A 57,671-nucleotide genomic window follows, 5' to 3' on the forward strand; every position below is an offset into this window, starting at 1 on the left:
GAAACGCAGTGAGTGTGCACACGCTGACCGTCGACCGGCTCGCTCCGCGCCGTTCGACGTGGCGGCGGATGGCGGCCCGCGACTCCACCGTGCGGCGCGTCGACTGGGTGCTGCTCCTGGCGGCCCTCGCCCTCTCGGGGCTGGGCACGGTCCTGGTCTACTCGGCCACCCGCAACCGCACCGAGATCAACGGCGGCGACCCGGAGTTCTTCCTCAACCGCTCCCTGCTCAACCTCGCCATCGGCCTGGCCCTGGCCGGGGGCGTGATGTGGCTGGGCCACCACCGGCTGCGCAGCGCCGTGCCGTTCTTCTTCGGCTTCTCGCTGTTCGCCACGCTGCTGGTCTTCACCCCGCTGGGGACCGAGATCAACGGCCAGCGCGCCTGGCTGTCGATCGCCGGGTACACGCTCCAGCCGGGCGAGTTCGCCAAGGTCGCGGTCGTCCTGGGGATGGCCGTGATCCTGGCCGCGCAGGTGGACGCGGGGGACCGGGAGGAGCCGGGCACCCGCGCGATCCTCCAGTCCCTCGGGCTGGCCGCCGTGCCGCTGGCGATCGTGGTGATCGACGACCTCGGGATGGCCATGGTCATCAGCGTGATCGTCCTGGGCATCCTGCTGGCCTCCGGCTCCCCCCTGCGCTGGTCGCTCGGCCTGATAGCCGCGGGCATAGCCGGGGCGGTGCTGGTCTGGACGCTGGGCATTCTGGACGATTACCAGCTCGACCGGTTCGCCGCCTTCGCCGACCCCTCCCGCGATCCCGCGGGCGTGGGCTACAACACCAACCAGGCCCGCATCGCCATCGGCTCCGGCGGATTCTTCGGCAGCGGCCTCTTCCAGGGCACCCAGACCACCGGTCAGTTCGTGCCCGAGCAGCACACCGACTTCATCTTCACCGTGGCCGGCGAGGAGCTGGGCTTCCTCGGGGCCGGGGGGATCATCGTTCTCCTGGGCATCGTCCTGTGGCGCGGCCTGCGGATCGCGCGGGGGGCCACCGACCTGTACGGCACGATCATCGCCGCCGGGGTCGTCGCCTGGTTCGCCTTCCAGGGCTTCGAGAACATCGGGATGGCCCTGGGCATCATGCCCGTCGCGGGCGTCCCGCTGCCCTTCCTCTCCTACGGCGGCACCGCCATGTTCGTCTCGTGGATCGCGATCGGCCTGCTCCAGTCGGTCCGGATGAAGCGTCCCCTCACGGCCTGAGCGCCCGCACCGGGCCGGTAGGCTGAATTTTCCGCACCCAGACCCTCCGGAGAGAAACTGCCATGCCTGTCGAATCGGTCTTCCCGCGCCTGGAGGCCCTCCTCCCGCACGTCCAGAAGCCGATCCAGTACGTCGGCGGCGAGCTGAACTCCACCGTCAAGGACTGGGACTCCTGCGACGTGCGCTGGGCGCTGATGTACCCCGACGCCTACGAGGTCGGGCTCCCCAACCAGGGCGTCATGATCCTCTACGAGGTGCTCAACGAGCGCGAGGGCGTGCTGGCCGAGCGCACCTACAGCGTCTGGCCCGACCTGGAGGCGCTGATGCGCGAGCACGGCGTGCCGCAGTTCACGGTGGACGCGCACCGCCCGGTGGGGGCGTTCGACCTGCTCGGCGTCTCCTTCTCCACCGAGCTGGGGTACACCAACCTCCTGGCCGCGCTCGACCTGGCCGGCGTCCCGCTGGCCGCCGCCGACCGCACCGAGGACCACCCGGTGGTGGTGGCCGGCGGGCACGCGGCGTTCAACCCCGAGCCCATCGCCGAGTTCGTGGACTGCGCCGTGATCGGGGACGGCGAGCAGGCCGTGCTGGAGATCAGCGACCTGGTGCGGGAGTGGAAGCGCGAGGGCCGCCCCGGCGGCCGGGAGGGCCTGCTGCTGCGCCTGGCGAGGACGGGCGGGGTGTACGTCCCCGGCTTCTACGACGTGGAGTACCTGCCGGACGGCCGGATCGCGCGCGTGGTGCCGAACCGGCCGGGGGTGCCGTGGCGGGTGGCCAAGCACACCGTGATGGACCTGGACGAGTGGCCTTACCCCAAGAAGCCGCTGGTGCCGCTGGCCGAGACCGTGCACGAGCGGATGTCGGTGGAGATCTTCCGCGGCTGCACGCGCGGCTGCCGCTTCTGCCAGGCGGGGATGATCACCCGGCCGGTGCGGGAGCGTTCCATCACCGGCATCGGCGAGATGGTGGACCGGGGGCTGAAGGCGACCGGCTTCGAGGAGGTCGGCCTGCTGTCCCTGTCCTCGGCCGACCACAGCGAGATCGCCGATATCACCAAGGGCCTGGCCGACCGGTACGAGGAGGACAAGATCGGCCTGTCCCTGCCCTCCACCCGCGTCGACGCGTTCAACATCGACCTGGCCAACGAGCTGACCCGCAACGGCCGCCGCTCCGGCCTGACCTTCGCCCCCGAGGGCGGCAGCGAGCGCATCCGGAAGGTCATCAACAAGATGGTCTCCGAGGAGGACCTGATCCGCACCGTCGCCACCGCCTACGGCAACGGCTGGCGCCAGGTGAAGCTGTACTTCATGTGCGGCCTGCCCACCGAGACCGACGAGGACGTCCTGGAGATCGCCGGGATGGCCACCAAGGTGATCGCCAAGGGCCGCGAGGTCTCCGGGGCCAACGACATCCGCTGCACCGTCTCCATCGGCGGCTTCGTGCCCAAGCCGCACACGCCCTTCCAGTGGGCCCCGCAGCTCTCGGCCGAGGAGACCGACGCGCGGCTGGAGAAGCTGCGCGAGGCCATCCGCGGCGACAAGCGGTACGGGCGTTCCATCGGCTTCCGGTACCACGACGGCAAGCCCGGGATCGTGGAGGGCCTGCTCTCCCGCGGCGACCGGCGGGTGGGCGCGGTGATCCGCGCGGTGTACGAGGACGGCGGGCGCTTCGACGGCTGGCGGGAGTTCTTCTCCTACGACCGGTGGATGCGCTGCGCCGCCGCGGCGCTGCCCGCCCAGGGCGTGGACGTGGACTGGTACACCACCCGCGAGCGCTCCTACGAGGAGGTCCTGCCCTGGGACCACCTGGACTCCGGGCTGGACAAGGACTGGCTCTGGGAGGACTGGCAGGACGCGCTGGACGAGACCGAGGTGGAGGACTGCCGCTGGTCCCCCTGCTTCGACTGCGGGGTCTGCCCCCAGATGGACACCAGCATCCAGATCGGCCCGACGGGCCGGAAGCTGCTGCCGCTGACCGTCGTCAAGTAGGCGCCTGCCCCGGCCCGCCGCCCCCCGGACGGGGCGGAGGCCGGGTTGCCCCCGGGCGGGGCGCGGCGGACGATGGGGCGATGGCGGAGTTGATCACGCCCACCACGGCCGTTCGCGAGTCCTTTCTCGCGGCGGTCGAGGAGTTCCGGGCGGAGGGGCGCGGCACGGCGCGGGACTCCAGCGTGCTCGGGCAGGACATCGCCGTGTACGGGCGGCGGTGGGCCGAGCCCGGGGCGTTCGCCGCGTACGTGCGCCGCGTCGTCCAGGACGCCGCCCCCGGCGCGCCGCGCCCGGCCGGGCACGTGCCCTCCACCGTGCTGTGGTGGGTGGAGGGTGAGGTGTTCCTGGGCCGGCTGTCCATCCGGCACCGGATGACCCCGCGCCTGCTGGAGTGGGGCGGGATCATCGGCTACGACGTCCGCCCCTCGGCCCGCCGCCGCGGGCACGCCACGGCCATGCTGCGGGCCTCGCTGCCCGCCGCCCGCCGCCTGGGGCACGACCCGGTGCTGCTGACCTGCGACTGGGACAACGTGGCCTCCCGCAAGGTGATCGAGGCCTGCGGCGGGGTCTTCGAGGACCGGCGGGGCGAGAAGCTCCGGTACTGGGTACCCACCGGCGGCACGTAACCTGGAGGGCGAGACGTCCGAGGGACGGATCCGACACGCACGAGGGACTGAAGAGCACTGGGCAAGCGACAGCCCGCAGGCCCGCCCCCCGCGCCCACGGTGCAGCGCATCCGGATGCGGTACACGAAGCGGGGCCGCCTGCGGTTCACCAGCCACCGGGACTTCCAGCGCGCCTTCGAGCGCGCCCTGCGCCGGGCCGGGGTGCCCATGGCGTATTCGGCCGGGTTCAGCCCGCACCCCAAGGTCTCCTACGCCAACGCCGCGCCGACGGGCACCGCCAGCGAGGCCGAGTACCTGGAGATCGGGCTCGCGGAGGAGCGCGATCCGGCGGAGGTGCTGGCGTTGCTCGACGCCTCGCTGCCGCCGGGCCTCGACCTGGTGGACGCGGTCCAGGCGCGCACCGCCGAGTTCGCCGAGCGGCTGGCGGCCTCCCACTGGGAGCTGCGGCTGGCGGGCGTGGAGCCCGAGGAGGCGGAGCGCGCGGCGGCCGTCTTACTGGCGGCCGGGAGCGTCGAGGTGAAGCGGCAGACGAAGAAGGGGCTGCGGACTTTCGACGCCCGGGCCGCGGTCGTTTCCCTGTCCGTGGCACCCCCGGCGACCAGCCCCGATGGGAGCGGGCCCGTACCTTGTGCGATACTGCGCCTGGTAGTGCGGCATCTTACCCCCGCCGTACGACCCGACGACGTCCTGTCCGGCCTCCGTGTTCTGGCCGACCTGGCGCCGCCGGTCCCGGCTTCGGTGACCAGGCTGGCGCAGGGGCCGCTCGATGAGGAGACCGGCACGGTGACCGACCCGTTCGCGCTCGACCGCGACGCTGCCCAGACCGCCCTCACCGCGGCCGCCGGACAGCAGGCCGCGGGGGCGCTTCCGGGAAGTGCCGGATAACGGACGTTGTCGCCGCGCCGCCGAACGGGCCGGTGCCAGGGAGCCACTCGGGTCTTCCGGCCGTTTCGATGCGACGCACCGGCCAGCAGACTTTCGCCGTAGCCGGGCCCCAGGGCCGGAACCGGCGAGTGACACGAACAGCTCCCGAGCGGCGCCCGTCCGGCAAAGGCGAGGCGCCCGGGAGCGTGACGGGAGAAACGCCCGCATGCACGAGACCGACCAGTCCGCGGGAGCGGACGGCGCCGAGCGCATCGAGAACGACGACACCACGACCCCCGCGGCGACCCCGAGCGACACGCTCCCGCCGCGCCGCAGGCGGCGCAGCACCCGCGCCGCCGCGACCCCCGAGCCGGCCGAGGCCCCGGCGGGGCCCGCTGCGTCCGCCGCGGAGGCGGGCGAACGGGCCGGGGAGGCGGGAGCGGCCGGCGAGGCCGCCGCCGCTCCGGCCGCGGAGGAGCCCGCAGCGCCGCGCCGCAGGCGCCGTGCCACGCGCGCCGCGTCCACGCCCGAGCCGGGCGCCCAGGCCGTGGAGGCCGGGCTCGCTTCCGGGGCTGCGGCTCCGGCGGGCGGCGAGACAGCCTCCGCCGACGCCGCCGCCCCTGAGACCGCCGCCGCGCCCGCCGAGGAGCCCGCGCCGCCGCGCCGCAGGCGCCGTGCCACGCGCGCGGTCTCGGCCCCCGAGCTCACGCCCCCGGCCGCCGAGGGCGCTGCCGGGGCCCCGGCGCAGGCCGCTCCCGCGGCGGAGCCGTCGGCCTCCGAGGCCGCGCCCGCCGAGGTCTCCGAGGTCTCCGAGGTCTCCGAGGTCTCCGAGGAGGCCGCCCCCGCACGCCGCAGGCGCCGGGCCACCCGGGTGGCCTCCGCGCCGGAGCCCGCCACGGCCCCGGAGCCGCAGGCCGAGTCCGCGGCGGAGGCACCCGCGGCCGAGGCGGCCGGCGAGGAGCAGGCGGCCCCGCGCCGCAGGCGCCGCGCCGCCGCGGCGGCACCGGAGCCCACCGCCGAGGAGGCCCGGGCCGCCGCCGAGCCGTCCTCCGCGCCGGGCGAGACCCCCGTTGAGCCGCCGCCGGTGGCCGACCAGGCCGACTTCCCCGAGGAGGCGGCGCCCGCACGCCGCAGGCGCCGGACCTCCCGCGCCGCCGCGGCACCCGAGCCCGAGCCCGAGGCCGTCGCCGAGGCCGCTCCCGCGCAGGAGCCGCCGCAGTCCGCGCAGGCCGAGGAGCCCGCGCCGGGCCGCCGCAAGCGGCGCGGCACCCGCGCCGAGGCGGCGCCCGAGGCCGCCCACGAGCCCGTGGCCGGCACCGACGCGGCCTCCGCGCAGGAGCTGTCCGAGGCCTCCCAGGCCGAGGAGCCCGCGCCCGGTCGCCGCAAGCGCCGCGCCACCCGCGCCGTCGCCGCCCCCGAGGCCGCGCCCGCCGCCTCCGAGGAGGCCCCGGCCGCCGCCGACACCGACGAGGGCGACGTGCCGCTGCCGCCCGCCGTCCCCGTGGCCACCGTCTTCCAGGCGCCGGTCTTCCAGGCCCCGATGTTCCAGACCCCGCAGCGCGCCGCCGAGGAGGCCCAGCGCTCCACCGCGGCCGTTCCGGAGCCCGACGAGGAGGAGGACGAAGAGCTCGCCGAGGCCGAGGAGCTCGCCGTCGCCGGCGAGGCCGCCGCCGAGGAGGGTGCCGAGGACCTGGAGGAGGACGACGAGGCGCAGGCCGGGCGTCCCGCCCGCAGGCGCCGCCGGGGCGGGCGCAGGCGCCGCCGCGGCGAGACCGCCGAGCGCGCCGCCGAGGCCGCCGCGGCCGGGGCCGAGGACCGCGAGGAGATCCCGGACGAGGAGGAGCCCGAGAGCCTCTCCGCCGAGGAGGAGGCCGAGGCCGCTGAGGAGGCCGAGGGCGAGGGCGCAGGCTCCTCGCGCCGCCGCCGCAGGCGCCGCCGCCGCAGCGGCGACGCGGAGGGCGCGGCCGAGACCGGCGGGGACGACCCCGAGCGCACCGTCGTCAAGGTCCGCGAGCCGCGCCGCAAGCGCCTGGAGGGCGTCGAGAGCAGCGACGGCGTGCAGTCCATCAGGGGCTCCACCCGCCTGGAGGCGAAGAAGCAGCGCCGCCGCGAGGGCCGCGAGCAGGGCCGGCGCCGCGCGCCGATCATCACCGAGGCCGAGTTCCTCGCCCGCCGCGAGTCGGTGGAGCGCGTGATGGTGGTGCGCCAGCACGGCGACCGGACGCAGATCGGGGTGCTGGAGGACGACGTCCTCGTCGAGCACTTCGTGAACAAGGAGCAGTCCGCCAGCTACGTCGGCAACGTCTACCTCGGCAAGGTCCAGAACGTCCTGCCCTCGATGGAGGCCGCCTTCGTCGACATCGGCAAGGGCCGCAACGCCGTGCTGTACGCGGGCGAGGTCAACTTCGAGGCCCTGGGCATGGGCGGCGGCCCGCGCCGCATCGAGTCCGCCCTGAAGTCGGGCCAGGCCGTGCTGGTGCAGGTCACCAAGGACCCCATCGGCCACAAGGGCGCCCGCCTCACCAGCCAGATCTCGCTGCCCGGCCGCTACCTGGTCTACGTGCCCGAGGGCTCGATGACCGGCATCAGCCGCAAGCTGCCGGACACCGAGCGCGCCCGGCTGAAGCAGATCCTCAAGAAGATCGTCCCCGAGGACGCCGGCGTCATCGTGCGCACCGCGGCCGAGGGCGCCACCGAGGAGGAGCTGACCCGCGACGTCGAGCGCCTCCAGGCCCAGTGGGCGGACATCCAGAAGAAGGCCAAGCGCGGCAGCGCGCCCAGCCTGCTGTACGGCGAGCCGGACATGACCGTCCGCGTGGTCCGCGACATCTTCAACGAGGACTTCTCCAAGGTCATCGTCAGCGGCGACGAGGCGTGGGAGACCATCCACGGTTACGTCGCGCACGTCGCGCCCGACCTCGCGGGACGCCTGGAGCGGTGGACCTCGGAGACGGACGTCTTCGCCACCTACCGGGTGGACGAGCAGCTGATGAAGGCGCTGGACCGGAAGGTCTGGCTGCCCAGCGGCGGCTCCCTGGTGATCGACCGGACCGAGGCGATGGTCGTCATCGACGTCAACACCGGCCGTTTCACCGGGCAGGGCGGCAACCTGGAGGAGACGGTCACCAGGAACAACCTGGAGGCCGCCGAGGAGATCGTCCGCCAGCTCCGCCTGCGCGACCTGGGCGGCATCATCGTGATCGACTTCATCGACATGGTGCTGGAGTCCAACCGGGAGCTGGTCCTGCGGCGCCTGCTTGAGTGCCTGGGCCGGGACCGCACCAAGCACCAGGTGGCCGAGGTCACCTCGCTGGGCCTGGTCCAGATGACCAGGAAGCGCGTGGGCCAGGGCCTGCTGGAGTCGTTCTCCGAGCCGTGCGTGCACTGCAACGGCCGCGGCGTCATCGTCCACATGGATCAGGTCCACGCCACGGGCGGCGGGGGCGGCGGCCGGAAGGCCAGGAAGCGTGGCCGGGCCGCCGCCGAGGCGGCCGAGGCGGCGGCGGAGGCCGCCGCGCCGGTCGAGCCGATCGTGCCCGCGGACACCGTGGAGGAGGAGGTCGGCCCGGTCGAGCCCGTCGGGCCGGAGCCCGCCGAGGCCGCGCCCGCCGCTGAGGAGCCCGTGGCCTTGGAGGAGGCCGCCGAGGCGCCCGCGCCCCGGCGCCGCCGTCGGGTCAGCCGCAAGGTCAGCGCGCCCGCCGGGCCGCCGGCCACGGCCTCCGAGGAGGCGCAGGCCGTGGTCACGGTCGTCACGGCCGCGCCCGAGCCCGCCGAGATCCCCGCCGAGGCCGCGGCCGATCCGGAGCCCGTCGAGCCGCGGCCCGCGGCCCCGGAGCCCGAGCCGGCCCCCGAGCCCGCCCCGGCCCGGCGGCGCGGCCCCCGCAAGGCCACCGCGGCGGCCGGCGCGCCCAAGGCCGCGCCCGAGCCCGAGGTCGTGGTCATCGCAGCGGCCCCCGAGCACGCCCCGGAGCCCGGGGCCGTGCCCGCAGCGCCGGAGCCCGCCGAGGAGGCGGCCCCCGCCGAGCCCGAGCCGCCGCGGCGGCGCGCGGTCCGCCGCGCCTCCGCCCCGGCCGGCTCGCCGGAGGGCGCCACCGAGGCCGTGGTGACCGTGGTCACGGCCGCGCCCGCCAAGAAGACGGCGGCGGCCAAGAAGGCGACCGCGAAGACGGCCGCGAAGACGACCGCGAAGAAGGCCGCCAAGAAGACGGCGAAGAAGGCGGCCAAGAAGACCACCGCGAAGAAGGCCACCACCAAGAAGACGGCGGCCAAGAAGTCGGCCAAGGCCACCGCCGCGGCGGGCCAGCAGCAGCCCCCGTCGGTCTCGGCCCCCGCCGAGGAGTGACCGCCGGACTGTGACCGGCAGCGGGTGAACGCCCGCAGGTGACCCGCGGCGCCCGCCGCGGCCGTTGTCCCGTCCCTCCCCCGGGGGCGCACGACGGCCGCGGCGGGCGCGCGTCCGGCCCCTGGCACCGGGCCGGGGCGATTTGACCGGCTGATCGGCGCCTCCGTATCCTTGGCGGTCGGCGTGTCACCAGGCCCGCCACCGCTCCTGAGCAACGACCTCCCGCACCGCGCGCGGGCCCCCGGGCCCCGCCCCGGGAGAGGCCGGGCCCCGGCTCCGGGACCCGCTGCTGGCATCAGGGGCTCCGCAACGAGCGAGGGAGAGTTGTCGCGTGTACGCGATCGTGCGCACCGGCGGCCGTCAGCAGAAGGTCTCTGTGGGCGACGTCATCGAGGTTGACCGGCTGAGCGGCGGGGTGGGCGACACCGTGGAGCTCTCCACGCTGCTCGTCGTGGACGGCGAGACCGTCACCAGCGACCCGTGGGTGCTCGCCGGGGTGAAGGTCCGGGCCGAGGTGGTCGACCACCACAAGGGCGAGAAGATCCGGATTCAGAAGTTCAAGAACAAGACCGGGTACCGCCGGCGGATGGGCCACCGCCAGCTGCACACCCAGCTGAAGATCACCGAGATCCCCGCCCCGGCCTCCAAGTAAGCGCCTCCCGTTAGGACGTAGAGAAGATGGCACACAAGAAGGGCGCGTCCTCCACCCGGAACGGCCGCGACTCCAACCCCCAGTACCTCGGCGTGAAGCGCTTCGGCGGCCAGGTGGTGAACGCCGGCGAGATCCTGGTCCGCCAGCGCGGCACCCACTTCCACCCGGGCAACGGCGTCGGCCGCGGCAAGGACGACACGCTGTTCGCGCTCCGCGCGGGCACCGTGCAGTTCGGGCGGCTGCGCGACCGCAAGGTCGTCAACGTCGTTCCGGCCGCAGCCGAGTAGTCCACCGGCCGCGTCGTCGGCCGTGCGCCAGGGCGGACCGCCTTCCCTGCCGGGAGGCCGGTCCGCCCTCGCCGTTTCACCCCCCGTCCACCCGTCCCGCCCCGAGCCCCGCCACAGCCCCACCCCCCTTGAGGAGACACCCGTCATGACCACCTTCGTGGACCGCGTCGAGCTGCACGTCGTCGCGGGGAACGGGGGCCACGGCTGCGCCTCCGTCCACCGGGAGAAGTTCAAGCCCCTGGGCGGCCCGGACGGCGGCGACGGCGGCCGGGGCGGCAACGTCGTGCTCGTCGTGGACCGGGACGTCACCACGCTGCTCGACTACCACCACCGCCCGCACCGCAAGGCCACCAACGGCCGCCCCGGCGCCGGCGGCCACCGCACCGGCGCCGACGGCCAGGACCTCGTGCTGCCCGTCCCCGACGGCACCGTCGTGCTGGACCGGCACGGCACCGTCCTGGCCGACCTGATCGGGGAGGGCACCACCTTCGTCGCCGGGCAGGGCGGCCGGGGCGGCCTGGGCAACGCCGCGCTCGCCTCCCCCCGCCGCAAGGCCCCCGGCTTCGCGCTGCTCGGGGAGCCGGGCGAGGAGCGGGAGCTGGTCCTGGAGCTGAAGACCGTCGCGGACGTGGCCCTCGTCGGCTACCCCAGCGCCGGGAAGTCCTCGCTGATCTCCGTGCTCTCCGCCGCCCGCCCCAAGATCGCGGACTACCCCTTCACCACCCTGGTGCCCAACCTCGGCGTGGTCACCGCCGGCTCCACCGTCTACACCGTCGCGGACGTCCCCGGGCTGATCCCGGGCGCCAGCGAGGGCAAGGGCCTGGGCCTGGCGTTCCTGCGGCACGTGGAGCGCTGCTCGGTGCTGGTGCACGTGCTGGACTGCGCCACGCTGGAGCCCGGCCGCGACCCGCTCACCGACCTCGACGTGATCGAGGCGGAGCTGGAGAGCTACGGCGGCCTGAACGACCGGCCGCGCCTGGTGGTGCTGAACAAGACCGACATCCCCGAGGGCCAGGACCTCGCCGAGATCGTCCGGCCCGACCTGGAGGCGCGCGGCCTGCGGGTCTTCGAGGTCTCCGCCGTCTCCCGCAAGGGGCTGCGGGAGCTGTCGTTCGCCGTGGCGGGCCTGGTCACCGAGGCGCGGGCCGCCCGCGCGCCGCAGGAGAACACCCGCGTCGTGATCCGCCCCAGGGCCGTGGACGAGACCGGCTTCACGGTCACCGCGGAGGGCGAGGGCCTGTACCGGGTGCGCGGCGAGAAGCCGGAGCGCTGGGTGCTGCAGACCGACTTCGGCAACGACGAGGCCGTGGGCTACCTCGCGGACCGCCTCAACCGGCTCGGCGTCGAGGAGGAGCTGCTGCGGGCCGGGGCCCGGGAGGGCGACGGCGTGGCCATCGGCCCCGAGGAGAACGCGGTCGTCTTCGACTGGGAGCCGACGATGAGCGGGGGCGCCGAGATGCTCGGCCGCCGCGGCGAGGACCACCGGCTGAACGTCCTGCGCCCCGCCGCCGGACGCCGCCGGGAGCGGGAGGCCCGGCGCAAGGACGCCGCGGACCGGGAGTTCGAGGAATTCGACCCCTTCGAATGACGAGCGGGGACAAGGAGTGATAATCCGGGGATAGTGCCACGAAGCGGGTCACGAGACCGTGTCGGGTGTCACGGGGAGGCGTCACAAACCCATAACAGTCGACAACGGTTCATCCGGCTTAGGGGTCAGGCTTCTACTGGGGTTAACCTTCTCATCGCGTAGGCGACACTTGTTGACACCCGGCACTTCTTGACACCGGCAGGAGTTTCCTTGTCCATCCATCCCTCAGGGCCGTCCCCGCACACCACCGCCGTCGTGCTGGCCGGTGGCACGGGCCAGCGCGTGGGTCTCTCCATCCCGAAGCAGCTGATCAAGGTCGCCGGCAAGGCCGTCATCGAGCACACCCTCGCGATCTTCGAGGAGGCCGACGACATCGACGACGTCCTCGTGATGATGGCCCCCGGCTACGCCGCCGAGGTCGAGAAGATCGTCGCCAAGGGCGGGCTGACCAAGGTCACCCGCGTCGTCGAGGGCGGCGCCACGCGCAACGAGACCACCCAGCGCGCGATCGAGGTGCTCTCCGAGGGGCTGGCCGAGGGCGAGGAGCGCAACGTCCTCTTCCACGACGCCGTCCGCCCCCTGCTCTCCCAGCGGGTGATCCAGGACTGCGTGGCCGCGCTGGCCCGCTACAGCGCCGTGGACGTGGCCATACCCTCGGCCGACACCATCATCGTCACCCGCACCCACGGCGAGGACGGCGAGTTCATCACCGACGTCCCCGACCGATCCCGGCTGCGCCGCGGCCAGACGCCCCAGGCGTTCCGGCTCTCCACGATCCGCCGCGCCTACGAGATCGCAGCCGGCGACCCGAATTTCCAGGCCACCGACGACTGCTCCGTGGTCCTGAAGTACCTGCCCGACGTGCCCATCCACGTGGTCCCGGGCGACGAGTACAACATGAAGGTCACCCAGCCCGTCGACGTCTTCATCGCCGACAAGCTCTTCCAGCTCGCCTCCACCGCCGCGCCCGTCCCGGGCGACGAGGACGCCTACCGCGAGCAGCTGGCCGGGAAGACCGTCGTCGTCTTCGGCGGCTCCTACGGCATCGGCAAGGACATCGCCGACCTGGCCGCCCGCTACGGCGCCACCGTCTACGCCCTGGGCCGCTCGACCACCGGCACCCACGTGGAGAACCCGCGGGACATCGCGGAGGCCCTGGCCAAGGCGTACGCCGACACCGGCCGCATCGACCACGTGGTGAACACCGCGGGCGTCCTGCGCATAGGCAAGCTGGCGGAGACCGAGGACGCGGTCATCGAGGAGGCGCTGACGGTCAACTACCTCGCGCCGGTGCGCATAGCCAGGGCCGCCCACAAGTACCTGGCCGAGTCCGGCGGCCAGCTCCTGCTCTACACCTCCAGCAGCTACACCCGCGGCCGGGCCGAGTACAGCCTGTACTCCTCCACCAAGGCCGCCATGGTCAACCTCACCCAGGCCCTCGCCGACGAGTGGGCCGCCGACGGCATCCGCGTCAACTGCGTCAACCCCGAGCGGACCGCCACCCCGATGCGGACCCGGGCCTTCGGCCAGGAGCCGGCGGGCACCCTGCTCTCCTCCGAGGCCGTCGCCCGCACCTCCCTCGACGTCCTGCTCTCGCCGCTCACCGGCCACGTCATCGACGTCCGCCAGCAGGACCCCACCGCCGACGCCAGCGCCGCCGGCTCCTTCGAACGCGCCCTGGCCGCCGCGCTGAACGCCGAGGCCGCCGGGGAGGTGGCATGACGGCAGGACCGCTCCGCCGGCTGACCGGCGCGGGCACCGCACCGGAGCTGGCCGCCGCGCTGCTGATGCTGGCCGGCTTCCCGGTGATGCTCCTGGCCGCCCTGCTGCCCTCGGGCGTCCTGTTCGCCGCCGCCGCCGCGGTCTCCTACGCCGGGGACCACCTGCTGCACCGCGGCGGCAGCTACCTGCTGGTCCGGCTCGGCAAGGCCCGGGTCGGCCTCACCGTCCGCTTCCTGATCCGCGACCTGCTGCTGGCCCTGCTGCTGGCCCGCTCCGGCTGGGCGGACGAGACGGTCTTCCACGTGGGCGTGGCGGGACTCGTGGCGTTCTACGGCCTCCAGGCCCCGCACACCGGCCTGGTGATGACCCTGCGCCGCAAGCGCCGGCTGCCCATCGCCACCCGCAACATCGACCTCTCCACCCTGCCCGTCCCCCCGGGCCCGCCCCGCTGGCTGACCCACCGGGCCGTGGAGAAGGCGCTCCACACCGAGCTGCCGCTGACCGCCGGGCTCCTCGCTGTCCTGGCCACCGGCCGCCCGGCGTACGGCTACGCGGGCCTGGCCGCCACCGGCGTGCTGGTGCTGGCCTACCTCGCGGCGCTCGTTCCCTTCCTCTCCGCACGGCGCCTGCCGCCGCCGCGGGAGGCGGCCATGGAGTGGTTCGACGGGTGGCTGCGCAGCCACCGGCCGACCGTGGCGCTGTACTTCTCCGGGTCCAAGGACTCGGCCTACCAGGTCAACATGTGGCTGGAGAGCCTGGAGCGGCTGGACGCCCGGGGCGTGGTCATCCTGCGGGAACGCCCGATCCTCTCCCGGCTGGCCACCACCTCGCTGCCCGTGCTGTGCGTGCCCAGCGCCGTGGACCTGATGAACATGGACCTCTCCATGCTGCGCGTCGGCCTCTACCCGGCCAACGTCGGCAAGAACCTCCACCTGCTGCGCGTGCCCACCATGAAGCACGTCTTCATCGGCCACGGCGACAGCGACAAGATCGCCAGCATCAACCCCTACGCCAAGGCGTACGACGAGGTGTGGACCGCCGGCCGCGCCGGCCGCGACCGGTACGCCCTGGCCGACGTCGGCGTCCGGGACGAGGACATCGTCGAGGTGGGCCGCCCGCAGCTCGCCGGGATCCGGCCCGGCACGGGCGTTGCCCAGGACCGGATACCCACGGTGCTGTACGCCCCCACCTGGGAGGGCTGGACCGACGACCCGGGCAACACCTCGCTCCTCCTGGCCGGGGAGAACATCGTCCGCACCCTGCTGACCGCCGAGCACCCGGTGCGCCTGCTCTACAAGCCCCACCCCTTCACCGGCACCCGCGACCCCGCGGCCGGCGCCGTCCACCAGCGGATCGTGGCCCTGATCGAGGCCGCCGCGGCCGAACGCGCCGCCGACCCGCGGTTCGCCGCCGCCGTGCGCGAGACCGCCGAGGAGCGGGCCCGCGCCCAGGCGGCGCTGCGCGCCATCGAGGAGAACGGCGGCGTCGGCCCGGCCCTGGCCGTCGTCTGGGACGACGCCTCGGTCTCCCGCGACGCCCTGACCCCGGCCGACCAGGCCCAGGCCGAGGCCCGCCGCCTGGCCGAGTGGAACGAGGCCTACTGGCACGCCCGCGGCTGGTGGGAGCACCGGGTGATCGAGGGCCCCGAGCCGCAGCTCTTCGAGTGCTTCAACCAGGCCGACGCCCTGGTCTCCGACATCTCCTCGGTCGTCTCGGACTGGATCGCCAGCGGCAAGCCCTACGCCGTGACCGACTCCGCCGGACTGGGCGAGGAGGAGTTCAAGCGGCAGAACACCGCGGTCCGCGCGGCCGTGATCCTGGCCAACGACGCGGCCCGGCTCGTCGAGCTGCTGCGGGCCGTGGCGAGCCCCGGCCAGGACCCGCTGGCCGCCGACCGCCTGGAGCTGAAGCGGTACCTCCTCGGGCCCGACGAGCCCACCTCGCTGGAGCGGTTCAACGCGGCCGTCAACGCCCTGGCGGCGCGGGCCGAGGCCCGCAACCGGGCGCTGGCCGAGGCGGGAACGCCCGGGGCCGCCGTTCCGGCCAAGGCGCCCTGAAGGGAGCCTCCCGGGGCACCCCCGCCCGACGGAGACAGCCGAGAGAGCGACGAGCCAAGAGAAGGCACGGACTGACGTGGTAGCGAAGCCAGAAGACATCATTCCCGAGGAACTCCGGCGCCGGATGCGGTACCTGCCGGAGGCCGACGCGGCGGAGCGCGAGGCGTTCCTCGGCGAGGCCGGGGCGTTCCTGGCGTCCGCCGGTCAGGCCACGCTCCGCAAGCTGCCGCCCGTCGCGCGGATCAAGTGGCACCTGGCGCGCGAGCGGCGCGTCGAGGAGCTGCTGACCGTCCTGGCCTTCGAGCGGGAGAACCCCACCGCCTTCCCGGTGCGCGGGCGCCTGCGGCCGTACGTCGCGATCCCCGGCGTCGACGGCCGTTCCCTGCCCGGCCACGTCTCCCGGCTGCACCTGCGCGAGATGCCGGTGCGCGCCAAGGCCACCGAGGTGCTCTGGCAGGACGGCAAGCTCCTCGTCCGCGGCTACGCCTACGTGCTCAACCTCCCCGAGGGCGGCATCGGCCCGATGCCGCGGCTGGCCTGGCTGCGGGCGCCGGGCGGGCGCCGCGTCCCGGTGAAGTACCGGGCCGTGGAGTCGGCGCGCGCCACCCGCGACTCCAGGCAGGCCCTGCACAGCTACGACGACTGGGGCTTCGAGATCACCATCGACCCCGCGAGGCTGAAGTCCCGCGGCCGGTGGAAGGCCGGCACCTGGGGCCTGACCGTCGCCCTGCCCCGCCCCGGCGGCTACGTCCCGGGCAACGTCGAACGCAGCGACATCGGCTCGGCGGGCCACTCCCAGGCCCGGGACCTGGGCGACGGCGCCCGGCTGGTCGCGGGCTTCACCGAGGACCGCTTCCGCGTCACCGTGGACCTGCCCGGGGCCGAGGTCGTCGCCCAGGCGGCGAGCGGCGGCGGGGAGGCGCTGGAGCTGACGCTGAGCGCCCCGGCCGGCGGGCGGCGGCCGACGCGGCTGCGGGTGCAGCGCAAGGGCCACAAGGGCGCGGAGAGCGAGTACCCGCTGGCGGAGGCCGAGGGCGGCGCGGAGGAGCCCGGCCAGGTCCGCTTCACCGCCGCCGTCCCCTTCGCCGACCTCACCGTCGCCACCGAGCCGCGCGAGAAGACCCAGGACTTCCTCGCCCACATCGACTTCGCCGACGGCACCTCCCGGCGGGCCACCGTCCGCGAGGGCTTCGTCCCCGGCCGCTACCCCCGCCCGCTCGGCCGCGAGATCGCCGTCACCACCGACGGCCCCGGCCTGCTGAAGCTGCACGACCGCGCCCGGCAGGCCGTGGTCGACCGGCTGGAGTGGGTCAAGGGCGCGCTGGTGGTGGAGGGCTCCTACACCGGCCCCGGCGAGCGGATGCGGTTCGTGCTGCGGCACGGCGAGCGTTTCGAGGAGCACGTCCTGCCGCTGGAGTGGTCGGCGGCGCAGGCCCGCTTCTCGATCCGCGTCCAGCCGGACCGGATGCGCCGGTACGACGACGTGCTGCCGCTGCGCGCGGGCCGCTGGTACTTCTCGCTGCGCGACCAGGACGCCTGGGGCCATGGCGAGGACGTCCCCGTGAAGCTGCGCGCCGACCTCATCGAACCGCTGATCCCGCTGAAGAAGCGCGTCGCGGGCCGCACCTACACCGTCAACCGCCGCTACTACGACCGGATCTTCCTCGGCTCGGGACCGGTGCTCACCTCCGAGGAGCGCGGCGCCCACCGGCAGCGGGAGCTGCGGCAGGTCCACACCCCCCGGTTCAAGACCGAGCCGCTGCGGGAGGCCGTCTTCTACAACAGCTTCGGCGGCAAGCAGTTCTCCGACTCCCCGCGCGCCATCCACGAGGAGCTGGTGCGGCGCGGCACCGAGGTGGAGCACCTGTGGTCGGTGGCCGACGCGCAGGTCGCGCTGCCGCCGGGCGTGAGGGCCGTGGAGTGGCACAGCCGCGAGTGGTACGAGGCGCTGGCCCGCAGCCGCTACGTCGTCACCAACGTCGGCCTGGGCGACTGGTACGAGCGGCGCGAGGGGCAGGTCGTCGTCCAGACCTGGCACGGCACGCCGCTGAAGAAGATCGGCGCCGACCTGCTGGGCACGCCGAAGGCCAACCTCGCCTATATCGCGAGCCTGCCGCACCGCTTCCGGCAGTTCGACATCGTCGTCTCGCCGAACGCGTTCACCACCCCGATCATGCGCAACGCCTTCCGCTGCGAGGGCGAGATCCTGGAGGCCGGCTACCCGCGCAACGACATCTTCCACCGGGAGGACCGGGAGAAGACGGCGCAGCGGGTGCGGGCCGCGCTGGGCATCCCGCAGGGCAAGAAGGTCGTGCTCTACGCCCCGACCTGGCGGGACGACCAGCGGCACACCGCCTCGAAGTTCAAGCTGGACCTGCGGGTGGACCTGAACGCCGCGCGCGAGGCGCTCAGCGAGGACCACGTCTTCCTCTTCCGCAAGCACCCCAAGATCCTGGACGCGATCCCGGGCGCGGGGCAGGGCTTCGTGTGGGACGTCTCGGCCTACCCGGACATCGCGGAGCTGTACCTGATCGCCGACGTGCTGATCACGGACTACTCCTCGGTGCTCTTCGACTTCGCGCACTCGGGGCGGCCGATGCTCTTCTTCACCTACGACCTGGAGCACTACCGGGACACGCTGCGCGGCTTCTACTTCGACTTCACCGAGAAGGCGCCGGGGCCGCTGATCAAGACCTCGGAGGAGCTGATCGAGTCCATCCGCGACATCGACTTCGTCCGAGGCCGGTACGCCGCGAAGTACGAGGAGTTCGTCAAGGAGTTCTGCGAGCCCTCCGACGGCCTGGCCACGTCCCGCGTGGTCGACCGCATGCTCCAGCTCGCGGAACGCTAGCCGCGACCCCCGTCCGGGGGCGCGGCCCGGAGAATGGCACGCCGCTCCCGGCGGGGGCCCGTCCCGCGGGAGGGATGCTCCTTCCTGCGGGGCGCCTGCCCTTGCGGGCCGTGCCCTCCCCTGCGGGGAGGGCGCCTCGCCCTGTGGGCGGAGCGTCGCCTCGGCGTGGCTTTGCCCTGCGCGCCGCACTCTTCCAGGACGCGGAGGCGCCCGCCTGCGGTCGGCGCCGCTTGCCCGGGAGGCGGCTCGGGCCTTCGTGGCGGCGCACTCTTTCCGGCCTGGGCCGCCCGCTGCGCGGGCGGTGCGGCCGGCACGGAGGCGGGGGCCGCCGTTCCGCGGTGGCACACGCTCCGCACGCCGCGGCGGGCGGCCCGCCGACGGCGTCAGCCGCGGGGCGCGGGGGCCGTCCCTCCGGCTCGGGCCGGGGCCGCCGGTACGGGCGCGTTCCTGCCCTGGGCCGCCCCGCGGGCGGCCGAGGGCGGGCGGAAGAGCCAGTTCAGGCGGGGCTCGACCACCGGGCGGAAGACGCGGGCGACGACGGGCGTGCACAGCAGGGTGATGCCGGCCACCGCCACGGCCGTCGTGATCAGGAGGGCGGCCGGCTCCTCGTGCATGAGGTCCGGCTCGTACCAGCCCCACTCGCGCGAGCCGCGGATGAGGAAGCCGTGCAGCAGGTACCCGTACAGCGTCCCCGCGCCCAGCACCGTGAACCACGTCCTGCGCCGGGGCACCAGCGCCAGGAAGCAGGCCGTGAGCACCGCCGAGCAGGCGAAGAGCGCCAGCGTCATCCCGACCCCCGCCCACCACGGCGCGCCCAGGTCCTGCGCCGCCTCGCGGTGGTAGAACCACACGTGGTTCATCCGCGGGGCGGCCCAGTACGCCACCAGGCCCGCCACGGCGAAGACCGGCACGGCCGCCAGCCGCACCGCCCGCCGCCGCACCCACTCCAGGTGTTCGGGCCGCAGCGTCAGCCCCAGCACGAAGAAGGGCAGGAACTGCAGCACCCGCTGGAGCTGGAAGTCGCTTCCCAGCGAGGGCGAGGCCGAGGCGACCGCGGCCACGGCCAGGGCCAGCGGCACCGGGTGGCGCACCGCCTTCCACAGCGGCACGGACAGCCGCCACAGCAGCAGCGCCAGCAGGAACCACAGCAGCCAGCGCGGCTCGAACAGCGGGATGTACGCGTCGTCGTTCCCCTCCATCCGCCGCAGCACCAGCGTGTAGGCGACCTGGAAGACGACGTACGGCACCAGCACGCCGGTGATCAGCCGCCGCACCCGGCCCGGGCTGCCGTCGAAGCCGCGCGAGAGGTACCCGGAGATGACGATGAACGCCGGCATGTGGAAGGCGTACACCGCGAGGTAGAGCGCGGTGACGGCGTGGCTGTGGGAGCGCAGCGGCTCCCAGGCGTGCCCGGCCGCGACCAGGACGATCGCGAGGAACTTGGCGTTGTCCAGCAGAGCGTCGCGCGCGGGCGGGGCGGTCTTCTCCCGTGCCGGGGAGGGGGCCGCCTGGCGGGGGACGGTGGAGTGCGTCATCTCAACCATGCACCTTAACGGCAGATGGCCCGCCGGTGTCGAGCCGGGAACGAGCGGGGGCGGGGGCCGGCCGGGCCAGACTGGGCGCCATGACCGTCACCCCCCGGAACCTCGTCGAGACCCCCACCGGCCCCGCCGCGCTCATCTGGCACGAGGCCGCGGACCCCCGCGGCGTCCTGGCCCTGGGCCACGGAGCCGGCGGCGGCACCGAGTCCCCCGACCTGGCCGCGCTGGCCGCCTCCCTCCCGGCCCTGGGCTGGACCGTCGCCCTGGTCGAGCAGCCCTGGCGGGTGGCGGGGAAGCGGATCGCTCCCGCCCCCCGCACCCTGGACGCCGCGTGGATCGCCCTGTGGCCCGCAGTGGCGGAACGACAGCCCGGGCGGCCCGTCGTGGCGGGCGGCAGGAGCGCCGGGGCGCGCGTGGCCTGCCGCACGGCCGCGGCCACGGGGGCCGCGGCCGTTCTCGCCCTGTCCTTCCCGCTGCACCCGCCCGGCCGCCCGGAGAAGTCCCGGGCGGAGGAGCTGGCCGGGGTCGAGGTGCCGCTGTTGGTGGTCCAGGGTGGCCGAGACACCTTCGGTCGGCCCGGGGAGTTCCCGCCCGGCACCGAGCTGGTGGAGGTCCCGGCCGCCGACCACGGCCTGAAGGTCCCCGCCTCCGCCGAGGTGGACGGCCCCCGGGCCCTGGGCGAGGCCGTCTACCAGGTGGCCGCCTGGCTGGACCGGGTGCTGCCGGGATAACGCCCCGGGCCGGCCGCCGTCCTCACCCTGCCGCCGCCCCGGGGCCGGGGCCGGAAGGGGCTCAGCGCCGGGCGCCCGAGGCGGACGCGCCGCGCTCTATGGGCAGCTCCTCGGGGTCCTCCGCGCCCGCGGCCTCCCCGGCCGCCTCCCCTGGGGTCTCGCCCGCCCCGGTGGCGTCGGCCGCGTCGGCCGGAGACGTGTCCCCCAGGCCAGGGGGGCCCGGGTGGGGCCCCCATCCCGGCAGCCGGGCCTGCCGCGCCAGGCGGGCCTCCCCGGCCGCGCACAGCGCCCGCACCGCCTCGCGGAAGCGGACCGGCGAGGGCGGCTCGGCCGGCCCCAGCAGGTACTCCTTCAGCGCGGCCCGCTCCCCGGCCAGCGTATCGAGCGCCGGATCGAGCACCGCATCGATCAGCTCCGGCACCCCGGCCCCGTCCGGGGTGAGGATGGTGGCCGCCCGCACCGTGGGGTTCGCCGCGCGGAACTCCGCCGCTGGCAGCGGGCCGCTGTTGATCACGGCGTACGGCTTGGAGCTGGCCAGGTAGTCCGCGACCACGCTGGAGACGTCCGAGATCAGCAGGTCCGCCTGGTTGAAGCAGCCGTAGAGGTCCGGGCGCCCCCCGGTCAGGACCAGGTGCGTCCCCGGCGGCTGGGCCGCCCAGAACGCCTCCCGCCACGCCTCGGTCGCCGCGGCCACCGCCTCCGCCCGGCCCGGCTCCGGCGCCGTCTGCACGCTCATCCGCTCCGCCTCGTCCGCGCCCGGCCGGAACGCGCGCGCGGTCAGGGCGTTCAGCTCCTCGGTCCTGCGCGCCAGCTCGGCCGCCGCCCCGGGCGCCGGGCAAGGGGCGGGGGAGGGACGGCGCGCGGCGCGCGGCCTGACCGGGGCGGCCAGCGCGCCGCGTTCGGCCGGCGCGCGGGGCGGCGGCGCCTCCTCGGGCGCGGGGGCGTTGGCCCGCGCGATCAGCGCGCGGATGCGGGCGTCCGCCGCCGCCGCCTTGGGGTTGACCGAGCCGGTCATCGGGTGCGGCTTGTACAGCAGCCGCACCCGCGGGTCGGCCAGCAGCGCCTTGACCACCGCCTCGCCGCCGCGCAGCACCGAGGTGTTGCCCGGGTCGTTCGTCCAGCCCTCCCAGGTCGGGGCGTACAGCACCGTGACCGGGCCGCCGGCGGGCGGCGGGCCCTCGTACGGGCGGATCGGCGCGAGCTGCGGGCGGCCCACCTCCACCACGTCCCGGTCGTCCACGCCCACGTCGGCCAGCGCGTAGCGCTTCCTGGCCGCGGGGCCCGCCACCCACACCTGGTCGTACACCTTGGCGTAGGGGTTGCAGCTCGAGAGCTTGTCGCTCTCGCCGTGGTTGGTGAAGGCGTGCTTGATCGTGGGGATGCGCAGCACCTGGGAGGTCTTCGGGGCGTTCGCGGGGTGCAGCAGCATCCGCAGGGAGGACCGTTCCAGCAGCATCAGGTGCGCCACCCGCGGAAGGCAGACGATGGGCACGTCGGTGGCCGCGATCTGCTGGACCATGGCCCGCTCGCGCAGCACCACCAGCGGGCGCCCGCCCAGGCCGGCCAGCGTGGTCAGCCACATGTTCGCCTGGTATGCCGTGCCCGAGCCACCCGAGAAGTACAGGCCCACGTCGGGCCGGTAGCGCTCCAGCCAGTCGCGGAACCACGCCAGCACCCGCTCGTCCGAGGGCGGGCGCCGGCCCGGCAGCAGCCAGGTGCCCAGGTGAACGGCCGCCCCGGCGAAGAGCGCCAGCGAGGCGCACGTCCCCACCAGGCCCCAGGCCGCCTGCCCGGTGGCCACGGTGGCCAGCAGCCCGGCCGTTCCCGGCACGGCGAACAGCGGCATCCGCCGCCCCGGGCGCGTCAGGGCCCGCGGCGGGGCGGGGGAGAGGCGCAGCGCGGAGGTGTCGATGTTGCGGGTGACGATCGGCAGCGTCCGGGCGCGGCGGACGGCCACGCCCAGGGCGCGGCAGGCGATGTGCGCGGCGTAGCCGGCCAGCAGCGCGCCGGCCATCAGCGTCCGCGGCACGGTGCCGACCTCCGCGGCCTGGGCGAGCCCGACGAGGATCAGCAGGTCGCGCAGCAGTTGCCGCACGGCCTCGTCGCAGCGCAGCCGCGCCAGCAGCGTCAGCACGCCGGGCTGCCAGCGGCGCAGGGCGAGGTCGAGGGCGAGCCCGGCGGCGCCCGCCGCGCACAGCAGCGGGGCGTTCGGCAGCAGGGCGCCGGCGAACTGGGCGAGGTACAGGCACAGCAGGGCGGCGAGCGCGATCAACGGCGCGCCGCGGCGACGCAACGGTCCTGCGGGCACGGGGAACTCCGGTTCGGTGGGGGGCTGTTCGCGGGTGCGCAGAAGGCGCCCCCCGTCGGCGGCAGGCTCGGCGGGAGGACGCGAAGGGAAGGGGACCGCGGGGAGCGGGGCCGCGGGCCCCCGTTATATGCGCGGGCGGGCGCTCAGCGGCGTCGCATAGATTACGGAGAGCGGCCCGCGCCGGCGGAGATGCGCGCAGCCCCGCGAGGGCATCCCCGTGGAGCCCTGGGGAGAACAAGGAGGCACCGTGGTGGCGGTACGGCAGGACGTCGCGGACGCCCGCAGAATCGTCGTCAAGATCGGCTCATCCTCGCTGACCACCGCGGCCGGCGGGCTCGACGCCGACCGCGTGGACGCACTGGTCGATGTGCTGGTGAAACAGGACGGGAGGCAGATCGTACTGGTTTCTTCCGGCGCGATCGCGGCGGGCCTCGCTCCGCTGGGCCTCAGCCGCCGCCCCTCGGACCTCGCCCGGCAGCAGGCCGCCGCCAGCGTCGGCCAGGGCCTGCTGCTGGCCCGGTACACCGCCTCCTTCGCCCGCTACGGCCGCCGCGTGGGCCAGGTGCTGCTCACCTCCGACGACACCAGCCGCCGCGCGCACTACCGCAACGCCTACCGCACGCTTGACCAGTTGTTCACCATGGGTGCGGTGCCGGTGGTCAACGAAAACGACACCGTGGCCACCGACGAGATCCGCTTCGGCGACAACGACCGGCTCGCCGCCCTCGTCGCCCACCTGGTGCGCGCCGACCTGCTGGTTCTGCTCTCCGACGTGGACGCCCTCTACGACGGCGACCCCTCCCGGCCGGGCGCGCGGCGGATCGAGGAGGTCAGGGGCCCCGCCGATCTGGAGGGCGTCGAGCTGGGCCGGGCCGGCCGCGCGGGCGTGGGCACCGGCGGGATGGCCACCAAGGTCGAGGCCGCCGCCATCGCCACCGCCGCCGGGATTCCCGTGGTCCTCTCCGCCGCCGGGCGGGCCGCGGACGCCCTCTCCGGCGCCCCGGCGGGCACCTACTTCCACCCCACCGGCCGACGCTCGGCCGGGCGGCTGCTGTGGCTGGCGCACGCCTCCGAGCCGCGCGGCGCGCTGGTCCTGGACGCCGGGGCGGTGCGCGCCATCCGGGAGCGCGGCAGCTCGCTGCTCCCGGCCGGGATCACCGGCGTGGAGGGCGATTTCAGCGCCGGCGAGCCGGTCGAGCTGCGGGACGAGGCGGGCCGCGCGGTGGCCCGCGGGCTGGTGAATTTCGACGCGCGGGAGATCCCGCGGCTGATCGGCCGTTCGACCAGGGAACTGGCTCGCGACCTGGGCCCGGCATACGAAAGAGAAGTCGTACATCGCGATGACCTGGTCCTGTTGCGGGCATAGTCCCTGAGGCGCGTCCGCGTGCCCGCCCGCACCGGATGTAGTGACTGCACCGGATGTAGTGAAAGGGCGGTCGTTCCCCGAAAGGTTCCGGGAAACGGCCCCGCCGCCGCCCGAGAGCTGGTCCACTTTTGCTTCGGCGGCGCGTTCGCACGCGCACGGCCCGCACCACTCAGCACGACTTCAGCACCATGTCAGGAGGCTGCCGGTGAGACGACTGGCCAGCGTCGGGGGAGAGCAGAGGCCGCGGGACGGGGCCCAGGGCGCCGACGGCGCCGGGGCCGACCGGCCCCGGCTGTGGCACGTCACCCTCAGCGTCGCCGGCGCGCGGGCGCCGCTGGCGGACGTGCGGCGGGCCCTGGAGCGGCTGGCCCACGACCACCCGTTCCTGCTGACCAGCCGCTACGCCGACGACCATGCGGAGATCCGCTACTGGGAGGAGGCCCGCGACCTCCACGACGCCGCGGCCCTGGCCCTGCGCCTGTGGGGCGAGCACCGCCGCACGGCCGGCCTCCCGCCCTGGGAGATCGTGGGCCTGGAGGTCATCGGCCGCGAGACCTACCACCAGCGGATCACCGAGGGCTACGGCCCGCCGCCGGCGATCCCGGTGGGCGTCCACCCGTACTGACCGGCCCCGGCGGGGGCCCGGTCCCCCAGGGCGGCGGCCGGACCCGGGGCGGCGGCCGGACCCGGGGAGGGCCCCCGCGCGGGGGCGCGGGCCCCCGGCGCGCGGCTATCCTGCACCGCATGAGCAGCAGCAGCCCCGCCCCCGAGAGCCCCGTTCTGGCCACCGCGCGCCGCGCCAAGGAGGCGGCCGGGCTGCTGGCCCCCCTCCCGCGCACCGCCAGGGACGCGGCGCTGACGGCCGTCGCCGACGCGCTGGAGGCCCGTTCCGAGGAGGTGGTGCGGGCCAACGCCGAGGACATCGCCCGGGCCCGCGAGGCCGGCACCCCCGAGGCGATCGTCGACCGCCTCACCCTCACCCCCGAGCGGATCTCGGCCATCGCCGCCGACGTCCGCGACGTCATCGCCCTGCCCGACCCCGTCGGCGAGGTCGTCCGCGGCTCCACGCTTCCCAACGGCCTGGAGCTGCGCCAGGTCCGGGTGCCGCTCGGCGTGGTCGGCATCATCTACGAGGCCCGGCCCAACGTCACCGTGGACGCCGCCGCCCTGTGCCTGAAGTCGGGCAACGCCGTCCTGCTGCGCGGCTCCTCCTCCGCCTACGCCTCCAACACCGCCCTCGTCGCCGTCCTGCGCGACGCCGTGGAGAAGGCCGGACTGCCCGCCGACGCCGTGCAGTTGGTGCCCGGCGAGAGCCGGGACTCGGTCCGCGAGCTGATGCGCGCCCGCGGCCTGGTCGACGTCCTCATCCCGCGCGGCGGCGCCTCCCTGATCCGCACCGTGGTCAACGAGTCCACCGTCCCCGTCATCGAGACCGGCACCGGCAACTGCCACGTCTACGTGGACGAGCACGCCGACCTCGACATGGCCGTGCGCATCCTCGTCAACTCCAAGGCCCAGCGCCCCAGCGTCTGCAACGCCGCCGAGACGGTCCTGGTCCACGCCGGGATCGCCGAACGCTTCCTCCCGGCCGCCCTGGCCGCGCTCACCGAGGCGGGGGTGACCGTCCACGGCGACGCGGCCTGGCGCGCGGCGGGGACCGCCGCGGGCGTGGAGGTGATCCCGGCCACCGACGCCGACTGGGGGACGGAGTACCTGAGTTACGACATCGCCGCCGCCGTCGTTCCCGACCTGGACGCGGCCGTGGCCCACATCCGGCGCTGGACCTCCGGCCACACCGAGGCGATCGTGACGAAGGACACGGCCGCGGCCCGCCGCTTCGTCTCGCGGGTGGACTCCACCGCCGTGATGGTCAACGCCTCGACCCGTTTCACCGACGGCGGACAGTTCGGCTTCGGCGCCGAGATCGGCATCTCGACCCAAAAGCTGCACGCCCGGGGCCCGATGGGGCTGCCCGAACTCACCTCGACCACGTACGTCGTGACGGGGGATGGTCACACCCGGGGGTGAATTCCCTGGGGCCCTCCCTTCGTGGACGCATTCCGCCTAGGCTGGGAAGCGTGCCGGACGACGTATGGGGCCAGCCGTTCCGCGACGGCGACGGGCCAAACAGCGAGGACCGGGCGGCAGCCGACGAGGCGTTCGCCGCCGTGGTGCTCGACGACGACTTCGTCGAGGCCGCCGAGATCCACGAGCCCACCGCGGCCGAGCGGATCCTGTTCGCGGCGATGGAGCGCGCCGAGGCCGAGGCGGCAGGCGAGCTGGGGTTCTACCGGGACCCCGACCTCGACCCGGGCGACCCCGGGGACCCTCTCAGGGACGGCGATCCCCTCAGGGACGCGGACTCCCTCAGGGACGGGGACGAGGCCGGACTCCCGGACGGGATGGCGGGCTTCGGCGCCTTTCCCGCCCTGGAGGGCCTGGACGGCGAGGAGGACGCGGACGACGAGGGGCGCTTCGACCGCTCCGACTACACGCGCTACCTCGCGGACCTCCCCGAGGAGGACGACGAGCCCTCCTACGGCGCCTACCCCGCCCACGCGCGGTACGGGGAGGGACCCCCGGCCGGAAGGTCCCCGATAGCCGGGCCGGGCGGGCGGCAGGCGCGGCCCGCCGGCTGGCGCCCCGCGCGCTGGCAGCGGCCGGTGGCCTGCGTGCTCGCCATGGTGATGGGGATCAGCGTCATCGCCTTCGCGCTGATAGCCATTCAGCGCGCCGGGTCCTCCGCCTCCTCCCGCGAGCCCGAGCGCCCGGGGGAGGGGTACACGATCCAGGACCCCGACCGGGAGCAGAGCCCCTAGGGGGCCTCCTTCCGCAGAGTTCCGGGGAATGCCGGGGAGTTGAAGGCCCCGCCCCGCCGTTCCCGTCCGGAATTGACTGCCCTTGAGGGCTGTTTCGGCTCCCCGCGGCAACCTACGCTTGAGGGGTGGCCGGGCGCACAGACCCTCCCGAGGGGACTCCCGGGGGCACCCCGGGAGCCGGGGACGAGGAATACCGATCGACCGTCTTCGACGAGTCGTTCGTCAGAGCTGCGCGCATCGAGGAGTTCTCCGCGCGGGAGCGGCTCGCCGACCACACCACGGCCGTCCGCGCCCGCACGCCCGAGCCAGGTCCCGGCAGGGCGGTGCCCAAGCAGGGCATAGCCCTGGCCCTGATCATCCTGCTGGCCTTCGCCGCCGCGATCTACCTCGGCGCCAGCAACCCCTACGACGTTCCCCGCGCGCAGCCCGCGGGCCCGCCCGCCGCCGCCCTCGTCGCGCTGGCGCCCGAGGGCGAGGTGCCCGGCGACGCCGACCTCGCCGCCCTGTGGGCCGGCGCCCCGGCCGGCGGCCTCGGCGCCGGCGCCGGTGCCGTGGACCTGCCCGACCCGCGCGCCACCGCCCACTTCTCCCGCGAACAGGTCCTCACCGCCCTCACCCTCGCCAAGCAGTACGTCGTCGCCAGCGCCCTCACCCCCCAGGTCCTCGCCGGAGTCGGCGCGGTCCCCGTGCGGGAGCTGCTCGGCCCCGACCAGCAGCGGCAGCTCGACCTGGCGCTCGGCGGGCAGCACCCGACCAGCCGCCCCACGGACTGGCTGGTCCGCTTCGACCCCGGCGAGGCGGTGCTGGCCGACCCCCAGGTGCGGGTGGACGGCGAGCTGAGCTTCGCCGAGGTCGCCGACGACACCCTGGAGGTCGGCGGCCGGCACGTCTTCGCCTACGCCGTGCGCCCCGCCGGCACCGGGCCCGAGGAGCCCGCCGCGCTGTTCGTCGTGCAGCGGCAGGTGCGCCTCCAGTTCGGCGAGCAGGAGCTGCGGCAGCGCAACGTCGTGCTGCGCCAGGCCGACACCCTGGCCGGCCCGCTGGACTGCGCCGCCGACCACAGGGACGAGCTGCACCCCCTCCTCCCCGGCACGAGCGCCGCCCGGACCGCCCCCGGCACGACCTACGACCCCTACGACCTCACCGGCGAACGCGGCGCCCTGTGCGGGACGTTCGACCTGAACCGGACATGAACCGGACGTCAACCGGGTTTGATCCGAGCCGCAACCGGGCCTGAGCCGGCCACCCAGCGGACCCGAGGCGACTTGAACCGGCCCCGGAAAGACTCGAATCGGACCCGAGGCGACCAGGACCGCGCCTGAGCCGGCCGCACCCGGCCCGGACCGGCCATGACCGGGGTGCCTCCGGGCGCCCCGCGCGCCTTCCGCGGCGCGTCCGGGCGCCCGGCCCCGCCGCGGGCGGCCCTCCTCCCGCCCGCGCGGGAACGCGGGGGCGGGAGGCCGCCGCGCGGCGGTCCGCATACGATGACACGTACGATCCAGCCGTCGAGCCCCCGGACAGGTGCCCGCATGCTTCAGCTCACCGCCTCGCCCGCCGCCTCGGCCCTGAGCGCCCTCGCCTCCGAGGAGCACAGGGGCCACGGACACGACAGCCTGAACGCCTACGCCATCGGCGCCGGGGCCTTCGTCGCGCTGCTCCTGCTGCTGTGGATCACCACGCGGCTCAACCGCGACCGCTGAGGCCCGCCTCCGATGCATGACGGCATAGCGTGCGGCGGCAAGCGGCGGCTCGGCGTGATGGGCGGGACGTTCGACCCCGTCCACCACGGCCACCTGGTCGCCGCCAGCGAGGTCGCCGCGCGCTTCCACCTCGACGAGGTGGTCTTCGTGCCCACCGGCCAGCCCTGGCAGAAGGGGCACCGGTCGGTCTCCCCCGCGGAGGACCGGTACCTGATGACGGTCATCGCGACCGCCTCCAACCCGCAGTTCTCGGTCAGCCGCATCGACATCGACCGCGGCGGCAAGACCTATACGATCGACACCCTGCGCGACCTGCGGGCCGAGAACGCCGACGCCGACCTCTTCTTCATCACCGGCGCCGACGCCCTGGCGCAGATCCTGAGCTGGCGCGACGCCGAGGAGCTGTTCTCGCTCGCTCACTTCATCGGGGTCACCCGGCCGGGTCACCCCCTGGCGGACCCGGGGCTTCCGCGCGGCGGGGTCTCCCTGGTGGAGGTCCCGGCGCTCGCCATTTCCTCCACGGACTGCCGGGAAAGGGTGGCCCGCGGCGATCCCGTCTGGTATCTGGTGCCGGACGGGGTGGTGCGCTACATCAACAAGCGCGCGCTCTACCGGAGCCCGGAGGAACCGATGCGCGCCGAAGGCTGACCGACGGAAGGGCGGGAGCGGTGAACGACCGGCAGGATCCGTACGGGCCGGCCCACGGCTACGACGAATACGGGCGCCCGCTGTACGGCACGGTGCGCCCTCCCGCCCCCGACGGCAGCCGGGAGGACGACCCCTACGGGCCGGGCGGCGAGGACTACGGCCCGGACGGCGGCCCCTCCGGGGCCCCGGAGGGGTACGACCCCGCCGGGGGCTACGGCTACGGCGCCGCCCAGCCGCCCACGCGGCCCGCCCCGGGGTACCAGCCCTACCCCGACTACCGCGACCACCGCGAGGCCCCCTCCGGCCCTCCCGGCCCTGCTGACCAGGGACAGGGTCAGGGGCACGACCAGGGTTACGGCTACGGCGGGACGTACGGCGACGGCTACGGGGGGTACGACTACGGCACCGGCGAGCAGCCGGCCGTCGCCGACCCCGCGCCCCACCCCGCCGGACCTCCCGCCCAGCCCCCGCCGGACCTCCCGCCCCAGCGCGCCCCCGGCGGGGAAACGCCCGGACGGGCCGCCGCCCCCGGCACCGCGCCCGCCCCCGGCGCGCGGCCCGCGGACCCTTACGACACCGGCCAGTTCGCGTTCGTGGAGGAGGGCGCGGAGGACTCCCAGGACGTCATCGACTGGCTGAAGTTCACCGAGAGCCGCACCGAGCGCCGCGAGGAGGCCAAGCGCCGCAGCCGCAACCGCCGCCGTTTCCTGGCCGTGCTGCTCGTCCTGGCCCTGCTCGGCGGCACCGGCTGGCTGTGGGCCTCCGGCCGCCTGCCCGGCTTCGGCGAGCCCGGCGCGAGCACCGCGGTGGCCGAGGAGCGCGACGTCATCGTCGTCCACCTCAGACAGGCAGACTCCGACGAGACCGCCACCGCCCTCCTGGTCGCCAACGAGACGGAGGGCAGCGGCACCACCCTGCTCCTGCCCAACGACCTCTCCGTCACCACCGACGGCGGCACCGTCCCGCTGAGCCAGGCCGTGCTGGACGAACCCGCGGGCGCGGTGCGCGACGCCCTCGGCGGCCTGCTGGGCGCCGACATCCGCGGCACCTGGCGCCTGGGAACGCCCTACCTGGAGATCCTGGTCGACCTCGTCGGCGGCGTCACCCTGACCACCGACGCCGAGGTCCCGGGCGAGGACGGCGAGGAGCCCCTCGTTCCCCGCGGCGAGAACGTCCGCCTCGACGGCCGCGCCGCCGTCGCCTACGCCACCCACAGCACCGACGAGGAGCCGCCCGCCGCCCAGCTCAGCCGCTTCGGGCAGGTCCTCCAGGCGGTGCTGGAGCGGATGCCCTCCGGCGAGGAGGCCGCCATCCGCACCACCGAGGCCATCCCCCAGGTCACCGACCCCTCCCTGCCCGCCGGGGAACTGGGAGCCAGCCTCGGCCGCCTCGCCGGCTACGCCCAGGGCGACGCCTACCAGACCGTCCCGCTGCCCGTGGAGGAGGACGGCACGCTCAGCGACGCCACCTCCGACGGGCTCGTCGCCGACATCCTGGGCGGCTCGGTCAGCAACGCCGACCCCGACGGCGCCCCCCGCATCGCCATCCGCGACGCCGGAGGCGACGGCGCCGCCGCCGAGGCCGCCCGCGTCACCCTGGTCAACGGCGGCTTCACGGTCGTGGACAGCCGCACCGCCGACCGGAGCGAGCGGGAGACCCGGATCGCCTACGCCGACGAGGCCCACCGCGGCCCCGCCGAGGAGGTCGCCAGGACCCTGGGCCTGGACCCGGCCGAGGTCGTCACGCAGGGCGAGGGCGCCGCGAATGCCGATGTGACGATCGTCCTGGGCGGGGATTATGGGCAGTGACCCGAGTGACTGTCCGAGCGGCGTGAGACCCTGGAACCCCCGGGGCCGACCGGCCCGCCCGGCACGGCCCCGCGCCTGACCCCCGAGGAGACAGCCACACCGTGACCGCCACGGACCGTGCCACCGAGCTGATCCAGGCCGCCGCCCAGGCCGCCGCGGACAAGCTCGCGCACGACATCATCGCGTACGACGTCAGCGACGTGCTCGCCATCACCGACGCCTTCCTGCTCGCCTCCGCGCCGAACGACCGGCAGGTGAGGTCCATCGTGGACGGCATCGAGGAGCAGCTTCACCGGCGGTTCGGCGCCAAGCCGGTCCGCCGCGAGGGAGAGCGGGAGGGGCGCTGGGTCCTCCTGGACTACGTCGACATCGTGGTGCACGTCCAGCACACGGAGGAGCGGGTCTTCTACGCCCTGGAGCGGCTGTGGAAGGACTGCCCCGTCCTGCCGCTGCCCGAGGACGCCCGCGCCACCCGGGGCGCGGGCGCGCCGGAGGCGGCGGATCAGCCGGTCGGGGGTGAGCTGAGCTGAGCGCCCCCGCCGGCCGCAGGCGCCGGATCGTCCTGTGGCGCCACGGCCAGACCTCCTGGAACATCGAAAACCGCTTCCAGGGCACCACCGACGTCGAGCTGACCGACACCGGCCGCGCCCAGGCCCGCCGCGCCGCCCGCCTGCTGGCCAAGCTGAGCCCGCACGCCATCCTCGCCTCCGACCTGCTGCGCACCCGCGACACCGCCGCCGAGCTGGCCGCCCTCACCGGCCTCGACGTCGAGCACGACGAGGCCCTGCGGGAGACCTACGCGGGCGTCTGGCAGGGCCTGACGCACACGGAGATCCAGGCCAGGTACGGCGAGGAGTACGCCGCCTGGAAGCGCGGCGAGCCCGTGCGCCGCGGCGGCGGCGAGCTGGAGACGGAGGTCGCCGACCGGGCGGCCCCCCGCGTGGTCCGGGCCGCGGACGAGCTGCCGCCCGGCGGCCTCCTCGTGGTCGTCAGCCACGGCGGCACCATCCGCACCACCATCGGGCGGCTGCTGGGCCTGCCGGCGTCGAGCTGGGAGGCCCTGGGCGGCCTGTCCAACTGCTGCTGGTCCGTCCTCGGCGAGGGCGTCCGCGGCTGGCGCCTCCTGGAGCACAACGCCGGCTCCCTCCCCGAGCCGGTCATCGGCGACGACGTCTGAACGCCCGCCCGCGCTCGCGGGACTCTGGCCGACGGGCCCGGCCGTGGCCGTTCAACGACCGGGCCCACTGCGGGCGTTCCACACCTGCGACGCCCCCGGGCGCCAACGTCCCGCCGCATGGCGTGCAACGGCAGCCGCGCCCGCCGAAGGCACCCGACTTCCGCTCCCGGCCGGGGCCGTTCGGCGTCCGCGCCGGCCCCGGGCGTTCGACGGCCGCTCCCGCCCCGGGCCGCGCAGCGGGGACGCGCCCGGCCCGCGGGCGTTGAGCGACGGCTGGGCCCGCCGCAGGCGCTAGCGGAACGCCAGCGCGCCCTCCTCCGTCGCCGCCAGGCGCTCGATCTTCTCCCGGCTGTCCTCGTCCGCCGCCAGGTAGACCACCATCCGCGCCTCCGGCAGCCCGTCCACCGACAGGGACTGCGAGCGCAGCCGGATCTCCCCGACCTCCACGTGCGCGAACGTCTTCAGCCGCGGCCCCGGCGGCGCGACGTCCCCACTGGCCCACATCTCCGCGAACTCCGCGCTCCGATCCGCCAGTTCGCGGATGAAGTCCTCCCACTCCGGCTCGCCCACGTGCCCGCCGTACGCCGCCCGCAGCGTGGCGACCATGACCTTCAGCTCCGCCTCCCGGAACACCAGCCGGCACCGCGCGGGCGACCCGGTGAACAGGATCCACAGCGCGTTCCCCCGCGGGCGCGGCCGGGGCAGGGCGCCGGAGAAGAGGTTCCGGTAGGCGCGGTTGGTGGCCAGCACGTCGTAGCGGGCGTTGTAGACCACCGCGGGCAGCGGCACCAGCGCGTCGAGCACCGCCTGCACGTCCGGCCCCACCTCCGACTCCACGGCCGGCTCGGGCCGCGCCTCCCGCGCGAAGGGCACCTCGGCGAGCTGGTACAGGTGCTCCCGCTCCGCCGCGTCCAGTTGCAGCGTGCGCGCCACCGCGTCCAGCACCTGCGCGCTGGCGTTGATCGGCCGCCCCTGCTCCAGCCACGTGTACCAGGTCACCCCGACCCCGGCCAGCTGTGCCACCTCCTCGCGGCGCAGGCCCGGCGTGCGCCGCCGCGGGCCCGGCGGCAGCCCGACGTCCGCCGGGGTGATGCGGGCCCGGCGGCCCCGCAGGAAGGCCGCCAGCTCGGGCCGCCGCCGCTCCGCCGCGCCCCGCTCCGCCCCCGGGCCCCGCTCCGCCCCCGCGCTCCGCGCCATCGTCGCCATGCTCACGCCCCCAGCCTGCGCCCATCCGCCCGGCCCGGCCAGTTCCCAGCCGGATGCTGTCAGTACCAGTATCGCGGGGCTCTCGTTACCGGTACCGGAACGGGCGCACGCTGACGGGCATGACCACGACCCAGACACCGGCGGACCCGACACCGGCGGACCAGACGCCGGCCGCCGCCGGGCGGACCGAGGGCACGGGCGCCGCGGGGGGACGCCCGGCCCGGCCGGGGTGGCTGCTGGCGCTGCTGCTGTCCGGCCTGTTCATGGCCCTGCTCGACGTCTTCATCGTCAACGTCGCCGCCCCCACCGTCCGCGCCGACCTCGGCGCCTCCGGCGGCGAGCTGCAACTCGTCATCGCCGGCTACACGATCTCCTACGCGGTGCTGCTGATCACCGGCGCGCGCCTGGGCGGCCGTTACGGACCCGGGCGGCTGTACCTGACCGGCCTGGTGGTGTTCACCGCCGCCTCGCTGGCCTGCGGCCTGGCGGGCGCGGCCTGGCAGCTGATCGGCTTCCGCTTCGTCCAGGGCGCGGGCGCCGCGCTGATGCTGCCGCAGGTGCTGAGCATCATCCAGCGCTCCTTCACCGGCCCGGCCCGGGCCCGGGCACTGACCCTCTACGCCGCGGTGATCGCGGTCGGGGCGGCGGCCGGGCAGCTCGTCGGCGGGGTGCTGATCAGCGCCGACCTCTTCGGCGCCGGCTGGCGGCCGGTGTTCCTGGTCAACGTCCCGCTGGGCGTGATCCTGCTCCTGCTGGGCCTGCGGCTGCTGCCCCTGGAGCGTCCGCCGGCCGCCGAGCGCGGCAGGCCCCTGGACCTGCCGGGGCTGACGCTGCTGACCGCGGCCGTTCTCCTGTTCACCGTGCCGCTGGTGCTGGGGCAGGAGGAGGGCTGGCCGCTGTGGTGCCTGCTGTCGCTGGTGGCCGCGGCGCTGCTGGCGGGGGCGTTCGTCGCCTTCGAGGCCCGGCCGGCGCGGCGCGGCGGGGCGCCGCTGCTGTCCCCGCGGGTGCTGGGCAGCCCGGGCGTTCCGCTCGCGGCCGTGCGGATCTTCCTCGTCATGGCCGTCAACGGCGGCATCCTCTTCGCCCTTTCGCTGCACTTCCAGGCGCCCGAGGAGGCCGGGGGCCTGGGGTACGGGGCGTTGCACTCGGGACTGCTGTTCCTGCCCACGGCCGTGATGTTCGGCGCGGTCTCGCTGCTGTGGCGCCGCCTGCCCGCCCGGCTCTGGCCGTACCTGACCGCGGGCGGCTTCCTCCTCTCCGCGGCGGCGATCCTCGCCATGCTCCCGCTGCTGGGCGACGGGCAGGACGCGGGTGCGCTCGCGCTGCTGGCGTTCGGCGTCAACGGCGGGGCCAACGCCCTGGCGTACAGCACGACGCTGAACCGCTCCCTGGCCTCGGTGCGCCCGGAGGACGCCGCCGACGCGAGCGGCGTGACCGCGATGACCACGCAGCTGGGCATGCTGGTCGGCATCGCCGCCTTCGGCACCCTCTACCTCGACCGCGCCTCCGCCGCCGCCTCCTCGGCCGAGGGCCTGGCCGCGGCCCTCCCCGCCCTCGCCGCCGGCGCCGCGGCCGGGGCGGCGGCGGCCCTCCTCACCCGCCTCGCCAGCCGCCGCGGCCGCGCCTGACAGCCGCCCGCCTTGTGTATCGATCCCGTCTCCCTCGCCGGGAGACGGGATCGGAAGGCTTATCGCCCCGCCTGTGACGTGGCAGAATCGTCAGTGCGCCGGCGGCGGAGGGCTATGGCCGCAACCCAGGGCACCCCGCCCGGCCGGCGAGGATCGCCCGGCTCGACGGAGGGGTATGCCACGTGTGCACAGCCCGCGACCGAGGGTGGAGCCGATAGCTCATGGGTGCACACAGCAGGAAGTGCGACTGGTGCGGCGCCGGAACGCCGATCGTCCGCGATCTCCAGCCGGTGAACGCCGCGTACCAGTACTGGTGCGTCGAGTGCGCCCGCGCCCTGATCATCAAGGGCGACCCCATCGAGGTCTACCGCGAACTGGAGGGCGAGCCGATCTACGGCCGCCTCCTCGACGAGCACTGCGCGCTGAAGCGTTTCTACTCCTTCGCCAGCGTCTGACCCCCGCCGCTGTGCCCCCGATACGGATTTGGCAAACGCCCCCACCGGCCGTGTAGAGTAGGGCTCACCGCCGAGGGGGCAGCCCCCCGAAGCGGGACAGGCAAGGGGCTATAGCTCAGTTGGTAGAGCGCTTGCATGGCATGCAAGAGGTCAGGAGTTCAAGTCTCCTTAGCTCCACAGGTCAGAGGCCGCCTCCCTTCGGGGAGGCGGCCTCTTTCTCGTCCCTGAGTGACTGACTGCGTGACTACCGCGCCCGCTCTTGGGCGAAGACGCGGTCTATGGCCACCGCTCCGGTCTGGATGACGGGTCGGATCTGCTTTCGGTAGATCCTCTCTGTGGTGGACGTGCTGGCGTGCCCGACGAGCTGGGCGATCTTCTCCACCGGCAGCCCGCCCCGGTCGGACAGCAGCGACACGAAGCTGGTCCGCAGCTCCCGCGAGGTCCACTCGTGGGGGTTGATCCCTTCGGCCTTGGCGATGGCGCGGCGGAAGGCCCGCCGGACGTTCGCGGCATCGAGCTCCGTCCCCGCGGCGGAGGCGAACACGAGGTTGGCTTCGTTCCAGCTTCCCCCTGCCTCCTTCCGTTGCATTCCCTGCGCGGCGCGATGACACCGCAGAGCGGTGACGCAGCGCGCGGGCAGCGCGAGAGTCCGCCGTGACCGGTGAGTCTTCGTATCGCCTCCCGTCCGGACCGACCGCCAGACGGCGATGTGCGGCGGGACGGGCGGCTCGGCCTCGGGCTGCCCCTCCAGGTCGACGTGGTCCCAGGTCAGGGGCCGCATTTCCTCGGTCCTGGCCCCGGTGAGCAGGGAGAGGACGATGTACGCCTCCATCGGGTCGCCCTCGATCCCTTTCAGAATGGCCTTGGCCTGGCCATAGGTCAGCGCCTTGGATGGGCGCCCGGGCCGGCCGGGCGGGGCGGCGCACAGCGCAACGACGTTGCGGGAGACCTTGTCGCGTACCACGGCCCGCTGGACGGCCCGGCTGAGGCAGGAGTGAATTGCCTTGAGCGTGCGGGTGCTGAGTACCTTGGCTTTCGCGGCCAGCCAGGCGTCGACGTGGTCGACGTGCAGCTCGCGCAGGGGGAGGTGGCCGAGCGCGGGGAGGACGTGAGTGCGGCACAGGGTGGTGTAGTTGGCGACCGTGGCGGGGTCCTTGTCGGTGAGGCCGTAGCGCACCCAGTTCTCCACGGCCCCACCCACGGTGACCTCCGACTCCTTGCCCGCCTCCGGAATCGCGGGAACGACCTCGGCCTCCTCCGCGGCGTTCTCCCGGAGTTGCAGCAGGTGCTTGAGCTTGGCCTTGGCCTCGGTCTTGGTGCGTCCGCTGGCGCGCTTGACGACGCGCTTGCCGTCCGCGTCGTACCCGAGGCTGACCGAGGCGATCCAGCGGCGGCGTTGGGCGTCCCAGTGCAAGCCCCCATCACCCCTGCTGCGGCGGGCGCTCATCGGGGCCTCTCCGCCTCGCGCTCCAGGAGCGCGACGTACTCCCTGATGGCCTTGGCGGGGATGCGCCGGGATCGGCCCTGGCTGACCGTCCGCAGACGGCCCGTTCGGATCAGGTCGTAGAGGACGCTGCGGCTGAGGTTGAGCAGCGCGACGGCGTCGGAGACGCGGTAGAGCTGGGGCGCGCCGGCCGGGGGAGTGGGCTCGGCTCCCTTCGGCGCGCAAGTACCGTCCGGGTGTTCGGCGCAGTGGACCGTGACGGTCTCCCGCGCGGGGTCTTCCGGAAGTTGGCTTGACGGGAATCGATTCACTCGCGTTGCCCAGCCCTCTTGTCGTCAGGTCGTCAACGTATGTTTATGACGCTGGGCTGCTGCGTCGGGGTCTCCCGGGGCGCCGGTCGAGGGAGAGGCGGTCGACCTCGGCGAGCAGGGATCTGGCGTTGACCCAGGAGAGCCCGAGGCGGGCGGCGACGAAGTTGGGGCTGAGCGTGGGGCGGTCCGGTTCAAGTACGCGTACTTCCTCCAGCAGTTGTTCCCTCGTACGCCGGCCTGCCCGTCGCGGCTCCGGAGCCCCGTCCTCGCTGGTCGGCTCCGGCTGATCCTCGTATTCGACCGCCGCCTGCTCGGCCTCGTCCGCGTTCCGTGCGCGGGGTGTCGGCTCCTCGTTGGCCATGTCCACGCCGCGGTCCATCAGGGCGGCGACGAGGGCCCATCCGCCGCCGCAGGCGACGGCGGCCACGATCATGGCGATGATCGCGTCGAGCGCTTCGCCGTAGTAGAGGTGCGCGCCGATCTCGACGCTGTATCCGGCGACCGTGGCAGCGGCGCCGCTGCCGAGGATCCATCTGCGGCGCAGCACGGAGTTGAGCACCATGGTCGCCTCGCCGATGACGATGAACGCCTGGACCGCGACGGGAACCGCCCACCGCACGCCGGGCAGGGCTCCGGGCTGGTCGAGGTAGGCGTGCATGGCCATGACGTTGACCCAGCCCGTCCACACGGACGTGGCCGTGAGCGTGACCAGGACCAGCGGCAGAAGCACGGTGAACGCCGCGACGGCGAAGAACGCGGCCTGGGCACGCACCCGCTCGTGCACAGGCATAGGACGGTCCAGCGGGAGCTCGGGACGGCTGTCTGGGTGCACGGGCTGTCCTCCGTATCTGGGCTGAGGGGCACTTCCGGCCCGGAGCCGACCGGGCTATCCTCATTGTTGCGCAACATACATATGTTGCGCAACATGGGGTTCCCGTACGATACGGCCATGCCGAAACAGCCCGGAGGCCGGAGCGACCACCCACCCCGGACGGTGCGGATAAAGTCCGCCGACCTACGACGGATGATCGTCAAGGTGATGGGCCGCGTTCAGTACGGCCACGAACACATCCAGGCCGTGCGCTACCAGGACGCCCAGGCCGTCATCGTCCCAGTCGACTGGTACGAAAACGCCTGCCGCGCCCTCGGCGAAGAATCCCGCCTGCCGGCAGTGGACGACGAAACCGTCGACTGACTGCTTCGGGCTGATAGGGGCTCGGCCCGAACCGGGCCGGTGGCGGTCTGCAGTTCCCAATGGCAGTCTGCCCGCCGCCCTTAGCGGGACTCCTTCACTGTCGCCCTCCGGCTTGGCGTGCCCGCCAGAACTATCCCTGGAATCATGTCCATGGCAGATCTGCGCCACAGGCTTGCGGGCGTCTTCTGGGGTATTGATCGCGCTTTGGGGGGACAGAAACCCCCAACTCGGCTGCAGCAGTGGGTTGCCCGCCATCCGATCCGCTTGGCCCTCTGTGCCGCCGTCCCCGCCATCCTCATCAGTGCGCCCACCATCCGGACGGATGAGATGCTCGGTGACCTGCTGATCGTCTTGGCGGCGGGCCTGGCGGCCGGATCACTTTTCTTCCTCACCGCACACTGGGAGAGGCTGCGTCAGCGACGCCTCAGGCGCCTGGGCGTGTGGGACGGGCGCTGAAGCCTGAGCCGGGCTGCCGCGCCGGCCTTCCCCTAGCTCGAGCGGTGCACACTGTGCTCCATCCCACTCGCCAGAATCCCTGATTGAAGACCCAGTTGGGGGTTTTGGTGCACTTTCCCCTCTTTTCTTGCTCGCTTAGATTGAGGGGGACGTGGACATGGCGCGCGAGATGTGTACTTGACGCGCCTAAACGGTGGGGGTGGGGGCGGTGTTGTCCTTCTCAGCTTGGCATGAGCCTGCCAATGAAGATCCCGGCGTTGTGGAGCGGGACTGGCGAGGCACATCGGTGGTCTTCTCACGGTGGCGAAGGCTATTGACCCGGGTAACGCTCGGGGTCGCCGGTCTGCTGATCCTGGAGGCCGCGCTGGTGGCCGGGGAGAGCGGGATGGCGTTCGCGGCGACCGGCCGGGGACCCGAGTCGCGGCAGGAGGAAGACTCCGACGTTCCCCGGGTCGCGGAGGCGGCGGACATCGCGTCGGCACGAGTCGCCGCCAGGCTCGGCGGGGAGCGGGTCGAGGCGTTGTCGGAACGTACGGAGACCTCCACGACGTGGGTGAACCCGGACGGGACGTTGACGACCGAGCTATCGGCCGGGCCCATCCGCTTCCGGCGGGACGGTGAGTGGGTCGACGTCGATGTCGACCTGGAGCCGCGGGAGGGCGGCGGTTTCGCTGCCGAGGCTCATCCGGCGGGACTGGTCCTGGCAGGGCAGGGCGGTACTCCGCCGGCCTCGTTGGAGGCCGCGAGAAACGCCAGGCCGCGGGACCTGGTGCGGCTGGGCTCGGGGGATGAGGAAGTTGTCCTCGGCTGGCGTGGCGGCCTTCCGGAGCCGCGGGTGGACGGTACGACGGCCCGGTACCGGAACGCGCTGCCCGGCGCGGACCTGATCGTGGAGGCCACCCGGACCGGCTTCGAGCAGTTCGTCGAGCTCAGGCGCGCCCCTCGGGACGGCCGGTTCTCCTATGCGCTGACGCTGGAGACCGAGGGACTGGACGCCGAGGCCCGGGAGGACGGCAGCATTCTCTTCACCGACGCGGAGTCGGGGGAGGACCGCGCGGTGATGCCGGCGCCGGTGATGTGGGACGCGACCGTCGACGAGACGTCCGGCGAGCACACCCGCACCGTCCCGGTCGATGTCGAGATCACCGGTGAGGGACAGGAGTTGGAGATTCTTCTGACTCCTGACGCCCAGTTCCTCGAGGACCCGGAGACGGTGTACCCGGTCACCGTCGACCCCTCCACCGCCTCGCTGGGGAATGTCTTCGACACTTACGTCAAGCAGGGCGAGACCACCGACCTGTCGGCCGACACCGAACTCCACATCGGCAACCCGGGCACGACCAACCCGGACGGGACTCCGCGCTACGCCCGGTCGTTCATCACCTGGGACACCTCCCCCATCCGCGACGCGCTCATCGGCAGCGCCGAGCTGGAGCTGTACAACGTCCACTCTGGCAATACCAGTTGCAGCGGGCAGACGTGGACGGTGTGGGAGACGGGGGCCGCATCGACCTCCTCGCGCTGGACGAGCCAGCCGCAATGGATCCAGCAGTACGCCACCTCCACCGAGACCGCCGGCCGGGCCGAGTGCGGAGGTGACGGTTGGATCGGCGCCGATGTCACCGAGTTGGTGCAGAGCTGGGCATCGGCCGACGTCACCCGCGGATACATGGGCGTCCGAGCCCCGTCGGGAGATACCGCGCAGTGGAAGCAGGTGCGCTCGGCCAACGCCGCGTCGAATCCCCCGCGTCTGACCGTCACCTACAACTACCGGCCCCGCACCGGTACGCGGCAGGAAGCGGGGCCGCCGTACTTCTCCTACGGCGGCGCTTACACCGTCAACACCACCACGCCGACGCTCCGGGACACGTTCGTCGATGCCAACGGAGACCGGGTCAACGGTACTTTCCAGATCTACGACGATGCCACCAATTCGCAGGTGGGCGACGTGATCGTCTCGTCCTACGTGCCCTCGGGCCAGGCCGCTTCGGTCACCGTTCCCGAAGGACTGCTGTCGAACGGCAGGACGTACAGGTTCCGCACCAGCCCGTACGACGGCACCCACTACAACACTGGCTGGTCGGCGTGGAGAACGTTCACCGTTGACACGTCGGCCCCCTCCGCGCCCACCGCGATCACTTCCACCGACTACCCGTCGGGACAGTGGACGGGCGGGGCGGAAGAGGAGGGAACGTTCACCGTCACCCCGCCCGCCGGCGACCACCAGTGGCTGGAATGGTCCCTGGACGGCGTGACCTGGACCAAGGTCACCACCTCCGGCACGGCCGGCAACAGGGATATCGCCGTCACACCGCCCCGCGACGGAACGCACACCCTGCGCGTCCGCGCCGTGGACAGGGCAGACAACAAGTCCGAGGCCCTGGAATACACCTTCCACGCCGGACCCGGCGGCTTCCTCCAGCCCACCGAGGGCGAACGCACCGCGCGCCGCCTGACCCTGGCCGCCGAAGCGGACGGTTCCCGGTACGACTCGGTGTCCTTCTCCTGGCGCCGCTCGGCGGCGGACCCGTGGACCGCGATCCCCACCGCGGACGTCACCTCCGGAGGGCAGCCCCTGACGGCCTGGCCGGTCCCTCTGGCCAATGGCGAAAACGCCCCGCTGGTCTGGGACGCCGCCGGGACCGTGACCCCGGACGGCACGATCGAGATCAAGGCGGACTTCACAGGTTCGGGCGGCGTCTCGGGCAGCACGCAGCCGCTCACTGTGGTCGTGGACCGCCAGGCAGACGGCGCGGCCACCGAGGAGATCGGCCCCGGCTCGCTGAACCTCCTCACCGGTGACTACACCATCTCCGAGTCCGACACCTCGTACTACGAGATGGCCGTCAGCCGCACCGCGTCCTCCCGCACCCCGGCCGCCGGAGCGCAGCAGACCGGCCAGGCCGCGATTTTCGGCGACGAGTGGGTCGCCGGCACCATCGCCGAACTCACGGACTCCGACTACGCGCACGTCCGGCGGATCTCGGACACGGCCGTCGCCGTCGTCACCTCGGACACCAGCGAGATCCACTTCACCGCCAACGCAGCCGGCAACGCCTGGGTCCCGGAACCGGGAGCGGAGGCCCTGACGCTGACCGGCAGCGTGAGCGGCTCCTTCACCCTCACCGACACCGAGGGCACAGTCACCCGGTTCACCAGGCCGTCCCCTTCGGCCCCCACGTGGCCGGTCTCCAGCACCCTGCTGGACGGCCTGGACAACTCCACCACGACCATCGTCTCCGAAACCGTGACCGTCGACGGTCAGCAACTGGCCCGGCCGAGAATGGTCATCGCCCCCACCTCCGCCGTCGAGGCCGCCACCTGCGCCGCGACGCCGACCACCCGCGGCTGCCGGGTCCTGGAGTTCGTCTACGCCACCTCGACCACTGCAACGTCATCCGCCTTCGGCGACTACGCGGGCCAGGTCAGGGAGATCCTCCTCTACGCCACCGGCAAGGGCGGCACCTCCGCCACCGCGCGGGCGGTGGCAGCATACCGATACGACACCGAAGGCCGGCTGCGGCAGCAGTGGAACCCGCGCCTGGCCCAGTCCACCGGCACCGAGTACGCCTACGACAGCGTCGGCCGCGTGGTCTCGCACCGGTCGGCCACCGACCAGCCCTGGACGTTCGCCTACGGGCAGGCCGGCAGCGGGCCCATCGCCGGTGACGGGATGCTCCTGTCCGTCAGCCGCCCCTTCCTGCGTCAGGGCAGTACCGACATCGTGGACGGCAACGCCGTCCAGACGGTCGTCTACGACGTTCCCCTCGCCGGGAGCGGAGCCCCTCACGACATGGGCTCGGGCGATGTCCGGGCCTGGGGGCAGACGGACGCCCCCACCGACGCGACGGCCGTCTTCCCCGCGGACTCCGTTCCTCCGTCGCACACCGGCGACGGCCTGAGTGTTCTCGACTACGCCCGCTCCGAAATCCACTACCTCGGCGCCTCGGCCCGCGAGGTCAACACCGCGCAGCCCGGCGGACACATCAGCACAACCGAGTACGACCGGTTCGGGAACACCGTCCGCGAGCTGACCGCGGCCAACCGGGCCGTCGCCCTCGGGATCACGGCAGCGGACCGTGCCACCCAGGCCGGTCTCGGCATCGCCCAGCTCTCCTCCGCCGAACGCGCCGACCTGCTCTCCACGGAGTCCCGCTACAACGCCACCGGCACCCGCGAGCTGGAGTCCTTCGGCCCGCTTCGCCGGGTGGACCTCACCGAGAACCTGGTCTCCGGCTCCACCACACTCGTGCCGACCGGCACGTCGGTGACCGCGCGCACCTGGACCGTCAACGAGTACGACGCGGGCCGCCCCACCGATGGCACCGCCACGGTCCGCGACCAGGTCACCAGGGTCACCACCGGCGCCCAGGTGCGCGAACATCCCGGCGTGCACGGGGAGCGGCGCGTCACCCAGACCGTCTACGACTGGGCGGCGGGCTTGCCCATCCAGACCATCGAGGACCCGGGCGGCCTGGCACTGACCACGACGACCGAGCACGACGCCCAGGGCCGCGTGACCAGAGTCATCCCACCCGGCGGCTCCGCGACCGGCGCGAGCACGGTGGTGACCACCTACTGGTCCGCCACCGGCACCGGCACCTGCCAGGGCCGCCCCGAGTGGGCCGACCTCCTGTGCTCCACCGGCCCCGGAGGTGCGATCACCGGCGGCGGCTCCAACCCCGCCCAACTGCCCACCACTACCAACGAGTACGACTCCTGGGGCAACACCACCGCACGCATCGAGACGGCCAACGGCTCCACCCGCACCACCACCACGGCCCATGACGGCGCGGGCCGCCCGACCACGACCACCGTCACCGGCGGCGTTGGACAAGCCGTCCCGGCCTCCACGACCGTCTACGACGCGGCGACCGGGCGAGTCAGCCAGATCACCTCTCCGAGTGGTGGAACGATCAGCCAGACCTACGACACCCTGGGCCGGCTCATCTCCTACACCGACGCGGACGGCGGCACGACCAACACCGCGTACGACGTCCTGGACCGCCCGGTCGAGATCACCGACACCGCGCCTTCCACGGTCACGTTCACTTACGACCACACCGCCGAACCACGGGGCATGGCCACGAGCAGCACCGACTCCGTCGCCGGCACCTTCCGGGCCACCTATGACGCGGACGGCTCCCTCGCCACCGAAAGACTGCCCGGCGGCTACACCCTCCGAATTACCGAGGACACCACAGGCTCGCCCATCGCGCGCACCTACACTCGCGACAGCGACGGCACCGTCGTCTACACCAACGCGGCCACCGAATCGATCCACGGCCAGACCACCATGGACGCCGGCTGGTCCGACCAGACCTACCGCTACGACACCACCGGACGCCTGACTAGCGTGGAGGACACCGCCGCAACGGTCTGCACCCGTCGCGCCTACACCCTCAACGACCGGACCAACCGCACCGCCCTCACCACTGCGTCCGGCGCCCCGGGAGCCGACTGCCCCACTAGCGGCGGCACCGCGACCAACCACAGCTACGACACCGCCGACCGCCTGGTCGACGGCGGCTACGCCTATGACGCCTTCGCTCGCGCCACCACCCTGCCCGGCGGCATAGGCATCGGCTACTACACCAACGACCTCGCCCACCGGCAGACCACCGCCACCAACCGCCAGACCTGGCAGCTCGACGCCGCGCTCCGCTTCCGTTCCTGGACCACCGAGGTCAACTCCGGCGGAACCTGGACCCAGACCGGCAGCAGGCTCAACCACTACGACAGCGACAGCGACAACCCCCGCTGGATCATCGAGAACACCAGCACCGGCGCCCTGACACGCAACGTCGAATCCCTCTCCGGCGACCTGGCCGCCACCACGAATGCGACCGGCAACACCCTCCTCCACCTTTCCGATATCCACGGCGACATCGCCCTGCAACTCCCGCTAACTCCGGGACAGGCCCCCATCGCCTTGGACACTGACGAATACGGCAATCCCCGCCCGGGCCAGAGTCCTATGCGCTACAACTGGCTCGGCAGCAAACAACGCTCCAGCGAAACAATCACCGGCCTCACCCTGATGGGCGTCCGCCAGTACAACCCCACGACCGGACTCTTCCTCACTCCGGACCCCATCCCCGGTGGGAACGCGAACGCCTACGAGTACTGCAGCGCAGACCCCGTCAACTGCTATGACCTCGATGGGCGGTGGGGATGGCTGAGGCGGAGAGCGCGGCAGTTCAGAAGCTGGGCCGGGCGGACCATGCGCAACCCGAATGTCCGGCACTGGTACTACGGGGGACGGGCCCTGCAGGGCGCGTTGAATCCGATCACGCGGGCTCGCACCATATACCGCTGGGCCAGGAATCCCCGCCGCGCCTACCAGACCTGTTCCCGGAACTACCGAGCAGGAATCCAATGCTTCTCAATGGCCCTCGGAGGTTCCTCGGCATTCAGGTTCGGGCGCCGTTATGTGCAGAATTACCGATATCTCCGAGAGTACAACAGTCAACTGACGCACCGAGGAAGGCAGCGGGTCTGTCGCCGCTACACTGGTTACCGGGGACGGGGCAGATGCACCTGACACCCCGACGAAGAGGCATTGGTTGTCCAAGCGGCCAGCCTCCCAAGGAGGTCCCATGGATGATGTGCTCCGCCTCGTGCTCCGGGGCCTGAAAGCAGTGGGCAAGGCGGTCTATGTGTTCCTCGAGTTCGTCAACCTCAGGGACGGGTTGCGGGGCCTGAGACGCGATGCTCGCCGGGCGCGTCGCCTTCGCAAGGAATGAGTCACCTGCGCCTGCCTCCGGTCGACGTGCCCGGGGGCAGGCCCTTCGGGAATAAGCAGTGGTTCCTCGGCCGATCGTTGCCCTCTGATCCTGCTACCCGGCTGGCCGGGCGCGTCTGCGGCCACCGGCATCCGAGTCGTCGCCCAGTGTGCCCGCTCGGATCGGCTACTGGCTCAGTGCCGGGTTGCGATCACTGTCGACGGTGACCCGCCCCCGGCGTCCGTTGCCGCTGTCGAGGGGGAACTCTCGCCGGCATTTTCCATCCCGATGCCGGTTGTTGGTCGGACGTGCCGTTGACTGATCAGCATTGGGCACAGCCTGAGCCGATGATTCCGGACCAGTTGCCGAAGCAGGGCGGGAGGTGGTGGCGTGACCCGGAGGTGATCGACGCGGCGCCCAGGAAATGCCTGATCGACTCTCAGGCGTGCACCTGCCCGAGAGGGGCGGATCGTGGAAGAGAGTCCGCAACCGGCTGCGGAACTGAGCCATCGACGGCATTCGGACGGGTACCGGCCGTTCTGCTTGCCTAGGCCGACGCCGATGAGGCCTTGGACTGGACCGTCTCGGCGGGCTTCACCATCGTGCATGCTTGTCAGCGCGCGGCTGGAGCCCAGGGGCTCCAACGGGTGAGCCCAGCCGTAGACTTGCTGCTTGATCAGCTTCTTCTTCGTGGCAGTGCGCCCGGTCGGGCCGTCGCTGTAGAAGGGAGGTTGGTCGGGCGACCGCTGCTCGTGGTTCCGAGGTCTTTGGGGAAGGGAACGCGCCCCGCCCGGACCTACGCCACAGCTAGGGCATACAGCAGCTCCCGTGGCCGTCCGCTCCCTCCGCGTTGGCGGCTGCACTGTGGGAGAGGTAGCCAGGACTCCTCGGCCTACGCCCCGCACCGGGTCAACTTCAGCCGCCACATGGTGAGATATTCTCAGGCTTCTTCCGCACGTGATCACCGAGGGAGCGTACGTGCGCTTGAACTGGCATATACCTCTGCCCGGCCCCTTCTCGATCGGCGGCAGCATTGGCGGCCGACGACGCAGAAGAGGGGGCGGAGGATCTGGAGCGGGCTGCACCACAGGACCCCTCCTTCTCCTCTGGTACTGCGTGATTATCGTGTTCTGGATCTACTGGTGGATATTCAAGCTCATTTTCTGGTACGGCGGCGCTCTAACTTATCGGCTGATAACCAAGCGGCCCGTCACCGTTCCCAACCGTCGCTGGGGCGGCCTGGTGTGGTGAGTGGGGAGCAACGCGCGGTTCGTGACCAGGTCGGAGGGAGCCGCCTCCATGCCCTCGTTCCGCCGGACGATTTGTGGGTCAGCCGGTCGACGGGGGCGAGCGGAACGGAAGCCGGTGCGCACGCGCTCCTTGGCGGACGGTCCCGAATCAGAGCGTCGCGATGTCGAGTTCCGTGCGGGCGTGGTGGAGGAAGTCGGTGACGCGCTGTTCGTTCCTCCAGGGGGCCAGGGCCGTGGTGAAGTCGCGGATGTAGTCGAGGGCGCGGGCCGAGGAGACGCCGGAGAGGGTGTTCACGGCCTGGTGGCCGAGGTCGAGTGCCTGGTCGAGGTCCCGGGTCTGGAGGTGGAGGGTGGCGACCACGGTCATCCGCAGGCCGACGGATCGGGTGTGGGTGGTGGAGGGCGTTGCCGCGGCCTGGCGGTTCCAGGCGTGCGCTGCTTGGGGGTTGCGCAGGTCGCGGTGGATCTCGGTGGCGTCGGCGGCGAGGCGGGCGTGGGTGACGTAGCGGATCCAGGGCGGGTCGTCCTGGTCGCGGGCCCGGTCGAGGAGGGTTTCGGCGGCGGCGAGGGCCGTTGCGGCGTTGTGGGCGTCGTGAGCACGGGCGTGGGCGCGGGCTTCGATGAGTTTGGTGAAGGCCAGGACGCGGGGGGCGGCGAGGTGGCGGGCGCGCTGGTAGGCACCCTGCGTCATGTCGATGGCCTGGTGGGGGAAGCCGCGTAGCAGGGTCTGCAGGGCCATGGTGGTCAGGACGTAGCTGCCGAGCTCGGTGTTGCCGCCGGCGCGGGCCAGGCGCAGGGCCTGGACGAAGTGGCGCTGGGCGGTGTCGTGCTGCCCGGTGTCGAAGGCGGACCAGCCGGCGAGGCGGGACAGTTCGGCGGTGGCGGAGAACAGTTCGGCGCCGATGGTGCTCGTGAAGGTGCCTTGCAGCAGAGGGGCGGCGCGGTGCGTGAGGCACTGGGTGAGGGCGCCGGCTTTCCAGCTGCCGCCGCCGTAGCGGGCGTCCCAGGCGCGGGCCTCGTCGGCCGCCTGCCAGAGTTCGTCGAGGTCGCGGCGGCCGACGTGCCGCCCGCCGCGGCGGGCGGGATCGGGGTCGGCGGAGGTGACGAGCCAGCGGGTGACGGGTGTGGTGAAGGCCGTGGCGGAGAAGCTGGTCCCGAGGAAGTCGCGGCGGTCCACGTGGCTCCAGAAGGTGGTGGCGACGCGTACGGCGTCGGCGGGGTCTCGCGGGAAATCCAACCCCAGGCCGGGCGCCGGATCGTGGAGGGCCATGCCGATGTCGGCGGCGGTAACCGCCCGGCCGAGGCGTTCGGCCAGAGCGGTGGCGAGTAACTCGGGCACCGGAGGGCGGGGCGTCATGCCCCGCCGGGCCCAGTTCGCGACGCTGGTGTGGGTGTACGCGGTGACGAGGCCGGCGTGGCGGGCGAGCTCGTTGATCCGGTGGGCCAGGGCCTTGTGGCTGGCTCCGGACGCTTCGATGAGCCGGGTCAGGTCCCGGTTGGGCTGCCTGGTGCGGCGCGGTGCGGATGTCACGGCGCGTGTCCCCTCCCCTCGCGGCGGCCGGCGGGCCGCGGCTGCTCTGCCACCTGGAGCGTAGGGCGGACACGGGCGCGGCGGGGGTGGTCAGGGATCTGCCGGCCCCGCGATCCGTGGGCCCCCTCGTGAGCCTCCCTCCTTCGCTGAAGTTCCCGGATCGTGGGTCCGTAGCTCGAAGCACGTCGTGACGTGCTCCTCGCCTTTCGCCTCGACCGGCCTCGCCGGCGTCGCGGAGGGGGCTCTCACCGGCCCAGAAAGGGTGCTCATGAGCCGATCGCTTCCTTCTTCTCCCGTGCCCGACGTGGTCGTGGTCTTCTCCGGCGGCCTGGACTCCACCACGGCCGCCTACCAGGCCGCCGCCTCCGGCGCGCGGCCGACCTTGCTGTCGGTGGACTACGGGCAGCGCCACCGGACCGAACTCGATCACGCCGTCCGTCTGGCGGGGGAACTGTCGGCGCCGCACCACGTCGTGGACCTGCGGGCGCTCGGCGGCCTGCTGAACGGTTCCTCGCTGACCGACACCTCCGTCGACGTGCCCGAGGGGCATTACACCGACACCTCCATGCGGGCCACGGTCGTGCCGCACCGCAACGCGCTGCTGCTGGACCTGGCCGTGGCCGCGGCCATCGGAAGGGGCGCGGGCGCGGTGATCTTCGGCGCGCACGCCGGGGACCACCCCATCTACCCGGACTGCCGCCCGGCGTTCCTGACGGCCTATCGGCGGATGGTGCGGGTGGCCAACGAGGGCTTTCTGCCCGCCGGGTTCAAGGTGCGCGCGCCGTTCCTGAACATGACCAAGGCGGACATCGTGCGGCTGGGCACCGGGCTGGGCGTGCCGTACGAGCTGACGTGGTCCTGCTACGAGGGCGGTCGGGCGCACTGCGGAGTCTGCGGGACGTGCACAGAGCGGCGCGAGGCGTTCCGGCTCGCCGAGGTGCCTGACCCGACCCGGTACGCCGCGCCTTCGGCGGTGACGCGGTGAACGACACGCTGGACGCGGCGCGGGCGCGTTTCCGGATCGGGAAGGCGTTCCGGTTCGAGGCCGCCCGCACGCGGGAGGGCCGGCTGGAGGGCCACTCCTTCCGCGCCGAGGTGGTCCTCGCGGCCGACGAGTTGACCGGGCCGGGCTTCGTGGCGGATTTCGGCGAGCTGGCGCCGGTGAAGCGGTACATCGATGCCGAGCTGGATCACCGGCTGCTGGACGAGATCCTGGGCGCAGGCGCCGGATGCGGGCGGATCGCCGGTCACCTGAAGGACTGGTGCGCCGCTCATCTGCCGCGGCCCGTCGCCGACCGGCTGGAGGATCTGACGGTCCGCACCGGCCGACCTCAACTCCCAGCTATGGCAATCGCGTTCGCCGCCGCGCACCGCCTGGGCGGGCTGGCCCCGGGGCACCCGTGCGGCCGACTGCACGGCCACTCCTACGTTGTCGGCCCGTTGCCGGGGAACGGGCCGCTGCCCGCGGTGCTCACGCGGTACGTCACGGCCGAGCTGGACGGGCGGCTGCTGAACGACGTGATGCCGGCGGAGCCGACGAGCGAGAACCTGGCCGCACACCTGGTGGAAGCCGCCGCGCGGCTGGGCTCGGGCATCGCCGGGATCCGTGTGTCGGAGACGGAGACCACCTGGGCCGAGTTCTGCGCGGAGACTCCGTGAGCGCCCCGGCACGGCTCGCGGCGCGGCAGAGGCTGTGGGTGGCCGAGACGTTCGCGGACACCGTGCAGGGCGAGGGCCCGAGCATCGGCGCGCCCGCGGCGTTCATCCGCCTCAGCCGCTGCAACCTCACCTGCACCTGGTGCGACACCCCCTACACCTGGGACCGATCCCGCTTCGACCTCGCCGCGGAGTCCCGGCGGGCGAGCGCGGAGGAACTGGCCTCGTGGGCGCTGGGCCGCCCCGAGGAACTCGTGGTGATCTCCGGCGGCGAGCCGCTTCTCCAGCAGCGAGCCCTGGTCCCCCTCGCCCGAATGCTGATCGAGGCCGGACGGCGGGTGGAGATCGAGACCAACGCCACGTACCCGCCCGCCGCCGAACTGGCCGCTTCCGGCGCGTGCTTCAACGTCTCGCCCAAGCTCGCCGGCAGCCGCGTGCCGTCGGCGCTGCGGATCCGGCCCAGCGTGCTGGAGGCGTTCGCCGCCCTGCCCACGCCGCGCCGGGTGTTCAAGTTCGTCGTAACCGGCCTGGCCGAGCTGGACGAGGTCGATCGGCTGGTCGCCCGTCACCGGCTCCGGCCGGTGTGGGTGATGCCCGAGGGCACCACCCCGGAGAAGATCACCCACGGCCTGCGGGAGCTGGCCGAAGGCGCGGCGACCCGCGGCTACCGGCTCGGTGCGCGGCTGCACGTCCTGCTGTGGGGGGACGAGCGTGGCCGCTGATTCCCTGGCCGGCCTTGTGGTGGTCGGCTGCTCGCGCCGCAAGCTCGTCACCTCCGGCCCCGTCCCCGCGCTGGACCGCTACCAGGGGTGGTACGCGCCACCCCTGCGCGCCCGGCTCGCCGCCCATCCCGAGTACCGCTCCCGCGTCCTGGTGATGTCCGCCCGGTGGGGGCTGCTGCGCGCCGACCACCCCGTGGCCACCTACGAGCAGCCGCTGACCGCCGAGCGCGCCCGGGAACTGCGCGGGCCGGTCCGGCGCGCCCTCGCACGGCACTTGTCCGACTTCCCGGCGCGGGAGGCGTTGCTGCTGCTGGAGCCTGCCTACCTGCGGCTCCTGGGAACGCCCGGGGTGCCGGTCGCGCACACCATCTCCCGTCCCGGCCGCTTCGCCGACGCCTGCCGCCTCCTCGACGCCTGGGGGTGGCCGTCGTGACCGGGCATGCCCAGCGGGTGTTCGAGCACCGCCGCATCTGGCTGCTGACCGAGGAGGCGTTCGCGGGCGCGGCCGAACTGATCGCGGAGGCCGGGGCCGCACACCGGCCGCAGGCCGTGATGGGCATTGCCCGCGGCGGGACCCGGCTGGCCGAGGCCGTCGCCACCCACCTGTCCGTCCCGGCCGCGGTGATCCGCGCACGGCACAACGTTGGCGACGACCCGCGGGTCGCGGCCACCGGCCGCGTGCGGATCGAGCCGCCGACGGCCGGTCCGCTCGCCCGACTGGGCCGGGGCCGGCGGCTGCTGCTGGTCGACGACATCAGCGGCTCCGGCGCCACGCTGCGCGCCGTCATCGCCTGGCTGACGCGGCAGTCGGCCCCGGCCGCGCTGCGCACCGCCGTGCTCTGCCGCAACCAGGGCAGCGCCTTCACCCCCGATGCCTGGGGCTGGGAGGTGGCCGACTGGGTCTCCTTCCCGTGGGAACCGCCCCCACCCTGCCCGGCCGAGGCCCTGCCGCCCCTGACCGGCCTGTGCCACCCGGACACCGCCCGCCGCGGCTGAACGGCCCCCGCACGCCGGGCTGTTCCGGAGGGCGCTCCGGGGCCTGCCCGGCCTTCCACGGACACACAACGAGGAGGCAGGCCATGCTGCTTGGCCTGGAACCCGGCGACCGCGTCCTTGCCGTCGCCACCCATCCGGATGACGAGACCCTCGGCGCCGGCGGAACCCTCGCCCGCCTGACGGGCGAGGGCGCCGAGGTCCACGTCCTGGCCGTCACCTGTTACCCGCTGCCCCGCTGGGGCACCTGCCACGATTCCGCCCGCCGCCGGGCACAGTTCGACGCGGCCTGCGACGTACTCGGCGTCGCGGGCCGGGACATCGCCTGGGTCGACGACCACCGTGCCCGGCACCTGGAGACGCATCTGCCCGAGCTCATCCGGCTGCTGGAGGCCGGGCACGAGCTCTCGCTGACGGCGCTGCGCCCGGCCGCGCTCCTCATTCCGGCGGACGGCGCCATCCACCAGGAGCACCGGCTGGTGAACCGGGCGTGCTACGCCGCCGCGCGCCCGGGCGGCGGCACACGGCACACCCCGCGCATCGTCCTCGGCTTCGACGGCCCCGAGGATCACGCCTGGGGGACGCGGCAGCGGCGCGGGCACGCGCTGGTGGACATCACCGCCACCGCGGAGACGAAGGACAAGGCACTGGCCTGCTACGACGGCGAGTTGCGCGACGAGACCCATCCGCGCAGCCCGGGCCGGATCCGCGCGATCGACGCCGCCCTCGCCGCGACGGCGGGGACCGGGCGGGCGGAGGCGTTCACCGTCTACCGGATGGCCTGGTGACCGCCCCGCAGCGGGTCCTGGTCGCGCACCAACCCGCCTACCTGCCCTGGCCCGGGTACTTCTCCCGCCTGCTGGACGTTCACGAACTCGTGCTGCTGGACCACGTGCAGTTCTCCGAACGCCGCTGGCAGCACCGCAACCGGGTGCGCAGCTCCGGCGACGGGCCGCCGGTCCGGCTGACCGTGCCGGTGCGCCGCCGCTTCGGCCAGACCATCCGCGACGTCCAAGTGGCCGACGAGCCCTGGGCGGTACGGCACTGGCGGACCCTCCAGCACGCCTACGGCCGAGCCCCGTACTGGGCGGCTCACCGCGACGAGCTGGCCGCCCTCTACGCCCGGCGGTGGCGGCGGCTGGCGGAGGTGGACGAGGCGTTCACGCGGTTCCTGCTGGATGCCCTGGGCCTGCCGGTGCGGCTGGTGCGCTCCAGCGAGCTGGCCCCGGCCGGACGGAGCACTGCGATGCTGGCCGACCTCTGCGCCCGCACCGGCGCCCGCACGCTGCGGGTCGGCACCGGCGCTCTCGCCTACCTCGACACCGGCCTGCTCGCCGACCACGGAATCGGCGTTCAGATCTCCACCTACACGCACCCCGCCTACGGGGCCGGGCACCGCGGCTGGGCCCCGGGCCTGAGCGTCCTGGACCTGCTGCTCATGGAAGGCCCGGCCGCCGCCGAGGTGCTGCGCGCGGGAGCGCGCACCGAGACCAGGGTCGCGGCACGGGGAGCGGCCCGGTGAACGCGGCGCCCGGACAGGGCCGTCTTTCGCCGGCGGCGAGCCCGCGCGTGCTGGGAAGCGAGCCTTCGCTGCCGCCGGGGAACGTACCTGCTGCCCGGGACACCACCAGGCTAGCGACCGCGGCCGACCTCGTGCAGTGGGCGTTCGTGCCCGGCGGCGACCTGCCCGCGGGGGAGTGGCACCGCGCCCAGACCGTCGCCGGCCTGTGGTGGACCGACGCGCCCCTGACCGCCGGCGGATACCCGCTGACGGGCCTGACCCTCGACCAGGCCACGGAGATGGCCGCCCGACTCGGCGGCCGGATCCCGACCAGCGCCGAGTGGGAGTGGATGGCTGGCGCCGGCCTGCGCCGCTTCCCCTGGGGCGACGAGCGGCCCACCGCGAGCCGCTCGAACCTGCGCGGCCTGGGCCCCGGTCGCCCCAACCGAGTACGTCGCCTCGCGGCCGGCCGCACTCCGCACGGGTTGTGGGACGTGGCCGGGAACGTGTGGGAATGGACCCGCGCCCCCGGCCGGCGGGACGGCATCGCACTGCTGCGCGGCGGCTCCTACAACTCCCTGCCCCAGTACGCCTCCTGCTCCTACGCGAACGACGTCCTGCCCGATCTGACCTCGCCCGGCATCGGCGTACGCCTCGTCCGCGACACCCCACCACCCGCCCCCGGCCCTACAGGAGATGACGGATGAACATCGCCTTCGTCCTGCTGACCCACAACCCCGACGAGCCGGCCGGGATCGAACGCTCCCTCGCCTCCCTCGCCCAGGGCCTGCGCGAACTCGGCCACCGCACGGTCATCATCGCCGCGGGCCCCGCCACCCCGGAGGACGATCCCGACCTGCTCCGGCTGAAGACCCTGACGTTGCCCCGCCCCGCGCTGGAGGACGACCTGCACGCCCTGCTAGCCGACCCCGAACCGGCACGCGCGGAAGTCCGCCGACTCCTGGCCGCCCACCGCGCCGAGCTGGTGTGCTGGACGGACGCCGTATGGGGCCTGGGTTATCTCAATCCCGCCCCCGCCGACGTGCGCACCGCGCTGATGGTCCACGTGCTGCGCACCGACGAACCGATGCTCGCCGCCCTCGCCCACCGCCCCGCCGCCGTGCTCACCCCGAGCGCGTTCCTCCGCGACCAGGCAACCGACGCCGGCCTGGACACCGGCCGGTGGAGCGTGCTGCCCAACGCCCTGCTCCAGCACGCCGGCCCGCCCGGCTCGGCAGAACGCGAGCGGCTGCGACGCGACGGGCCGGTGCGGATCGTGGCCCGCGCCGAACCGCACAAGGGCACCGCCGAACTCCTCACCGCCCTCCCGGCCGCCCTCCCCGGAGGGCTGGGCCGGAAGCTGGAGATCGTCCTGGCCCCGGCCGGATTCGAGTACTGGCCCGGCATGCAGGAACAGACCATCGCCGAATGCCGCGCCCTCGCCGGCCAACTGCCCGAAGTGCGACTGCTGCCAGCGCTGCCCTGGCGGCAGGTGCAGCCCTTCCTCGCCGGCGCGGCCGTCACGGTGATCGCCTCCACCAGCCCCGAGACGTTCGGAAACGTCGCCGCCGAGGCCCTGTCCGTCGGCACCCCGGTCACCGGCTACGACCTCGGCCACCTGCCCGCCCTCACCGGCCCCGCCGGACTCCTGGTGCCCTTGGCCGACGGCCCCGAACGCCTGTGGCACACCGTCGCGGGGCTGCTGGCCGACCAGCACGCCTACCACGCCGCCTCCCGCGCCGCGCCCTCCCAGGTCGCCGGCCACACCCCGGCCGCGGTCGCCCGCGCCTTCCTCGACGCCACCCTCCGCAGGGAGCCGTGACCCCGGCCTGCGGCCCGGCCGCGCACTCGCTGATGCGGCAGGTCACCGACATCCGCGCCCTCAAGCGCGCGGCCCGACAGTGCATGGGCCGCACCGGCGCCCCCGGCGCCGACGGCCTGACCTGGCGCGTCTTCCGTCAGGACCTGCCCACCCGCCTCGACGCGCTCTCCCGCGACCTGGCCGCCGGCACCTGGCGCCCGCAGCCGCCGCGCACCGAACGCTTCGACGCCTGGGGCAAGACGCTCACCATCGTCATCCCCACCGTGACCGACCGGGTCGTCCACCGAGCCGTGCGCAACGCCGTCGAGCCCGTCCTGGAACGCGACGCCTACCCGCCGTGGATGTTCGGCTGGCACCGCCGCGCCGGCCGCCCCCTGGCCGTCGCCGCGGCAGCCGCCCACCTGGCGGCCGGCCGCACCTGGGCCGCCGACCTCGACGTCGCCGCCGCCACCCGCGGCGTCACCCTGGACGCGGCACTCGGCTCCCTGGCCCGCTTCGTCCACGACGGCACCCTGCTCGCCCTGGTCCGGCGCATCCTGACCGCCCTGCCCCAGCCTCTCGCCCCCGGCAGCGGCCTCACCCCGATGCTCACCAACCTCCGCATGACCCCCGTCGACCAGCTGCTCGCCCGGCGGGCCGTCGTGCGGCTGACCGACAACTACACCCTCTTCACCCCCACCCGCCCCGAGGCCGAAGCCGCGTGGCGGCATGCCGCCGAGGCGCTGGCCGCCCACGGCATGCGCCCGGCTCCGGGCAAGTCGAAGATCTGGCAGCCCAACCCCGAAGACCTCTACGCCGCCGGCTGAAACGGAGCACCCTGTTGGCGCCCAGCGATCCCCCCGCCCTTCTGTACTGCGCCGTCAACGGCATCACCAACTGCACCAACGGCATCGGCCGCCAGACCAAGACCCTGCTGGCCTCCCTCGAACACCGCTACCTCCAACTCGCCCAGACCGGCGGGAACTTCACCCCCTACCTCGCGACGCCCGAACCCGGCGCCGCCACTTGGAACAACGACCCCGCCGACCTCACCTACGCGCGCGCCGTCGTCGAGCCCCTCGGCGGCCGAGTCCTGACCCTCCCCTACACCCCGCCGCTGTGGTCCGCCGTCACCTTCCGCCACCTCTCCACCGCCGCCGCCCGGGCCGCCGCCGACCTCGCCGCACTCACCCCCGCGTTCTCGTCCTCGCCATCGACCCGCCCTTCGCAGGCGTGCCCGCAGCCGCCGCCCACCCGCGCGTCCACACCGTCCTGGCGTTGTTCTCCACCGTCCGCATCACCGAACGCCCCACCCCCGACCCGGCTCGCCTCACCTGGGAACGGCAGGCCATCACCGCCGTCAACACCCTTCCCCGCGCGCGGGTGGCCGACATCGGCACCTTCCTCACCCGCCACCTCATCCGGGACTACGGGCTCGACCCCAGCCGGCTCACCCCTTGGCCCTCCGGCCTGCACCTGCCCGACCCCGACCTCCGGCCCATGCCCCCGAACCAGGCTGCCGCCACCTTTGCCGCGTTCGGCATTCCCACCGACCGGCCCCTCGTCGCCACCATCGGCCGCACGGATCCGACCAAGGGCATCGACCTCCTCATCGACGCCCTCGCCCCCCTCTGCGACCAGGTCCACCTCGCCGCCATCGCCGTGCGCACCGACGACGAACGCGCCGCCCTCCTGAACACCTACCGCGCCCGCGCCCGCCGCCTCGGCCTGGACGCGACCTTCGTCGGAGACTTCGATCGCGGACTGCCCCGGGCGCTGGCCTCCTGGCCCCGTACCCGCGTCATGGCCAGCCCCAGCCGCGGTGAGACCCTGGCCAACACCGTCTTCGAGACCGCCCTGTGGGCCCGCCACGCTGGCCCGGTCCTCCTCGCTCCGGCCCGCGACGGTTTCCCCGAACAGATCACCGACGGCCACGACGGCCTGCTCTACGACCCGGCCGAGCCCGACGCCCTCACCCGCGGCCTTCGTCGTGCTCTCGCCCTGCCGGAACACCAGCGGGCCCGCTTCCGCGCCGCCGCCCACCGGCGTGTCCTGGCCGATCGTGACGCCACCACCCACCTGGCCGCGCTCCTGAGGGAGTTCCTGGGCCCTCGCCGGTAGACTCGCGCCTCATCCGGCTCGTCGGCCGGACGCCCGTCCGCCGCGGTCACAGGCTCCCGTTCACGTCCCCGAGACCCCGGAGACCGCGCCATGACCAGCAGCCCGGCCGCCCCGTTGCTCCTCGTCGACGGCCACAACCTGCTCTTCCGCGCGTGGTACGGATTCCCCACCCGGATCCGGACCCGCGACCAAACGGTGGACCGCACCGGCGTCTTCGGGTTCGCCGCCCTCCTGCGCAAGGCCCACCGCCGGCACGCCGCCGGCCACGAAGTCTTCGTCGTCTTCGACGCCGAGGACGGCGGCGCGGCCCGGGCCGAGGCCGACAGCAGCTACAAGGCGCACCGCCCCGCGCCCGAGCCCGGGCTGATCGAGTCTCTCGCGGACATCCAGCGGCTCCTCGAC

The 57,671-nt window shown here is 73.8% G+C and carries 48 protein-coding genes and 1 tRNA gene (1 of these 49 only partly in view); 42 read left to right on the forward strand and 7 right to left on the reverse strand.

Annotated elements, in window-relative coordinates:
• Positions 1-68 precede the first annotated feature (68 nt).
• The 11 genes from rodA (at position 69) to RM780_RS11660 (ending at position 18,176) form a co-directional block, all read left to right on the forward strand.
• Positions 69-1,199, forward strand: a complete 1,131-nt coding sequence (gene rodA / locus RM780_RS11610) for a rod shape-determining protein RodA (RefSeq protein ID WP_311630611.1) — start codon at positions 69-71, stop codon at positions 1,197-1,199.
• 62 nt (positions 1,200-1,261) lie between these two features.
• Positions 1,262-3,187 (forward strand): TIGR03960 family B12-binding radical SAM protein, encoded by a 1,926-nt coding sequence (locus RM780_RS11615; protein WP_311630557.1) that lies wholly within the window; start codon positions 1,262-1,264, stop codon positions 3,185-3,187.
• A gap of 80 nt (positions 3,188-3,267) precedes the next feature.
• The gene (locus RM780_RS11620) at positions 3,268-3,813 is read left to right on the forward strand and encodes a GNAT family N-acetyltransferase (RefSeq protein ID WP_311630558.1); all 546 of its coding nucleotides are present in this window, start codon (positions 3,268-3,270) and stop codon (positions 3,811-3,813) included.
• 99 nt (positions 3,814-3,912) lie between these two features.
• Positions 3,913-4,698, forward strand: a complete 786-nt coding sequence (locus RM780_RS11625) for a TIGR03936 family radical SAM-associated protein (protein WP_311630559.1) — start codon at positions 3,913-3,915, stop codon at positions 4,696-4,698.
• Between the two features lie 205 nt (positions 4,699-4,903).
• The gene (locus tag RM780_RS11630) at positions 4,904-9,019 is read left to right on the forward strand and encodes an Rne/Rng family ribonuclease (RefSeq protein ID WP_311630560.1); all 4,116 of its coding nucleotides are present in this window, start codon (positions 4,904-4,906) and stop codon (positions 9,017-9,019) included.
• Positions 9,020-9,350: 331 nt separating this feature from the next.
• Entirely contained in the window at positions 9,351-9,671 is a 321-nt protein-coding gene (gene rplU, locus RM780_RS11635; protein WP_311630561.1) for a 50S ribosomal protein L21, read from the forward strand.
• A 26-nt stretch (positions 9,672-9,697) separates the two neighbouring features.
• Positions 9,698-9,958 carry a 50S ribosomal protein L27 gene (gene rpmA, locus RM780_RS11640; protein ID WP_311630562.1) on the forward strand — a complete coding sequence of 87 codons (261 nt, stop codon included), beginning with the start codon at positions 9,698-9,700 and terminating at the stop codon, positions 9,956-9,958.
• Positions 9,959-10,103: 145 nt separating this feature from the next.
• Positions 10,104-11,546 (forward strand): GTPase ObgE, encoded by a 1,443-nt coding sequence (gene obgE, locus RM780_RS11645; RefSeq protein WP_311630563.1) that lies wholly within the window; start codon positions 10,104-10,106, stop codon positions 11,544-11,546.
• A gap of 216 nt (positions 11,547-11,762) precedes the next feature.
• Positions 11,763-13,268, forward strand: coding sequence for a bifunctional cytidylyltransferase/SDR family oxidoreductase (locus tag RM780_RS11650; protein WP_311630612.1), 1,506 nt, complete (start codon positions 11,763-11,765; stop codon positions 13,266-13,268).
• On the forward strand, positions 13,265-15,325 hold the full coding sequence (locus RM780_RS11655; protein WP_311630564.1) for a hypothetical protein: 2,061 nt from the start codon (positions 13,265-13,267) through the stop codon (positions 15,323-15,325). Before RM780_RS11650 ends, RM780_RS11655 begins: the two co-directional genes overlap by 4 nt.
• Before the next feature lie 124 nt (positions 15,326-15,449).
• Positions 15,450-18,176 carry a CDP-glycerol glycerophosphotransferase family protein gene (locus RM780_RS11660; RefSeq protein ID WP_449657199.1) on the forward strand — a complete coding sequence of 909 codons (2,727 nt, stop codon included), beginning with the start codon at positions 15,450-15,452 and terminating at the stop codon, positions 18,174-18,176.
• A 383-nt stretch (positions 18,177-18,559) separates the two neighbouring features.
• Here the strand turns inward: RM780_RS11660 and RM780_RS11665 are convergent, their stop codons facing one another.
• Positions 18,560-19,711 carry an acyltransferase family protein gene (locus tag RM780_RS11665; RefSeq protein ID WP_311630566.1) on the reverse strand — a complete coding sequence of 384 codons (1,152 nt, stop codon included), beginning with the start codon at positions 19,709-19,711 and terminating at the stop codon, positions 18,560-18,562.
• An 89-nt stretch (positions 19,712-19,800) separates the two neighbouring features.
• Here RM780_RS11665 and RM780_RS11670 point away from each other — a divergent pair, with 89 nt between their 5' ends.
• Positions 19,801-20,448: an alpha/beta hydrolase family protein gene (locus tag RM780_RS11670; RefSeq protein ID WP_311630567.1), complete on the forward strand. Its 648-nt coding sequence runs from the start codon at positions 19,801-19,803 to the stop codon at positions 20,446-20,448.
• 61 nt (positions 20,449-20,509) lie between these two features.
• On the opposite strand, the gene RM780_RS11675 is transcribed toward RM780_RS11670, so the two are convergent.
• Positions 20,510-22,756, reverse strand: coding sequence for a hypothetical protein (locus tag RM780_RS11675; RefSeq protein WP_311630568.1), 2,247 nt, complete (start codon positions 22,754-22,756; stop codon positions 20,510-20,512).
• Between the two features lie 247 nt (positions 22,757-23,003).
• On the opposite strand from RM780_RS11675, the gene proB reads away from it, so the two are divergent.
• The 10 genes from proB (at position 23,004) to RM780_RS11725 (ending at position 32,274) form a co-directional block, all read left to right on the forward strand.
• Positions 23,004-24,122 carry a glutamate 5-kinase gene (gene proB / locus RM780_RS11680; protein WP_449657198.1) on the forward strand — a complete coding sequence of 373 codons (1,119 nt, stop codon included), beginning with the start codon at positions 23,004-23,006 and terminating at the stop codon, positions 24,120-24,122.
• 205 nt (positions 24,123-24,327) lie between these two features.
• The gene (locus RM780_RS11685; protein WP_311630570.1) at positions 24,328-24,747 is read left to right on the forward strand and encodes a hypothetical protein; all 420 of its coding nucleotides are present in this window, start codon (positions 24,328-24,330) and stop codon (positions 24,745-24,747) included.
• Between the two features lie 119 nt (positions 24,748-24,866).
• Positions 24,867-26,150, forward strand: coding sequence for a glutamate-5-semialdehyde dehydrogenase (locus tag RM780_RS11690; RefSeq protein ID WP_311630571.1), 1,284 nt, complete (start codon positions 24,867-24,869; stop codon positions 26,148-26,150).
• A gap of 50 nt (positions 26,151-26,200) precedes the next feature.
• A complete protein-coding gene (locus RM780_RS11695; protein ID WP_311630572.1) occupies positions 26,201-26,941 on the forward strand; it encodes an SCO2584 family spore wall biosynthesis protein in 741 nt (246 codons plus the stop codon).
• 125 nt (positions 26,942-27,066) lie between these two features.
• Entirely contained in the window at positions 27,067-28,134 is a 1,068-nt protein-coding gene (locus RM780_RS11700; protein ID WP_311630573.1) for an SCO2583 family membrane protein, read from the forward strand.
• Positions 28,135-28,470: 336 nt separating this feature from the next.
• The gene (locus RM780_RS11705) at positions 28,471-28,641 is read left to right on the forward strand and encodes a hypothetical protein (protein ID WP_311630574.1); all 171 of its coding nucleotides are present in this window, start codon (positions 28,471-28,473) and stop codon (positions 28,639-28,641) included.
• A 12-nt stretch (positions 28,642-28,653) separates the two neighbouring features.
• Entirely contained in the window at positions 28,654-29,289 is a 636-nt protein-coding gene (gene nadD, locus RM780_RS11710) for a nicotinate-nucleotide adenylyltransferase (protein WP_311630575.1), read from the forward strand.
• A gap of 20 nt (positions 29,290-29,309) precedes the next feature.
• Positions 29,310-31,097, forward strand: coding sequence for a LytR C-terminal domain-containing protein (locus RM780_RS11715; protein ID WP_311630576.1), 1,788 nt, complete (start codon positions 29,310-29,312; stop codon positions 31,095-31,097).
• Between the two features lie 101 nt (positions 31,098-31,198).
• A complete protein-coding gene (rsfS, locus tag RM780_RS11720; RefSeq protein ID WP_311630577.1) occupies positions 31,199-31,627 on the forward strand; it encodes a ribosome silencing factor in 429 nt (142 codons plus the stop codon).
• Positions 31,624-32,274 carry a histidine phosphatase family protein gene (locus RM780_RS11725; protein WP_311630613.1) on the forward strand — a complete coding sequence of 217 codons (651 nt, stop codon included), beginning with the start codon at positions 31,624-31,626 and terminating at the stop codon, positions 32,272-32,274. The genes rsfS and RM780_RS11725 overlap by 4 nt, the downstream gene beginning before the upstream one ends.
• A 291-nt stretch (positions 32,275-32,565) precedes the next feature.
• On the opposite strand, the gene RM780_RS11730 is transcribed toward RM780_RS11725, so the two are convergent.
• Positions 32,566-33,480, reverse strand: coding sequence for a helix-turn-helix transcriptional regulator (locus RM780_RS11730; protein ID WP_394812938.1), 915 nt, complete (start codon positions 33,478-33,480; stop codon positions 32,566-32,568).
• 119 nt (positions 33,481-33,599) lie between these two features.
• Here RM780_RS11730 and RM780_RS11735 point away from each other — a divergent pair, with 119 nt between their 5' ends.
• The 3 genes from RM780_RS11735 to RM780_RS11745 all read left to right on the forward strand — a co-directional run bounded on the left by RM780_RS11735 (position 33,600) and on the right by RM780_RS11745 (position 35,740).
• Positions 33,600-35,108: an MFS transporter gene (locus tag RM780_RS11735; RefSeq protein ID WP_311630578.1), complete on the forward strand. Its 1,509-nt coding sequence runs from the start codon at positions 33,600-33,602 to the stop codon at positions 35,106-35,108.
• A 221-nt stretch (positions 35,109-35,329) separates the two neighbouring features.
• Positions 35,330-35,563 (forward strand): hypothetical protein, encoded by a 234-nt coding sequence (locus tag RM780_RS11740; protein WP_120760294.1) that lies wholly within the window; start codon positions 35,330-35,332, stop codon positions 35,561-35,563.
• 104 nt (positions 35,564-35,667) lie between these two features.
• Positions 35,668-35,740: transfer RNA gene (locus RM780_RS11745), tRNA-Ala, on the forward strand.
• Positions 35,741-35,807: 67 nt separating this feature from the next.
• Here the strand turns inward: RM780_RS11745 and RM780_RS11750 are convergent.
• The 3 genes from RM780_RS11750 to RM780_RS11760 are packed head-to-tail and all read right to left on the reverse strand — an operon-like array spanning position 35,808 to position 38,108.
• Complete coding sequence (locus RM780_RS11750) at positions 35,808-37,010, reverse strand: site-specific integrase (RefSeq protein WP_311630579.1); 1,203 nt, start codon at positions 37,008-37,010, stop codon at positions 35,808-35,810.
• Entirely contained in the window at positions 37,007-37,318 is a 312-nt protein-coding gene (locus RM780_RS11755) for a helix-turn-helix domain-containing protein (RefSeq protein WP_311630580.1), read from the reverse strand. The genes RM780_RS11750 and RM780_RS11755 overlap by 4 nt, the downstream gene beginning before the upstream one ends.
• 43 nt (positions 37,319-37,361) lie before the next feature.
• Positions 37,362-38,108 (reverse strand): hypothetical protein, encoded by a 747-nt coding sequence (locus RM780_RS11760; protein ID WP_311630581.1) that lies wholly within the window; start codon positions 38,106-38,108, stop codon positions 37,362-37,364.
• A gap of 159 nt (positions 38,109-38,267) precedes the next feature.
• Here RM780_RS11760 and RM780_RS11765 point away from each other — a divergent pair, with 159 nt between their 5' ends.
• The 5 genes from RM780_RS11765 to RM780_RS11785 all read left to right on the forward strand — a co-directional run bounded on the left by RM780_RS11765 (position 38,268) and on the right by RM780_RS11785 (position 46,945).
• Positions 38,268-38,513, forward strand: coding sequence for a hypothetical protein (locus tag RM780_RS11765; protein ID WP_311630582.1), 246 nt, complete (start codon positions 38,268-38,270; stop codon positions 38,511-38,513).
• A gap of 150 nt (positions 38,514-38,663) precedes the next feature.
• Positions 38,664-38,969 (forward strand): hypothetical protein, encoded by a 306-nt coding sequence (locus RM780_RS11770; protein WP_311630584.1) that lies wholly within the window; start codon positions 38,664-38,666, stop codon positions 38,967-38,969.
• Positions 38,970-39,354: 385 nt separating this feature from the next.
• The gene (locus RM780_RS11775; protein ID WP_394812939.1) at positions 39,355-45,513 is read left to right on the forward strand and encodes a DNRLRE domain-containing protein; all 6,159 of its coding nucleotides are present in this window, start codon (positions 39,355-39,357) and stop codon (positions 45,511-45,513) included.
• A 55-nt stretch (positions 45,514-45,568) separates the two neighbouring features.
• A complete protein-coding gene (locus RM780_RS11780) occupies positions 45,569-45,715 on the forward strand; it encodes a hypothetical protein (protein WP_311630586.1) in 147 nt (48 codons plus the stop codon).
• Positions 45,716-46,810: 1,095 nt separating this feature from the next.
• On the forward strand, positions 46,811-46,945 hold the full coding sequence (locus RM780_RS11785; RefSeq protein ID WP_311630587.1) for a hypothetical protein: 135 nt from the start codon (positions 46,811-46,813) through the stop codon (positions 46,943-46,945).
• A 147-nt stretch (positions 46,946-47,092) separates the two neighbouring features.
• Here the strand turns inward: RM780_RS11785 and RM780_RS11790 are convergent, their stop codons facing one another.
• Complete coding sequence (locus RM780_RS11790) at positions 47,093-48,475, reverse strand: sporulation protein (protein ID WP_311630588.1); 1,383 nt, start codon at positions 48,473-48,475, stop codon at positions 47,093-47,095.
• Positions 48,476-48,743: 268 nt separating this feature from the next.
• Here RM780_RS11790 and queC point away from each other — a divergent pair, with 268 nt between their 5' ends.
• From queC to RM780_RS11850, 12 genes are all read left to right on the forward strand, one after another.
• Entirely contained in the window at positions 48,744-49,460 is a 717-nt protein-coding gene (queC, locus tag RM780_RS11795; RefSeq protein ID WP_311630589.1) for a 7-cyano-7-deazaguanine synthase QueC, read from the forward strand.
• Entirely contained in the window at positions 49,457-50,134 is a 678-nt protein-coding gene (locus tag RM780_RS11800; protein WP_311630590.1) for a 6-pyruvoyl trahydropterin synthase family protein, read from the forward strand. Before queC ends, RM780_RS11800 begins: the two co-directional genes overlap by 4 nt.
• The gene (locus RM780_RS11805) at positions 50,131-50,853 is read left to right on the forward strand and encodes a 7-carboxy-7-deazaguanine synthase QueE (RefSeq protein ID WP_311630591.1); all 723 of its coding nucleotides are present in this window, start codon (positions 50,131-50,133) and stop codon (positions 50,851-50,853) included. Before RM780_RS11800 ends, RM780_RS11805 begins: the two co-directional genes overlap by 4 nt.
• A complete protein-coding gene (locus RM780_RS11810) occupies positions 50,843-51,286 on the forward strand; it encodes a hypothetical protein (RefSeq protein WP_311630592.1) in 444 nt (147 codons plus the stop codon). Before RM780_RS11805 ends, RM780_RS11810 begins: the two co-directional genes overlap by 11 nt.
• Positions 51,283-51,849, forward strand: coding sequence for a phosphoribosyltransferase (locus tag RM780_RS11815; RefSeq protein WP_311630593.1), 567 nt, complete (start codon positions 51,283-51,285; stop codon positions 51,847-51,849). Before RM780_RS11810 ends, RM780_RS11815 begins: the two co-directional genes overlap by 4 nt.
• 83 nt (positions 51,850-51,932) lie before the next feature.
• Positions 51,933-52,634 carry a PIG-L deacetylase family protein gene (locus RM780_RS11820; protein WP_311630594.1) on the forward strand — a complete coding sequence of 234 codons (702 nt, stop codon included), beginning with the start codon at positions 51,933-51,935 and terminating at the stop codon, positions 52,632-52,634.
• On the forward strand, positions 52,631-53,368 hold the full coding sequence (locus tag RM780_RS11825; protein ID WP_311630595.1) for a WbqC family protein: 738 nt from the start codon (positions 52,631-52,633) through the stop codon (positions 53,366-53,368). Before RM780_RS11820 ends, RM780_RS11825 begins: the two co-directional genes overlap by 4 nt.
• 47 nt (positions 53,369-53,415) lie before the next feature.
• Entirely contained in the window at positions 53,416-54,054 is a 639-nt protein-coding gene (locus tag RM780_RS11830) for a formylglycine-generating enzyme family protein (protein ID WP_311630596.1), read from the forward strand.
• Positions 54,051-55,169: a glycosyltransferase family 4 protein gene (locus tag RM780_RS11835; RefSeq protein ID WP_311630597.1), complete on the forward strand. Its 1,119-nt coding sequence runs from the start codon at positions 54,051-54,053 to the stop codon at positions 55,167-55,169. The genes RM780_RS11830 and RM780_RS11835 overlap by 4 nt, the downstream gene beginning before the upstream one ends.
• Positions 55,166-55,975, forward strand: a complete 810-nt coding sequence (locus tag RM780_RS11840; RefSeq protein WP_311630598.1) for a reverse transcriptase domain-containing protein — start codon at positions 55,166-55,168, stop codon at positions 55,973-55,975. The genes RM780_RS11835 and RM780_RS11840 overlap by 4 nt, the downstream gene beginning before the upstream one ends.
• Positions 55,976-56,381: 406 nt before the next feature.
• Positions 56,382-57,269 carry a glycosyltransferase family 4 protein gene (locus RM780_RS11845; RefSeq protein ID WP_311630599.1) on the forward strand — a complete coding sequence of 296 codons (888 nt, stop codon included), beginning with the start codon at positions 56,382-56,384 and terminating at the stop codon, positions 57,267-57,269.
• Between the two features lie 90 nt (positions 57,270-57,359).
• Positions 57,360-57,671: the beginning of a 5'-3' exonuclease gene (locus tag RM780_RS11850; protein ID WP_311630600.1), read on the forward strand. 525 nt of this gene lie beyond the right edge of the window; only the first 312 of its 837 coding nucleotides appear in the window; it begins with the start codon at positions 57,360-57,362; its stop codon lies beyond the right edge, outside the window.

The organism is Streptomyces boetiae (genome assembly GCF_031845405.1).
Lineage (GTDB): Bacteria > Actinomycetota > Actinomycetes > Streptomycetales > Streptomycetaceae > Streptomyces > Streptomyces boetiae.

What these genes read in the sequence shown, in the direction of transcription:
- rodA (WP_311630611.1), top strand. Translation starts at nt 69, where the DNA reads ATGGCGGCCCGCGACTCCACCGTGCGGCGCGTCGACTGGGTGCTGCTC.
- RM780_RS11615 (WP_311630557.1), top strand. Translation starts at nt 1,262, where the DNA reads ATGCCTGTCGAATCGGTCTTCCCGCGCCTGGAGGCCCTCCTCCCGCAC.
- RM780_RS11620 (WP_311630558.1), top strand. Translation starts at nt 3,268, where the DNA reads ATGGCGGAGTTGATCACGCCCACCACGGCCGTTCGCGAGTCCTTTCTC.
- RM780_RS11630 (WP_311630560.1), top strand. Translation starts at nt 4,904, where the DNA reads ATGCACGAGACCGACCAGTCCGCGGGAGCGGACGGCGCCGAGCGCATC.
- rpmA (WP_311630562.1), top strand. Translation starts at nt 9,698, where the DNA reads ATGGCACACAAGAAGGGCGCGTCCTCCACCCGGAACGGCCGCGACTCC.
- obgE (WP_311630563.1), top strand. Translation starts at nt 10,104, where the DNA reads ATGACCACCTTCGTGGACCGCGTCGAGCTGCACGTCGTCGCGGGGAAC.
- RM780_RS11655 (WP_311630564.1), top strand. Translation starts at nt 13,265, where the DNA reads ATGACGGCAGGACCGCTCCGCCGGCTGACCGGCGCGGGCACCGCACCG.
- RM780_RS11660 (WP_449657199.1), top strand. Translation starts at nt 15,450, where the DNA reads ATGCGGTACCTGCCGGAGGCCGACGCGGCGGAGCGCGAGGCGTTCCTC.
- RM780_RS11665 (WP_311630566.1), bottom strand. Translation starts at nt 19,711, where the DNA reads ATGACGCACTCCACCGTCCCCCGCCAGGCGGCCCCCTCCCCGGCACGG.
- RM780_RS11670 (WP_311630567.1), top strand. Translation starts at nt 19,801, where the DNA reads ATGACCGTCACCCCCCGGAACCTCGTCGAGACCCCCACCGGCCCCGCC.
- RM780_RS11690 (WP_311630571.1), top strand. Translation starts at nt 24,867, where the DNA reads ATGAGCAGCAGCAGCCCCGCCCCCGAGAGCCCCGTTCTGGCCACCGCG.
- RM780_RS11705 (WP_311630574.1), top strand. Translation starts at nt 28,471, where the DNA reads ATGCTTCAGCTCACCGCCTCGCCCGCCGCCTCGGCCCTGAGCGCCCTC.
- nadD (WP_311630575.1), top strand. Translation starts at nt 28,654, where the DNA reads ATGCATGACGGCATAGCGTGCGGCGGCAAGCGGCGGCTCGGCGTGATG.
- RM780_RS11730 (WP_394812938.1), bottom strand. Translation starts at nt 33,480, where the DNA reads ATGGCGACGATGGCGCGGAGCGCGGGGGCGGAGCGGGGCCCGGGGGCG.
- RM780_RS11735 (WP_311630578.1), top strand. Translation starts at nt 33,600, where the DNA reads ATGACCACGACCCAGACACCGGCGGACCCGACACCGGCGGACCAGACG.
- RM780_RS11740 (WP_120760294.1), top strand. Translation starts at nt 35,330, where the DNA reads ATGGGTGCACACAGCAGGAAGTGCGACTGGTGCGGCGCCGGAACGCCG.
- RM780_RS11750 (WP_311630579.1), bottom strand. Translation starts at nt 37,010, where the DNA reads ATGAGCGCCCGCCGCAGCAGGGGTGATGGGGGCTTGCACTGGGACGCC.
- RM780_RS11760 (WP_311630581.1), bottom strand. Translation starts at nt 38,108, where the DNA reads ATGCCTGTGCACGAGCGGGTGCGTGCCCAGGCCGCGTTCTTCGCCGTC.
- RM780_RS11765 (WP_311630582.1), top strand. Translation starts at nt 38,268, where the DNA reads ATGCCGAAACAGCCCGGAGGCCGGAGCGACCACCCACCCCGGACGGTG.
- RM780_RS11770 (WP_311630584.1), top strand. Translation starts at nt 38,664, where the DNA reads ATGGCAGATCTGCGCCACAGGCTTGCGGGCGTCTTCTGGGGTATTGAT.
- RM780_RS11775 (WP_394812939.1), top strand. Translation starts at nt 39,355, where the DNA reads ATGGCGTTCGCGGCGACCGGCCGGGGACCCGAGTCGCGGCAGGAGGAA.
- RM780_RS11780 (WP_311630586.1), top strand. Translation starts at nt 45,569, where the DNA reads ATGGATGATGTGCTCCGCCTCGTGCTCCGGGGCCTGAAAGCAGTGGGC.
- queC (WP_311630589.1), top strand. Translation starts at nt 48,744, where the DNA reads ATGAGCCGATCGCTTCCTTCTTCTCCCGTGCCCGACGTGGTCGTGGTC.
- RM780_RS11820 (WP_311630594.1), top strand. Translation starts at nt 51,933, where the DNA reads ATGCTGCTTGGCCTGGAACCCGGCGACCGCGTCCTTGCCGTCGCCACC.
- RM780_RS11835 (WP_311630597.1), top strand. Translation starts at nt 54,051, where the DNA reads ATGAACATCGCCTTCGTCCTGCTGACCCACAACCCCGACGAGCCGGCC.